Origin of the sequence: Sphingomonas changnyeongensis, assembly GCF_009913435.1 — a bacterium.
In the GTDB taxonomy this organism is placed as follows: domain Bacteria; phylum Pseudomonadota; class Alphaproteobacteria; order Sphingomonadales; family Sphingomonadaceae; genus Sphingomonas_B; species Sphingomonas_B changnyeongensis.
The window spans coordinates 2,405,714-2,462,650 of sequence record NZ_CP047895.1 but is presented as its reverse complement, the minus strand read 5'-3'; the positions used below and the strand labels follow the sequence as shown (position 1 = coordinate 2,462,650).

Annotated in this window: 49 protein-coding genes, 1 tRNA gene and 4 pseudogenes (2 of these 54 only partly in view); 24 read left to right on the top strand and 30 right to left on the bottom strand. The window is 68.9% G+C overall.

All coding sequences use genetic code 11. The annotated features are described in order from the left end of the window. Positions 1-354, top strand: the final stretch of a protein-coding gene (locus GVO57_RS12120) for an MATE family efflux transporter (RefSeq protein WP_233281372.1). The gene continues 1,116 nt to the left of window position 1, outside the view; the window shows 354 of its 1,470 coding nt (coding positions 1,117-1,470); its start codon lies off the left edge, out of view; its stop codon occupies positions 352-354. Between the two features lie 10 nt (positions 355-364). Here GVO57_RS12120 and GVO57_RS12115 read toward each other — a convergent pair whose 3' ends face one another. Continuing rightward, positions 365-1,342, bottom strand: coding sequence for a diacylglycerol kinase family protein (locus GVO57_RS12115; protein WP_160593362.1), 978 nt, complete (start codon positions 1,340-1,342; stop codon positions 365-367). On the opposite strand from GVO57_RS12115, the gene hemB reads away from it, so the two are divergent. From hemB to GVO57_RS12100, 4 genes are read left to right on the top strand one after another with little or no spacing between them, the layout of a single operon-like run. Then, complete coding sequence (gene hemB / locus GVO57_RS12110) at positions 1,327-2,322, top strand: porphobilinogen synthase (protein WP_160593360.1); 996 nt, start codon at positions 1,327-1,329, stop codon at positions 2,320-2,322. The genes GVO57_RS12115 and hemB overlap by 16 nt on opposite strands. A gap of 2 nt (positions 2,323-2,324) precedes the next feature. Then, complete coding sequence (locus GVO57_RS15110) at positions 2,325-3,059, top strand: hypothetical protein (protein WP_233281371.1); 735 nt, start codon at positions 2,325-2,327, stop codon at positions 3,057-3,059. Further along, on the top strand, positions 3,023-4,561 hold the full coding sequence (locus tag GVO57_RS12105) for a spermidine synthase (RefSeq protein WP_233281370.1): 1,539 nt from the start codon (positions 3,023-3,025) through the stop codon (positions 4,559-4,561). Before GVO57_RS15110 ends, GVO57_RS12105 begins: the two co-directional genes overlap by 37 nt. A 13-nt stretch (positions 4,562-4,574) precedes the next feature. Further along, positions 4,575-5,135: a gamma carbonic anhydrase family protein gene (locus tag GVO57_RS12100; RefSeq protein ID WP_160593358.1), complete on the top strand. Its 561-nt coding sequence runs from the start codon at positions 4,575-4,577 to the stop codon at positions 5,133-5,135. 117 nt (positions 5,136-5,252) lie between these two features. Here the strand turns inward: GVO57_RS12100 and GVO57_RS12095 are convergent, their stop codons facing one another. After that, positions 5,253-5,741: a hypothetical protein gene (locus GVO57_RS12095; protein WP_160593356.1), complete on the bottom strand. Its 489-nt coding sequence runs from the start codon at positions 5,739-5,741 to the stop codon at positions 5,253-5,255. A gap of 94 nt (positions 5,742-5,835) precedes the next feature. Between GVO57_RS12095 and GVO57_RS12090 the strand changes: the two genes are divergently transcribed. After that, positions 5,836-5,912 (top strand) — tRNA-Arg (locus GVO57_RS12090). Between the two features lie 196 nt (positions 5,913-6,108). Here GVO57_RS12090 and GVO57_RS12085 read toward each other — a convergent pair. From GVO57_RS12085 to GVO57_RS12075, 3 genes are all read right to left on the bottom strand, one after another. Next, positions 6,109-6,501 carry a VOC family protein gene (locus GVO57_RS12085; protein WP_160593355.1) on the bottom strand — a complete coding sequence of 131 codons (393 nt, stop codon included), beginning with the start codon at positions 6,499-6,501 and terminating at the stop codon, positions 6,109-6,111. An 85-nt stretch (positions 6,502-6,586) separates the two neighbouring features. Next, on the bottom strand, positions 6,587-7,435 hold the full coding sequence (gene aguB / locus GVO57_RS12080; RefSeq protein ID WP_160593353.1) for an N-carbamoylputrescine amidase: 849 nt from the start codon (positions 7,433-7,435) through the stop codon (positions 6,587-6,589). After that, on the bottom strand, positions 7,432-8,421 hold the full coding sequence (locus GVO57_RS12075) for an agmatine deiminase family protein (RefSeq protein WP_160593996.1): 990 nt from the start codon (positions 8,419-8,421) through the stop codon (positions 7,432-7,434). Before GVO57_RS12075 ends, aguB begins: the two co-directional genes overlap by 4 nt. 240 nt (positions 8,422-8,661) lie before the next feature. Between GVO57_RS12075 and GVO57_RS15105 the strand changes: the two genes are divergently transcribed. Together GVO57_RS15105 and GVO57_RS12070 are read left to right on the top strand one after the other, a co-directional pair. After that, complete coding sequence (locus tag GVO57_RS15105; RefSeq protein WP_233281369.1) at positions 8,662-9,573, top strand: hypothetical protein; 912 nt, start codon at positions 8,662-8,664, stop codon at positions 9,571-9,573. A gap of 23 nt (positions 9,574-9,596) precedes the next feature. Then, the gene (locus GVO57_RS12070) at positions 9,597-10,634 is read left to right on the top strand and encodes an alpha/beta hydrolase family protein (RefSeq protein ID WP_233281577.1); all 1,038 of its coding nucleotides are present in this window, start codon (positions 9,597-9,599) and stop codon (positions 10,632-10,634) included. Positions 10,635-10,712: 78 nt separating this feature from the next. On the opposite strand, the gene rpsD is transcribed toward GVO57_RS12070, so the two are convergent. After that, on the bottom strand, positions 10,713-11,327 hold the full coding sequence (gene rpsD / locus GVO57_RS12065; protein WP_160593349.1) for a 30S ribosomal protein S4: 615 nt from the start codon (positions 11,325-11,327) through the stop codon (positions 10,713-10,715). Positions 11,328-11,729: 402 nt separating this feature from the next. Between rpsD and GVO57_RS12060 the strand changes: the two genes are divergently transcribed. Continuing rightward, positions 11,730-12,101 carry a chorismate mutase gene (locus GVO57_RS12060; protein WP_160593347.1) on the top strand — a complete coding sequence of 124 codons (372 nt, stop codon included), beginning with the start codon at positions 11,730-11,732 and terminating at the stop codon, positions 12,099-12,101. Here GVO57_RS12060 and GVO57_RS12055 read toward each other — a convergent pair. From GVO57_RS12055 to rpiB, 5 genes are all read right to left on the bottom strand, one after another. Beyond that, a complete protein-coding gene (locus GVO57_RS12055; protein WP_160593345.1) occupies positions 12,098-12,370 on the bottom strand; it encodes a hypothetical protein in 273 nt (90 codons plus the stop codon). The genes GVO57_RS12060 and GVO57_RS12055 overlap by 4 nt on opposite strands. A 63-nt stretch (positions 12,371-12,433) precedes the next feature. Next, positions 12,434-13,159 carry an RNA methyltransferase gene (locus tag GVO57_RS12050; RefSeq protein WP_160593343.1) on the bottom strand — a complete coding sequence of 242 codons (726 nt, stop codon included), beginning with the start codon at positions 13,157-13,159 and terminating at the stop codon, positions 12,434-12,436. After that, positions 13,156-13,620, bottom strand: coding sequence for a transcriptional regulator NrdR (gene nrdR, locus GVO57_RS12045; protein ID WP_160593342.1), 465 nt, complete (start codon positions 13,618-13,620; stop codon positions 13,156-13,158). Before nrdR ends, GVO57_RS12050 begins: the two co-directional genes overlap by 4 nt. After that, positions 13,620-14,933: a serine hydroxymethyltransferase gene (gene glyA, locus GVO57_RS12040; protein WP_160593340.1), complete on the bottom strand. Its 1,314-nt coding sequence runs from the start codon at positions 14,931-14,933 to the stop codon at positions 13,620-13,622. Before glyA ends, nrdR begins: the two co-directional genes overlap by 1 nt. Beyond that, positions 14,930-15,403 carry a ribose 5-phosphate isomerase B gene (gene rpiB, locus GVO57_RS12035; protein ID WP_160593338.1) on the bottom strand — a complete coding sequence of 158 codons (474 nt, stop codon included), beginning with the start codon at positions 15,401-15,403 and terminating at the stop codon, positions 14,930-14,932. The genes glyA and rpiB overlap by 4 nt, the downstream gene beginning before the upstream one ends. A 95-nt stretch (positions 15,404-15,498) precedes the next feature. Between rpiB and GVO57_RS12030 the strand changes: the two genes are divergently transcribed. The 3 genes from GVO57_RS12030 to ahcY all read left to right on the top strand — a co-directional run bounded on the left by GVO57_RS12030 (position 15,499) and on the right by ahcY (position 18,332). Then, positions 15,499-16,068 carry a GNAT family N-acetyltransferase gene (locus GVO57_RS12030; RefSeq protein ID WP_160593337.1) on the top strand — a complete coding sequence of 190 codons (570 nt, stop codon included), beginning with the start codon at positions 15,499-15,501 and terminating at the stop codon, positions 16,066-16,068. Positions 16,069-16,158: 90 nt separating this feature from the next. Further along, a complete protein-coding gene (locus GVO57_RS12025; RefSeq protein WP_160593335.1) occupies positions 16,159-16,662 on the top strand; it encodes a hypothetical protein in 504 nt (167 codons plus the stop codon). A 263-nt stretch (positions 16,663-16,925) separates the two neighbouring features. Then, a complete protein-coding gene (gene ahcY, locus GVO57_RS12020; RefSeq protein WP_160593334.1) occupies positions 16,926-18,332 on the top strand; it encodes an adenosylhomocysteinase in 1,407 nt (468 codons plus the stop codon). 359 nt (positions 18,333-18,691) lie between these two features. Here ahcY and GVO57_RS12015 read toward each other — a convergent pair whose 3' ends face one another. The 7 genes from GVO57_RS12015 to GVO57_RS11985 form a co-directional block, all read right to left on the bottom strand. Continuing rightward, positions 18,692-18,889: a hypothetical protein gene (locus GVO57_RS12015; protein ID WP_160593333.1), complete on the bottom strand. Its 198-nt coding sequence runs from the start codon at positions 18,887-18,889 to the stop codon at positions 18,692-18,694. A 276-nt stretch (positions 18,890-19,165) separates the two neighbouring features. Beyond that, on the bottom strand, positions 19,166-19,375 hold the full coding sequence (locus tag GVO57_RS12010) for a hypothetical protein (protein ID WP_160593332.1): 210 nt from the start codon (positions 19,373-19,375) through the stop codon (positions 19,166-19,168). Between the two features lie 99 nt (positions 19,376-19,474). Further along, positions 19,475-20,689, bottom strand: coding sequence for an acetyl-CoA C-acetyltransferase (locus tag GVO57_RS12005; protein WP_160593995.1), 1,215 nt, complete (start codon positions 20,687-20,689; stop codon positions 19,475-19,477). Positions 20,690-20,860: 171 nt separating this feature from the next. Beyond that, positions 20,861-22,342: a TolC family protein gene (locus GVO57_RS12000; protein ID WP_233281368.1), complete on the bottom strand. Its 1,482-nt coding sequence runs from the start codon at positions 22,340-22,342 to the stop codon at positions 20,861-20,863. After that, positions 22,329-23,393, bottom strand: a complete 1,065-nt coding sequence (locus GVO57_RS11995; protein ID WP_160593331.1) for an efflux RND transporter periplasmic adaptor subunit — start codon at positions 23,391-23,393, stop codon at positions 22,329-22,331. Before GVO57_RS11995 ends, GVO57_RS12000 begins: the two co-directional genes overlap by 14 nt. Beyond that, positions 23,393-25,093: an ATP-binding cassette domain-containing protein gene (locus GVO57_RS11990; RefSeq protein ID WP_160593330.1), complete on the bottom strand. Its 1,701-nt coding sequence runs from the start codon at positions 25,091-25,093 to the stop codon at positions 23,393-23,395. The genes GVO57_RS11995 and GVO57_RS11990 overlap by 1 nt, the downstream gene beginning before the upstream one ends. 104 nt (positions 25,094-25,197) lie before the next feature. Beyond that, entirely contained in the window at positions 25,198-26,109 is a 912-nt protein-coding gene (locus GVO57_RS11985) for a hydrogen peroxide-inducible genes activator (protein ID WP_160593329.1), read from the bottom strand. A 52-nt stretch (positions 26,110-26,161) separates the two neighbouring features. On the opposite strand from GVO57_RS11985, the gene pepN reads away from it, so the two are divergent. Continuing rightward, positions 26,162-28,750 carry an aminopeptidase N gene (pepN, locus tag GVO57_RS11980; protein ID WP_160593328.1) on the top strand — a complete coding sequence of 863 codons (2,589 nt, stop codon included), beginning with the start codon at positions 26,162-26,164 and terminating at the stop codon, positions 28,748-28,750. A 41-nt stretch (positions 28,751-28,791) separates the two neighbouring features. Here pepN and GVO57_RS11975 read toward each other — a convergent pair whose 3' ends face one another. The 11 genes and pseudogenes from GVO57_RS11975 to lgt form a co-directional block, all read right to left on the bottom strand. Beyond that, positions 28,792-29,394, bottom strand: a complete 603-nt coding sequence (locus GVO57_RS11975) for an ABC-type transport auxiliary lipoprotein family protein (RefSeq protein ID WP_160593327.1) — start codon at positions 29,392-29,394, stop codon at positions 28,792-28,794. A gap of 4 nt (positions 29,395-29,398) precedes the next feature. Continuing rightward, positions 29,399-30,340, bottom strand: coding sequence for an MlaD family protein (locus GVO57_RS11970; RefSeq protein WP_160593326.1), 942 nt, complete (start codon positions 30,338-30,340; stop codon positions 29,399-29,401). Next, on the bottom strand, positions 30,340-31,161 hold the full coding sequence (locus GVO57_RS11965; protein ID WP_160593325.1) for an ABC transporter ATP-binding protein: 822 nt from the start codon (positions 31,159-31,161) through the stop codon (positions 30,340-30,342). The genes GVO57_RS11970 and GVO57_RS11965 overlap by 1 nt, the downstream gene beginning before the upstream one ends. Beyond that, entirely contained in the window at positions 31,158-32,282 is a 1,125-nt protein-coding gene (locus tag GVO57_RS11960) for an ABC transporter permease (protein ID WP_160593324.1), read from the bottom strand. Before GVO57_RS11960 ends, GVO57_RS11965 begins: the two co-directional genes overlap by 4 nt. 82 nt (positions 32,283-32,364) lie before the next feature. Continuing rightward, positions 32,365-33,678: a cystathionine gamma-synthase family protein gene (locus tag GVO57_RS11955; protein WP_160593323.1), complete on the bottom strand. Its 1,314-nt coding sequence runs from the start codon at positions 33,676-33,678 to the stop codon at positions 32,365-32,367. A gap of 84 nt (positions 33,679-33,762) precedes the next feature. Then, complete coding sequence (pgeF, locus tag GVO57_RS11950) at positions 33,763-34,605, bottom strand: peptidoglycan editing factor PgeF (RefSeq protein WP_160593322.1); 843 nt, start codon at positions 34,603-34,605, stop codon at positions 33,763-33,765. Beyond that, positions 34,565-35,083, bottom strand: a complete 519-nt coding sequence (locus tag GVO57_RS11945) for a GNAT family N-acetyltransferase (protein ID WP_160593321.1) — start codon at positions 35,081-35,083, stop codon at positions 34,565-34,567. Before GVO57_RS11945 ends, pgeF begins: the two co-directional genes overlap by 41 nt. 16 nt (positions 35,084-35,099) lie before the next feature. Then, on the bottom strand, positions 35,100-36,068 hold the full coding sequence (locus tag GVO57_RS11940; protein WP_160593993.1) for a class I SAM-dependent methyltransferase: 969 nt from the start codon (positions 36,066-36,068) through the stop codon (positions 35,100-35,102). 213 nt (positions 36,069-36,281) lie between these two features. Then, positions 36,282-36,383 (bottom strand): annotated as a pseudogene (locus GVO57_RS15655) (PEPxxWA-CTERM sorting domain-containing protein); the annotation flags it as partial. 225 nt (positions 36,384-36,608) lie between these two features. Further along, positions 36,609-37,730 (bottom strand): annotated as a pseudogene (locus tag GVO57_RS15100) (esterase-like activity of phytase family protein); the annotation flags it as partial. Positions 37,731-37,899: 169 nt separating this feature from the next. Beyond that, complete coding sequence (gene lgt / locus GVO57_RS11930; RefSeq protein ID WP_160593319.1) at positions 37,900-38,802, bottom strand: prolipoprotein diacylglyceryl transferase; 903 nt, start codon at positions 38,800-38,802, stop codon at positions 37,900-37,902. A 39-nt stretch (positions 38,803-38,841) separates the two neighbouring features. On the opposite strand from lgt, the pseudogene GVO57_RS11925 reads away from it, so the two are divergent. From GVO57_RS11925 to trxA, 9 genes and pseudogenes are all read left to right on the top strand, one after another. Continuing rightward, positions 38,842-40,547, top strand: a pseudogene (locus tag GVO57_RS11925) (class I adenylate-forming enzyme family protein). Beyond that, a complete protein-coding gene (locus GVO57_RS11920; RefSeq protein ID WP_233281366.1) occupies positions 40,544-41,152 on the top strand; it encodes a hypothetical protein in 609 nt (202 codons plus the stop codon). Before GVO57_RS11925 ends, GVO57_RS11920 begins: the two are co-directional and overlap by 4 nt. 49 nt (positions 41,153-41,201) lie before the next feature. Then, a complete protein-coding gene (locus GVO57_RS11915; protein WP_160593317.1) occupies positions 41,202-43,556 on the top strand; it encodes a sensor histidine kinase in 2,355 nt (784 codons plus the stop codon). Between the two features lie 13 nt (positions 43,557-43,569). Then, positions 43,570-44,013 (top strand): tRNA (adenosine(37)-N6)-threonylcarbamoyltransferase complex ATPase subunit type 1 TsaE, encoded by a 444-nt coding sequence (tsaE, locus tag GVO57_RS11910; RefSeq protein WP_160593992.1) that lies wholly within the window; start codon positions 43,570-43,572, stop codon positions 44,011-44,013. 29 nt (positions 44,014-44,042) lie between these two features. Then, positions 44,043-45,017 (top strand): aminoglycoside phosphotransferase family protein, encoded by a 975-nt coding sequence (locus GVO57_RS11905; protein WP_160593316.1) that lies wholly within the window; start codon positions 44,043-44,045, stop codon positions 45,015-45,017. Beyond that, the gene (locus GVO57_RS11900; protein ID WP_160593315.1) at positions 45,014-45,775 is read left to right on the top strand and encodes a nucleotidyltransferase family protein; all 762 of its coding nucleotides are present in this window, start codon (positions 45,014-45,016) and stop codon (positions 45,773-45,775) included. Before GVO57_RS11905 ends, GVO57_RS11900 begins: the two co-directional genes overlap by 4 nt. 87 nt (positions 45,776-45,862) lie before the next feature. Then, the gene (locus GVO57_RS11895; protein ID WP_160593314.1) at positions 45,863-48,814 is read left to right on the top strand and encodes a PD-(D/E)XK nuclease family protein; all 2,952 of its coding nucleotides are present in this window, start codon (positions 45,863-45,865) and stop codon (positions 48,812-48,814) included. After that, complete coding sequence (locus GVO57_RS15095) at positions 48,811-52,350, top strand: UvrD-helicase domain-containing protein (RefSeq protein ID WP_233281365.1); 3,540 nt, start codon at positions 48,811-48,813, stop codon at positions 52,348-52,350. Before GVO57_RS11895 ends, GVO57_RS15095 begins: the two co-directional genes overlap by 4 nt. 73 nt (positions 52,351-52,423) lie before the next feature. After that, positions 52,424-52,743, top strand: a pseudogene (trxA, locus tag GVO57_RS15090) (thioredoxin TrxA). Between the two features lie 252 nt (positions 52,744-52,995). On the opposite strand, the gene argJ reads toward trxA, so the two are convergent. Further along, entirely contained in the window at positions 52,996-54,222 is a 1,227-nt protein-coding gene (argJ, locus tag GVO57_RS11880) for a bifunctional glutamate N-acetyltransferase/amino-acid acetyltransferase ArgJ (protein WP_160593313.1), read from the bottom strand. 189 nt (positions 54,223-54,411) lie between these two features. Between argJ and GVO57_RS11875 the strand changes: the two genes are divergently transcribed. After that, entirely contained in the window at positions 54,412-54,699 is a 288-nt protein-coding gene (locus GVO57_RS11875; protein WP_160593312.1) for a hypothetical protein, read from the top strand. 113 nt (positions 54,700-54,812) lie between these two features. Further along, a protein-coding gene (secA, locus tag GVO57_RS11870; RefSeq protein ID WP_160593311.1) for a preprotein translocase subunit SecA crosses the window boundary here: on the top strand, positions 54,813-56,937 show its 5' portion. The gene runs 611 nt beyond the window's last position; 2,125 of the gene's 2,736 nt are visible here — the first part of the coding sequence; its start codon is at positions 54,813-54,815; the stop codon falls past the right edge of the window.

Here is a 56,937-nt window from a genome sequence, read left to right as displayed (position 1 = left end):
ATCGCCACCCATGTCAACCGCATCGTCGCGTGGAGCTGGATCCTGTTCGGGATCACCGCCGTCATGTCGGCGACGGTGCGGGCGAACGGCGCGGTGATGGTGCCGCTCCTCATCCTGACGGTCGCGCTGATGCCGGTGCGGTTCGGCTTTGCGCTGGCGTTCGGCCCGGCGCTGGGCGCGGATGCGATCTGGTGGAGCTTTCCCGTCGGCTCCGCAGTGTCGGTGGTGCTGACCGCGCTCTATTACCGGTTCGGCGGCTGGCGCAGCGGCGGGATGGCCGGTGCGCCCGCGCGTCCGCCGGTTGGCGCGGCAAGCAAGATCCCCGGCAATATCCCTGGCAAGATCACCGGCTGAGCGCGCCGGCTCAGCCCGGCCCGTCCGCGGGGGCCGCCACCTCGATCACCGCCGGCGCGACGCGCGCCATCACCGGGGTGCGGGCCAGCACCTCGCCGTCGATGGAAATCGGCAGCGGCGGATCGGTTTCGATCCTGAGCGCCCGGCCATGGAATTCGCGCACCGTGCGCCGCCGCCAGCTCAGCTTCAGGATGCTCGCCGCCCAGCTGGTCAGCAGCCGGTGGCTGGCATCGCCGATCACCGCCTGCACGACGATCTCGCCGCTGTCGACCGCCGCATCCTCGATCAGTTCGGTCCCGCCATGGAAGCGGCCATTGGCGATCCGCACCTCGACCGCGTCGATCGTCTCGCCGTCAACGCTCAGGCGGAACGGGCGGAAGCGGGTGAACACCAGCGCCGCCCAGGCCATATAGCCGATGCGCCCCAGCCAGCGTTTCAGCCCATGCGGCACCGTCTGCGCGATCAGCGGCGACATGCCGATCGCGGCGGCATTGGCGAAATAATCGCCGTCGATCATCCCCAGATCGATCCGCCGCCGCCGCCCGTTCGCGATCACCGCCACCGCGCCGTCAAGGTCGAGCGGAATGCCGAGCGTGCGGGCAAAGCTGTTGGCGGTGCCGAGCGGCAGCAGCGCGAACACCGCATGATGGGCGACGAAATCATCGACCACGCCCGACAGCGTCCCGTCGCCGCCGCCGACGATCACCATCGGCGGATCATCGGCCAGCACCCGGCGGATGACGGGCTGAAGCTGGCGCGGATCGCGCACCGCATGGGCGGCGATCAGCTCGATCCCGGCGGCTTCCAGCCTGGTGCGCGCCTCGGCAAACAGGTCGCGGCCCTTGCGCGACCGGGCGTTGACGACCAGCGCGGCGCGGCGCGGCAGGGCATCGGGGCGGCGGCCGGCAGCGGCGCGGGCGGCGTGGGCGGTTGGGCTGGCATCCGGGGCAAGGTTCGCGCTAGGTCTGGTGCATGAGTCAAGCTGCATTTCCCGCCCTGCGCCTGCGCCGCACCCGTGCCGCCGCCTGGAGCCGCCGCCTTCACGCCGAAACGGTGGTCACGCCGGCCGACCTGATCTGGCCGCTGTTCATCGTCGAGGGGACGGGGGTGGAAGAACCGATCGCGACCATGCCCGGCGTGTCGCGCTGGTCGGTCGATCTGATCGCCAAGCGTGCGCTGGAGGCGCGCGCGCTTGGCATTCCGGCGATCGCCCTGTTCCCCAACACCCCCGCCGGGCTGCGCACCGAAGACGGGCGCGAGGCGCTCAACCCCGACAATCTGATGTGCCGCGCGATCCGCGCGATCAAGGACGCCGCCCCCGAAATCGGCGTGCTCACCGATGTCGCGCTCGATCCCTATACGGCGCACGGCCATGACGGGCTGGTCGATGCGGCGGGCTATGTGCTCAACGATGCGACCAAGGCGGTGCTGGTCGATCAGGCGCTCAACCAGGCGCGGGCCGGGGCGGACATCATCGCCCCCTCCGACATGATGGACGGGCGGGTGACGGCGATCCGCGCGGCGCTGGAGGCCGACGGGCATGTCAATGTCCAGATCATGGCCTATGCCGCCAAATATGCGAGCGCCTTTTACGGGCCGTTCCGCGACGCCGTCGGCTCGCGCGGGCGGCTGTCGGGCGACAAGAAAAGCTATCAGATGGATCCCGGCAATGGCGATGAGGCGCTGCGCGAGGTCGCGCTCGATCTGGCCGAGGGCGCGGACAGCGTGATGGTGAAGCCCGGTCTCGCCTATCTGGATATTATCTGGCGGGTGAAGCAGGCGTTTCAGGTTCCCGTCTTCGCCTATCAGGTGTCGGGCGAATATGCGATGATCGAAGCCGCCGTCGCCGCCGGGGCGGGCGACCGCGACGCGCTGGTGCTGGAGACGATGACCGCGTTCAAGCGCGCCGGCTGTGCGGGCGTGCTCAGCTATCACGCGCCGCACGCGGCCCGGCTGCTCGGCCGCTGACCATGGCGACGGCGGCGCTCCGCGCCGGGGCGGCCGACGGGCTGGGCGAAGACCGGCGCGACCATGGCTGGCTGTTCATCGGCGCGATCCTGACCGGATCATTCCTGCTGTTCCTGATCCAGCCGATGGTCGCGCGGATGGCGCTGCCGCGTCTGGGCGGCGCGCCGGCGGTGTGGAACAGCGCGATGCTCGTCTATCAGGCGCTGCTGCTCGGCGGCTATGGCTATGCCCATCTGCTGTCGCGCTTCACCCCGCGCACCCAGTCGGCGGTCCAGCTGCTGCTGCTGGCGCTGGCCGGGCTGATGCTGCCGATCACGCTGACCGGCGGCCCGCCGGGGGCAGATGTGTCGCCGGTGCTGTGGGTGCCCTGGCTGCTGCTGTCGTCGATCGGCCCGCTGTTCCTTGCGGTCGCCGCCCAGGCGCCGTTGCTGCAGCGCTGGTATGGGGCGGCGACCGGGGGGCGCGATCCCTATCCGCTCTATGCCGCCTCCAACCTGGGCAGCTTTGCCGGGCTGCTCGCTTACCCGTTTCTGGTCGAACCGCGGCTCGCGCTTGCCGGGCAGAGCCAGTTCTGGGCGCTCGGCTATGTGCTGCTGACGGTGCTGACGCTCGGCTGCGCGCTGGTGCTGCCGCGCGCGGGCGTCGACCGGCACGATGCCGGGTTCGACCCGCTGCCCGCCCCGGCTGGCGGCAGCGCGGCATGTGGATCCTGCTCGCCTTCGTGCCGTCGGGCCTGATCCTGTCGACCACCACGTTCCTGACCACCGACATCGTCGCCATGCCGCTGCTGTGGGTGGCGCCGCTTGGGCTTTATCTGCTGAGCTTCACCTTCGCCTTTGCCGAGCGGCGGGGCGCGGCAGCGCTGATCGTGCGCGCCGCGCCGTTCCTGATGCTGCCGCTGGTCGCGCTCGCCGTGCAGCCGGTCGCCGGGCGGCCGCTGATGACAGCGCTGGCGGCGCTGGCGCTGCTGTTCGTCGTGTCGGTGGCGCTGCATGCCCGGCTTTACGATGCGCGCCCGTCGCCGCGTCATCTGACCGGCTTTTATCTGGCGATGGCGCTGGGCGGGGCGCTGGGCGGCGCGTTCGCGGCGCTGGTCGCGCCGCTCGCCTTTGACTGGAGCTATGAGCATCCGCTGCTGCTGCTCGCGGCAGCGGCGCTGGTGCCGCTCTGGCCCGCGCCCGGCGCGGCGGGGCGGGCGGTCGCGGTCGCCGGCCCGGCGCTGATCGCGCTGATCGTGGCGGCGGCGCTGGCGCGCATCGGGCCGTTCGGGGCGGCGCAGGGGATGGGGCTGGCGGCGCTGCTGATCGGCGTGGTCGCGATCGGCTGTGCCGGCCGGCGCGGCGCGTTCGTCGCCGCGATACTCGGGATATTGCTCGTGTCGGGCGGGGCGGATGCCCTGTCCTTGTCGCGCCAGCCGGGCGCGCGGATGCGCAGCTATTTCGGCATCTATACGGTGCGCGACCGGGCCGGGGTGCGGGTGCTGGCCCATGGCACCACCGCCCATGGGCTGCAGCGTCTGGCCGGGGCGGAGCGGCTGCGTCCGACCAGCTATTATGGCGCGGGTTCGGGGATCGGCCGTGCGCTCACCGCGCTGCCGGGGATCGCCGGGCCGGGCGCGCGGGTGGGCGTGGTCGGGCTGGGGGCGGGGACGCTCGCCTGCTATGCCCGGCCCGGCCAGCACTGGCGGTTTTTCGAAATCGACCCGCTGATGGTGAAAGTGGCGCGCACGCGCTTCTCCTTCCTGTCCGGCTGCGCGCCGGGGCCGGGGCCGGGGGCGGAGATCGTCATAGGCGATGCGCGGCTGTCGCTCGCCCGCGTGCCGCCCGCCAGCTTCGATCTGCTCGCGCTTGATGCCTTTTCATCCGATGCGGTGCCGATGCACCTGCTGACCGGAGAGGCGTTTGCGCTTTACCGGCGCGTGCTGGCACCCGACGGGCTGCTGCTCGTCCACATCACCAACCGGCATTTGCGGCTGGAGCCGGTGATCGCCCAGGCGGCGATGGCGGGCGGCTGGTCTGCCCGGCTGTTCGACAACCGGGTGCGGCCCGGAACCCCGGCGGCTCGGCTTGAAAACAGCTCGATCTGGGTGGCGCTCAGCCCCGATCCGGCGGTGATCGACGCCGCGGCCCCGCGCAGCCCCGGCGGCTGGCGGGCGCTGCGTCCGATGCCCGGCTTTGCCGGGTGGAGCGATGATTATGGGTCGATCCTGCCGCTGATCCGCACCGGGCAGCGTCGATAAACGGAGAACAGGCGTGGACGGGGTGACGATCATCGAACTGGGCGGCAAAAGGCCGCGCATCCATGACAGCGCGTTCATCGCGCCGGGATGCCGGCTGATCGGCGATATCGAAATCGGCCCGGATGCGAGCATCTGGTATAACTGCGTGATCCGGGCAGATGTGAACCATATCCGCATCGGCGCGCGCACCAACATCCAGGACGGCACGGTGATCCATTGCGATTCGCCGCGCGCGCCCGGCGATGCCGGCAGCCCGACGCTGATCGGCGACGATGTGCTGATCGGCCATATGGCGATGATCCATGGCTGTGTGCTCGAAGACCGCGCCTTTGTCGGTCTGGGCGCGATCATCATGGACAAGGCGCATATCGAAGGCGACGGGATGCTGGCCGCAGGCGCGATGCTGACGCCGGGCAAGCGCATCGCCGCGCGCGAGCTGTGGGGCGGACGCCCGGCGCGGCTGATGCGCGCGCTCAGCGACGCCGAAGTGGCGATGAACCGGCTGGGCGTTGCCCATTATGTCGAAAATGGCCGGGCCCATGCGGCTGCGATTGCAGCCGTTGGCCAAGACTGACCTGGCTGCGATTGCAGCCGTTGGCCAAGACTGACCTGGCTGCCATTGCAGCCACTTCTCAAGACTGACCTGGCTGCGACCGCAGCTGCTTCCCAAGGCTGATCCGGCCGCGCCGGATCAGCGCGCCAGCCGCGCGGTCAGCGAATCGAGCACGGCGCGCTGGTCATCCGCCCGGCGCGCGGCTTCGGTCTGGAGCGCAGTCAGCTCCGCCAGCCCGTCCTCGCGCCCTTCGGCCAGCCGTTCGGCGATCAGCCCGTCAATCTCCGCCAGGATCGACGGCGTGGCGCCATGGGCGTCGGTGAGCGCGGTCAGCCGCAGCTGGGCTGTCACCCATGATTCGCTGCCCGCCGGCCCCGCGCCCGCCACCGCCTGTGCGGCCGCGGGCCGCAGCTCGGCAAAAACCTCGCCGGCGGCAGCGAGATCGGCCCGCAGCGCGGTGATTCGCGTGGCCAGCGCCGCATCCGCCGTCAGTCCGGCCCTGGCCGGGGTCTGCGCCGGCTCGTCCATGCTGCGATTCTCGATCGCCCGGTGGCCAAGCGAAGGCGCAGAGCCCCCCGACGCACAGGCGGCAAGGAGCAGAAGGGCAAGCGGGCTGAGGCTGCGCATGCCCTTTGGCCTAGGCGTTTGAAACATTGCTCGCAATGGGGTGCGCAATGGGCTTGCGCTCCCTGATTTTCCGGGCTAGTGGCCCACCTCCAACGCGCCCGTAGCTCAGCTGGATAGAGCATCAGACTACGAATCTGAGGGTCGGACGTTCGAATCGTTCCGGGCGCGCCATTTTCCCAAACAGGGAAAAACAGGGACTTGTGAGGGCGGCGCGAGCCGCCATTCTTTGTTCCTCCGCCAGCCATGCATCGCAATGCTGCACTCTTGTCGCTGGCAGATGTGGATGTGCTCAGTTGCCCGTCATGTGTCGGCATATGCTGGCCAAGGCCCGCTTATGGGGCGGAACAGCCATGCCAGCCGGGTGCGCTCAGCGGCGCGGGCGTTCGTGCAGGGCGATGCGGTTGCCCTCGCTGTCCTCGATCTCGGCCACGCGGCCGGCAGCGCCAATGTCCTTGACCGGATAAAGCACAGCCGCGCCGCGCGCGACGGCGCGGGCCAGCGTCGCTTCGATTGCCGGGGTGTCGAAATAGAGCACCGGCCCCGCCTTGCCGGGAATATAGACATCGCCGCGCGCCAGCGCGCCGCTCGCCCCGGCACCGTCCTCCACGGCCGGGAACAGCGCCATGTCATAGCCGTCGATCGTCTGGCGCTCGAGCTTCACGCCGAACACCGCCTCGTAAAAGGCGATTGCGCGGTCGAGATCGGTGACCGGGATCTCGAAATAACCGACCGGATTGCCGGGCCGTGTGTCAGCGGCCATTGCGGCCCCCAGCCAGTTGGCGTCCCGGCCAGCAGCGCGGATGCAAGCAGCAGGGCCGGAAGCGCCGCGCTGCGCGGCCATCGCCTCACCGGTCCTCGACCAGCCGGTGGTAAAGCTCCGGCCGCCGGTCGCGGAAAAAGCCGAATGCGGCGCGGTGCCGCCTGATCCGGTCGATGTCGAGGGTCGCGACCAGCACGCCGGTCTCGTCCGCGCCGAACTCCGCGACCAGATCGCCGCGTTCGTCGCAGATGAAGCTGTGGCCGTAGAAATGCTGCCCGTCCTCGGTGCCGATGCGGTTCGCGGCCACCACCGGCACGACGTTCGACACCGCATGGCCGATCATCGCCCGCCGCCACAGCCGGCTGGTGTCGAGCCCGGGATCATGCGGTTCGCTGCCGATCGCGGTCGGGTAGAACAGCGCCTCTGCGCCCATCAGCATCATTGCGCGCGCGCATTCGGGATACCATTGATCCCAGCAGATGCCGACGCCAACCGTCGTCTGCGGCAGGTTCCACGTCTTGAACCCGGTATTGCCCGGCCGGAAATAGAATTTCTCCTCATAGCCGGGACCGTCGGGAATATGGCTCTTGCGATACAGGCCCATGATCGCGCCGGTCGCGTCGATCATCGCCAGGCTGTTGTAATGATGCGGCCCGTCGCGCTCGAAAAAGCTGGTCGGGATGGCGACGCCCAGTTCGGCGGCCAGCTTCTGCATCGCAACGACGCTGGGATGTTCGGCCATCGGGCGCGCGGTCGCGAACAGCGCCTCATCCTCCACCCGGCAGAAATACGGCCCTTCGAACAGCTCGGGCGGCAGCACGATCTGCGCGCCGCGCGCGGCGGCCTCGCGCACCAGCTCGCTCACATGGGCGATATTGTCCTGCGCGCTGCCACCCAGCGGCAGCTGCAGTGCGGCGACGGTGATTTGGGTCATGACAGGGGCACCTGCTGGCTGATGCAGTGAAGGCTGCCGCCGCCGGTCAGCACATGATCGGCGCGCTGGCCGACGACGCGGCGGTCGGGAAAGATGCGGGCAAGCGCGGCGACGGCGGCGTCGTCATTCGCCGCGCCATAAAGCGGCACGACAACCGCGGCGTTGCCGATATAGAAGTTCATATAGCTGGCCGGCACGATGGCGCCGTCGCGCTCCACCCGGCCGGGGGAGGGGATCGGCACCACCTCCAGCCCGAAGGCGCGGGCGCGCGCCGCCGCATCGCGGTAGATCGCCGCATTGGGATCATCCTCGCCCGCCGGTTCCGGAATGGCGAGACGGCCGGGGCCGACAAAGCGCGCCAGATTGTCGACATGCCCGTCGGTATGGTCGTTGATCAGCCCGTCGCCCAGCCACAGGATGCGGGTCAGCCCCAGATCCGCCGCCAGCCGCGCCTCGATCTCGGCGCGCGACAGCGACGGGTTGCGATTGGGGTTGAGCAGACATTGTTCGGTGGTGACGGCAAGGCCGGTGCCGTCGGTGTCGATCGCCCCGCCTTCCAGCACATAATCGGCGGCGCTGAACGGCAGGCCGGCGGCAGCCGCCAGCCGTTCGGCCAGATCATCGTCGCCCGGCAGATCATATTTGCCGCCCCAGCCGTTGAAGCGGAACCCACGGCCCGCGCGCGCGCCATCGGCCCCGGTCACGATCACCGGGCCGGTGTCGCGCAGCCAGATGTCGCCGAACGGGGCGACCATCACCTCGACGCCCGGCACCGCCAGCGCGCGGGCGGCGGCCGCCGCATCGTCATCGGCGGCGACCAGCACCACCCGCTCGCCAGCACCACCGGCGGCAACGGCAGCGGCAAAGGCCGCGACCTCGGCCTGGGCCGGGGCCAGATCCTCAAGCCACAGTTCAGGATCGCTCGGAAAGCCGATCCACACCCAGTCGTGCGGCGCCCATTCAGGAGGTTGGCGCAGTGGCGGCATAATTGTCTTATCCATCAATATGTTGACCGGCAGATTGATCCGGATCGGATGCTGTCGGCGCTTGGGAAGGGAATCGCCGCCGATATAGGGTGGTGTCGCATGTGGGGAAAGGCGGGAATGACCCGTGTGTGCGGGGCACCCTGTCCGGTGCGCCGCGCGCGGTCCGCCGCCTGAGCGAGGGGAGAGCAGGGTGTGACGAGGATGGTTTGCCGCCGGGCATCTGGTCGGGCGGTCTTGACGATGGCTGCTCTGCTGCTGACGGGCGGAACCGCCGCCGCTTATGTCGCGGATGGCGGCGCACAGACACCGGCCCAGGCCTTTGGCGCTCTGCCCGCCTATTCGGCGGCCGATCTGTCGCCCGACGGGCTGCGCCTGTCCTACCTTGGTCCCCGCCCAGGGGGCGGCAACACACTGTTCGTCGTCGATCTGGCTGGTGCCGCCACCCCGGTCCGGCTGATCTCGGCGACCGGCCAGCCCGAACTGATCGAGCAGTGTCACTGGATCGCGGCGACGCGGCTTGCCTGCCGGATCGCGGCACTGACCGAGGCGGCGGGCTATGTGGTCGGGGCGACGCGCTGGATCGCGCTCGATGCCGACGGCGGCAATCTCAAGGTGATTTCGGAACGACCGTCGGGCAACGCCGCCTATTTCAGCGGCTTTGGCGGTGAGATAGTCGATTTCGCGCCCGGTACAGACGGGTCGGTGCTGATGGTGCGCTGGCACGTTCCGGACAACAGCCCGGGCACGATCGTCAAGCGCACGGCCGAGGGCTACAGCCTTGGTCTGGTCGATACGCGGACGCTCAAATCGCGGTCGCTGACCCCGCGACGGTCGAGATCGGCAGGTTCATCACCGACGGGCGCGGGCAGTTGCGCATCACCGGCGCGACCCGTTTCACCGGTGATTATGTCGCGACCGGCATCACCAGCTATCGCTATCGGCGGAAGACGGGTGGGGAATGGCAGGCGCTGGGCGACTATGACAGCCGGAGCGGTGACGGCTTCAATCCTGTCGCCGTCGACCCCGATCTCGATCGCGCCTATGGCTATCGGCGCAAGGACGGGCGGATCGCGCTGTTTGCCCGCGCGCTCGACGGGTCGAACCGCGAAGAGCTTGTCTTCGCCCATCCCGAGGTCGATGTCGGTGATCTGATCCGCATCGGCCGCAAGCGCCGCGTGGTCGGTGTCACCTATACGACCGATGTCACTGCCGCCCAGTATTTCGATGCCGGGCTTTCCCGGTTGCGTGATTCGCTTTCGCATGCGCTGCCCGGTGAACCAGCGATCGGCTTTGCCGGCGCGAGCGACGATGAACAGCGGCTGCTGGTCACGGCATCGTCCGACGTCGATCCCGGCACGCTGTTCCTGCTCGACCGCGGGGCCAAGAAGCTGCAGCCGCTGCTCCGGCTCTATCCGGGGCTTGCCGACAAGAAGCTGGCGAATGTCCGCCATGTCTTCGTCACGGCGGGCGATGGCACGCGGGTTCCCGCCTATCTGACGCTGCCGGTTGGATCGACCGGCAAGGGGCTGCCCGCCCTGGTCATGCCCCATGGCGGGCCGAGCGCGCGTGACGAATGGGGGTTCGACTGGCTGGCACAGTATTTCGTCCATCAGGGCTTTGCCGTGCTGCAGCCCAATTATCGCGGCTCGGCCGGCTATGGCGATGCCTGGCTGCGGGAAAACGGCTTCAAATCGTGGCGCACCGCGATCGGCGATGTTGTCGACAGCGGCCGCTGGCTGGTGGCAGAAGGAATTGCCGATCCCGACCGGCTGGCGATTTTCGGCTGGTCCTATGGCGGCTATGCAGCGCTTCAGTCCGGCGTCGTCGCACCCGGCCTGTTCAAGGCGATCGTTGCCGTCGCCCCCGTCACCGATTTCGCAACGCTCAAGGCGCAATATGCGCGCTCGACGGCGGCGCGGCTGGCGCGGTTCGAAATCGGCTCGGGGCCGCATGTCGACCAGGGATCGCCCTATCGCAATGCCGGCGCGATCACCGTTCCGGTCCAGCTGTTCCACGGGACGCTCGACCAGAATGTCGATGTCGTCCAGTCGCGGATGATGGCCGATGCGCTGAAGGACAAGGGGCGTCCGGCCGAACTCCATCTCTATCCGGGCCTTGCCCATGCGCTGGCGGACGGGGCGGTGCGCGCCGATATGCTGACGCGGAGCGAGGCGTTCATCCGCGCGGCGTTCAAGGCCCCGCCGCCACGCTGACCGGAGCGCGCATCGGTCAGAATAAAAAAGGGCGGCCCGCACGGACCGCCCTTTTTTCTGTGTGTCGGAACAGCCGGATCAGCGGCTGTAGAACTCGACCACCAGATTCGGTTCCATCTTCACCGGATAGGGCACTTCATCCAGCGTGGGCACGCGGGTGAAGGTCACCTTGTCATTGCCGTCGGGCGCGACGTAATCGGGGATTTCGCGCTCGGCCAAGCTCTGCGCTTCCATCACCAGCGTCATCTGCTTGGCCTTGTCGCCCAGCGACACGATGTCGCCCGGACGGACGCGGCGCGACGCGATGTTGCACTTGACGCCATTGACGCGGACATGGCCGTGGCTGACCAGCTGGCGGGCCGACCACACGGTCGGCGCGAACTTGGCGCGATAGACGATCATGTCGAGGCGCTGCTCGAGCAGACCGATCAGGTTCTGCGAGGTGTCGCCCTTCATGCGCGACGCTTCCTCATAGGCCTTCTTGAACTGCTTTTCGGTGACGTCGCCATAATAGCCCTTAAGCTTCTGCTTGGCGCGCAGCTGCAGGCCGTAATCCGACATCTTGCCCTTGCGGCGCTGGCCATGCTGGCCCGGGCCATATTCACGCTTGTTAACCGGGGACTTGGGACGCCCCCAGATGTTTTCGCCCATCCGGCGGTCGAGCTTGTGCTTGGCGCTGTGGCGCTTCGACATCTGATATCTCCAATCTGCGACAACGTTGGTTCCGGTTCCGCCTGCTGGCCCGGCCAAAAGGCCGGGGGCAGGGCCACCGCTTCACCGGAATGCGGGGCCAAATCGCGAAGGCGGGCGCTTAACGGTCTGCGCGCCGAAGGTCAACCCGGGCGCGCCAGTCTCCCGTCGGGTGGTCTTTCTCGCCCCCCCCCCCCATCATGCGATGCGATCAGCGATCCGATGGGCGCTGCGCGGCGGCAGATCACCCCTGCTGGACAGACGCAGATAATGCCGTTCCCCATTGCTCGGGGCAAAAAGCGGCACGGGGAGGGTGACGGCGGGCACAATAAGTGCAAGTGAGGCACGCATCGTCCACCCTCCGCCGGGCATGATGGCGTGACCAAGACTATACCGGAACAAGACATGATCGAAGACCCTGTGCGGCCCCCCGCCGATTCGGATGCCGCGCTGGCCCCGGAGCAATGCCGCACGATGGTCGAGGTTCGTGCCGGGGTGGATGCGGTGGATCGCGCCCTGATCGATCTGCTCGCCGTGCGCTTCGGCTACATGGCCGCCGCCGCCCGGATCAAGCCGGAACGCAATATGGTGCGTGACGAGGCGCGCAAGGCGCAGGTGATCGGCAACGCCCTGTCCCGTGCCGAAACCTTCGGCCTCCCGCAAGACGCGATCGGGGCGCTGTGGGAACAGCTGGTCGAAGCGTCGATCGCCTATGAACTGACGCTGTTCGATCGTCGGGCATCAGATCCGATGCACTCCGACAGGAAACCGCTTTAGCCGCCGCGTTCACCCGACATGCGGCGGTTCATCTGGTCATAGGCCCGCTGCGTTTCCTCGCGCACACGCTGCCACTGCTTGGCGGTCAGGCAGGTTTTGGTCGATCGCACCAGCGAACCGGTTTCCACCTGGCGCTTGCAGATGATCCGTTCCTTTTCGGGCGTGGGGCGGGCGGTGGCGGGCTGGCCTGCGCCTGAAGGAGGATTGCCGCAATCGCCGTCAGGCCCGTCATGATCGTCGCCCCCCTTTTCGTTAGCGCTGGCGATCATGCCCGACGACCCCACCCGTCGTCCAATGGAATCCGCCGCGTGCGGCTGACGGGCGGTCAGCCGCTATTCGCCCTGCGTCGACCGCACGCGCGGCTGAACGGCCGAGAAGATGCCGCGCATCATCTGCACCTCGGCCGATGACCAGCCGGGCTTGGTCAGCAGCGCCCTCAGGCTGCGCCGGGTCGCGTTGATGCGGTTTTCGGGGAAGAAATAGCCCGCCGGCTCCAGCACCTGTTCGACATGGGCGATCAGCCCTTCCAGCTCGGCCTGCGGCGCGGGCGGGGCGAGGTCGAGCAGCGTCGGCATGGCGAGCGCTTCCTGCTTCGACCATTCATAGGCGATCACCGCGACCGACTGCGCGAGGTTCAGCGAGCCGAAATCGGGATTGATCGGGATGGTCAGCACCGCGCGGGCAAGGGCGATATCGTCCTTGTCCAGCCCGGAGCGTTCCGGCCCGAACAGCAGCGCCGACCGGCCGGGCCGGGTGCGGATCTCGGTGCTCGCCTCGGCCGGGGTGACGACCGGCTTCGCCATGCCGCGCCGGATCATCGTGGTTGCATAGACATGCGCGCAGTCGGCGACCGCATCGGCGGTGGAGGAATAAAGCTGCGCCTCGTCCAGCACCCGGTCCGCGCCTGAAGCCGATGGCCCGGCGGCGGGGTTGGGCCAGCCGTCGCGTGGCTCGACCAGCCGCAGCTCGGTGAGGCCGAAGTTCAGCATCGCGCGCGCGACCGCGCCGATATTCTCGCCCAGCTGGGGGCGCACCAGAACGATCACCGGACGGGTCATTCCGCGCCGCCCGCCTCGATCACCGCGCCGGCAAACTCGCGAAAGTCACTCGCCTCTGAGAAGTCTTTGTAAACACTGGCAAAACGGATATAGGCCACGCTGTCCAGCCCGCGCAGCCCATCCATCACCAGCGCGCCGATCAGGCTGGCCGGCACTTCGGTCTCGCCACTGGTTTCGAGCTGGCGCTGGATGCCCGACACCAGCCTTTCGATCCTGACCGTCTCGATCGGCCGCTTGCGGCAGGCAATGGTGATCGACCGCGCCAGCTTGTCACGGTCGAACGGCTCGCGCCGGTCCTCGCTTTTCACCACGGTCAGCTCGCGCAGCTGGATGCGCTCGAACGTGGTGAAGCGCGCGCCGCACCCTTCGCACTGGCGGCGGCGGCGGATCGCCGCCCCATCCTCGCTGGGGCGGCTGTCCTTCACCTGGCTCGCATCATGGCCGCAATAGGGGCAGCGCATCAAAAGCCCGGATAGATGGGGAAACGCTCGCACAGGGCGCGCACCCGCGCCCGGACATCGGCCTCCACCGCCGGGTCGCCATGTTCGCCCTTGGCGCGCAGCCCGTCGAGCACATCGGCGATCATGTCGCCAATGGCGCGGAACTCGGCGATGCCAAAGCCGCGCGTGGTGCCCGCGGGCGAGCCGACGCGGATGCCGCTGGTCTTGACCGGGGGCAGCGGATCGAACGGAATGCCGTTCTTGTTGCAGGTGATGCCCGAACGCTCCAGCGCCTCGTCCGCGTCGCGCCCGGTGATGCCGAGCGGCCGCAGATCGACGAGCGCCAGATGGGTGTCGGTGCCGCCGGCGACCAGATCGGCCCCGCGCTCCTTCAGCCGCGCGGCAAGCGCGCGGGCATTTTCAATGACCGCGCCGATATAGTCGCGATATTCGGGGCGCAGCGCCTCGCCGAATGCCACCGCCTTGGCGGCGATGACGTGCATCAGCGGCCCGCCCTGCAGGCCGGGGAACACCGCCGAGTTGATCTTCTTCGCGATCGCCTCGTCATCGGTCATGATCATGCCGCCGCGCGGGCCGCGCAGCGTCTTGTGCGTGGTCGTCGTCACCACATGGGCATGGCCGAAGGGCGAGGGGTGGTGGCCGCCCGCGACCAGGCCCGAGAAATGCGCCATGTCGACCAGGAAATGCGCGCCAACCTCGTCGGCAATCGCGCGGAAGCGGGCAAAATCGATGATGCGCGGATAGGCCGAGCCGCCGGCGATGATCAGCGTCGGGCGATGCTCCTTGGCCAGCCGCTCGACCTCGTCATAATCGATCAGATGATCGTCGGGCCGCACGCCATATTGCACGGCGTTGAACCATTTGCCCGACTGGGCGGCGCGGGCGCCGTGCGTCAGATGGCCGCCGGCATCGAGGCTCATCCCCAGGATCGTGTCGCCCGGCTTGGTCAGCGCCAGCATCACCGCGCCATTGGCCTGCGCGCCCGAATGCGGCTGGACATTGGCAAAGCCGCAGCCGAACAGCTGCTTGGCGCGCTCGATCGCCAGCGTCTCGACCGTGTCGGACGGCGCGCAGCCCTGATAATAGCGCTTGCCGGGATAGCCCTCGGCATATTTGTTGGTGAACACCGACCCCTGCGCTTCGAGCACCGCGCGCGAGACGATGTTTTCCGATGCGATCAGCTCGATCTGGTAACGCTCGCGCTCCAGTTCGGCAGCCACGCCCGCAAACACTTCACGGTCGGCATCGGCAAGGCCGCGGCTGAAGAAACCGTCCGGCTGGACCTGGGCAAGGGAGACGGGATTGGTGCTCATGCGGGCTCCTTGGCGAGGATGGGGGTGGACAGCTTGCTGACGCGCCGCACATGGCGGTCGCCGAGAAAGTCGGTCGACAGGAACGTCGCGACACAGGCCTTGGCCATGTCCGGCCCGATCAGCCGCGCGCCCAGCGCGATGACGTTCGCATCATTATGTTCGCGCGCCAGCCGCGCCGACAGCGGTTCCGACACCAGCGCGCAGCGGCAGGCCGGCTCGCGGTTGACGGCGATCGAAATGCCGATGCCCGATCCGCACAGCGCAATCCCGCGCGCAGCATCCCCGGCGGCAATCGCCCGCGCCAGCCGATAGCCGAAATCGGGATAGTCGACCGATGCTTCGGTCGCGGTGCCAAGGTCGATCACCTCATGGCCTTCGCTGCGCAGCCAGTCGGCAAGCAGGGTCTTGAGCGCGACGGCGGCATGGTCGGACGCAATGGCGATCGGGCCGGACGGGGCGGGTTCCAACATGGCGGGTTCCAGCGGTGACTCGGAGCCGGGATGACTCCGGTCGGCGCGCTGTTTAGGGTCGTTGCCGCCCAAATGCCACACCGATCGGAACGCTGATGCCAGATGCCGCCCCGGAGATGCTGACCGACCGGCTGCGGCTGAGGGCGCATCGCCGCGAAGATGCCGAAACGCTCATTGATCTGTGGCGCGATCCGGTGGTGGTGCGCCATTTCGGCGGCCAGCCCATGGCCCCCGAAGACACGTGGAACCGGCTGCTGCGCTATATCGGCCATTGGCGCGCCAATGGCTTTGGCATGTGGGTGGTCGAGGACCGCGCCACCGGCGCGGCGCTGGGCGAGGTCGGGCTGTTCGAGGGGCGGCGCGGGCTGGGCAGCCGGTTCGACAGCGCGCCCGAGGCGGGCTGGGTGCTGCGCCCGGCAGCCCATGGGCATGGCCATGCGCGCGCGGCGATGACGGCGGTGCTCGGCTGGGCGGAGGCGGCGCATGGCTTTGCGCGCACGGTGTGCATCATCGATCCGGCCAATGCGCCGTCGCTGGCGACGGCGGCAGCGCTCGGCTACCGGCCCTTTGGCACCTGTCCCTATAAGGGCAATGAGGTGCTGATGTTCGAACGCGCGGCCCCGTCGGCGGCGGCCGGATCCCAATCGTCGCCAGCCGCAGTTTAACCATTTCTTTTCACATCCTGGCCGATCCTTCCGCCGCAGTCTGGCGGTGGGCCGCGCTCCTGCGGTCCCGGTTGTCGAAAGGATCGGTCGATGACATTTCTCGCCAAAGGGGCCGCGTTGTTCGCCGCTGCAGCCGCGCTCGCAACGCCTGTCGAGGCAGCGTGCTGGAGCGATGCCGCCTACCGTGCCGCGCAGGTCCGCGAACTGGATACGATGCTGATGGTCGAGGCGCTGCGCTGCCGCCGCGCCGCGCCGGATTTCGTTTCCGATTATAACGCCTTCGTCCAGCACAGCCGCCCGGCGCTGGTGCGGGTGAATGATGAACTGCGCCAGCATTTCGCCGCCACGGTCGGCGCGGCGCGCGCGCTCGATGCCTATGACCGCTATGTCACCACGGTCGCCAACCGCTATGGCGCGGGCGTTTCCGGGCTGGGCTGCGACGATATGCGCAATATCCTGCGCGCGGCGGCGGGCGCGAAGGGCGCGCTGCCCGCGCTCGTCGAACTGGCTCAGGCCGCTGACATGCAGCCGGCACTGCCGGGCGCGCGCTGCAATGGGCCGGACACGCCGCTGGCCATCGCGTCGCGGCGTTAAGCCGCGCGCGCAGCAAAGGACCCGGTCGCGGCGTTAAGCCGCGCGCGCTGGTGGGACTGCGGCGCGACGCGGTCGGGACAGCCGGCAGGTTTTCATTTACCCTCTTTTCCGCCGTCTCCGCCCTGTCGATCCGGGGAGAATGGCGGATATAAAGGAATCTTTATATTTGCCTTGAGCGGGTGCTGCCGCTAAGGGCGATCGCATCCGGCCGGCCGCATTTCCGCAGCCGGCCGCGTTTTTTCGTTTGCCGGAGAGAAACCGTCGTGGCCACTCAACTCGACCCCAAGGATTATGTCGTCGCCGATCTCAGCCTGGCCGCGTTCGGCCGCAAGGAGATCGAGATCGCCGAGACGGAAATGCCCGGCCTGATGGCGCTGCGCGCCGAATATGGCGCCGAACAGCCGCTGAAAGGCGCGCGCATCACCGGCTCGCTGCACATGACGATCCAAACCGCGGTGCTGATCGAAACGCTGACCGCGCTGGGGGCGCAGGTGCGCTGGGCGTCGTGCAACATCTTTTCCACCCAGGATCACGCCGCCGCCGCGATCGCCGCGTCGGGCGTGCCGGTGTTCGCCGTCAAGGGCGAAACGCTTGAGGAATATTGGGATTATGTGGTCCGCATCTTCGACTGGGGCCAGGACACGACCTGCAACATGATCCTCGACGATGGCGGCGACGCCACGATGTTCGCGCTGTGGGGCGCGCGCGTCGAGGCGGGCGAGACGCTGTTCACCCCGACCAACGAGGAAGAGGAAATCTTCTGCGCCACGCTGAAGCGGTTTCTGGCCGAGCGTCCGGGCTATCTGACCAAGACCGTCCAGAACATCCGCGGCGTGTCGGAAGAAACCACCACCGGCGTCCACCGCCTCTATGAACTCGCCAAGAACGGCAAGCTTCCCTTCCCGGCGATCAACGTCAACGATTCGGTCACCAAGTCGAAGTTCGACAATCTCTATGGCTGCAAGGAATCGCTGGTCGACGCGATCCGCCGCGCGACCGACGTGATGCTGGCCGGCAAGGTCGCCGTGGTCGCGGGCTTTGGTGATGTCGGCAAGGGCTCGGCCGCGTCGCTGCGCAACGGCGGCGCGCGCGTGCTCGTCACCGAAATCGATCCGATCTGCGCGCTGCAGGCGGCGATGGAAGGCTATGAAGTCGTCACCATGGAAGAAGCGGCGACCCGCGCCGACATCTTCGTCACCGCGACCGGCAACAAGGATGTGATCACCCTCGATCACATGCGGGCGATGAAGAACATGGCGATCGTCTGCAACATCGGCCATTTCGACAGCGAGATCCAGATCGGCGCGCTCGCCAACATGAAGTGGACCGAGATCAAGCCGCAGGTTGACGAAGTCGAGTTCCCGGACGCCAAGAAGATCATCGTCCTGTCGAAGGGGCGTCTGGTCAATCTGGGCAACGCGACCGGCCATCCGAGCTTCGTCATGTCGTCGAGCTTCACCAACCAGACGATCGCCCAGATCGAGCTGTGGAAGAACCACGACAAGTACAAGAACGAAGTCTATGTCCTGCCCAAGCATCTCGATGAGAAGGTCGCGATGCTTCACCTCGAAAAGCTGGGTGTGAAGCTGACCAAGCTCAACCCGGAACAGGCCGCCTATATCGGCGTCGGTGCCGAAGGCCCGTTCAAGCCCGATCATTACCGCTACTGATCGACGGGCCTGCCCGTCATCCGGAGCGGCAAAGCTCCGGGGTCACAAAAATGCCGGGCCAGCCTGTGCTGGTCCGGCATTTTTCGTTGCGTGCGGGAAGATCAGGAAATCCATCCGGCGGTTCGGGCAATGTGCGCGGACAGGGGCTGACGCCACAGGATCGGAAGCCGCTCTGCTGCGCCGCCGCGATAGGTCCTGCCGCCACCCGGGCCGCGCCAGTCGCGTTGGTTTTCCTTCGTTCGGGCGCCCCGGAAGATCCGGCCCAACGTTCTGGTCGGTCAGACTGTCGGGGTCGGGTGATACCAGCGCGACGCAGGGCGGGGGCTGACCGCGGCGACCGGCCCACCTGCGTTACAGGGTCAGCCCTCGGTGCTGTCCGATGAGCTGCGTGACAACGCGCGCGCCTCCCAATTGGCGGCTTCGGCCTCATATTCGTCGGCCATCTGCATCAGCAGCTGAATTTCATCCTGGGTCTTGAGCCCGGCCGCAAGCGCACGACAGCGCAGCGCCTGTGCGCGCAGGCTTTCGCTGTGGTCAAGCAGCGCCGATACCCACATGACTCGCGACCAACTCCACCCGTACGGCCGGTGTGCATCTCCGGGCCCTTTCCTGTCAGTTTAACGTCAGGGCAGGGCGAGGATTTATTCCGTATATATACCTATTGTGTAGACAAAATAGCTGGCCCGCCGGGCTGTCGCCCAGGATCCAGTTGACGCATGATCAACACCGTTAACCGAACACCAGACAGAGTGTAGACCTTGCCATCCTGTTGGTCGTGATGGTCTTGCGATCGAGATGACGGCGGGATTTTTTCCGACAGTGCGGCTGAGATCTTAGCGCTCTGGTCTTTGCGAATATTGGGCGCTGCTGCCGCTGGCAGCGTCGGCCTGCAGATCATATTCGTCGGCCATATGTTCGAGCAGATCGATATCCGACTGGTTGGTCATGTTGCTCGCCAGTTTGCGGCAACGCCGGGCCTGAACGGCCGGATTTTCGGTCACATCCTCTGGTAAAGACATGGCTGCGGCACTCCCCTTGTTCATTACGAACCCGAAACGAAACGCACACAGTTCAACCCGAAGTGTTGCATTCATAACATGGATCGCAGTCAAAGTATAGGGCCAGTGCCGCAGCCGGTATCCTCAGTCGTTGACGCGCTCAAAAATCGCGGCAATGCCCTGGCCGCCGCCGATGCACATGGTTTCCAGCCCGAAGCGCGCCTCGCGCCGGTCCATTTCGCGCAGCAGCGTGGCGAGGATCCGCCCGCCGGTCGCGCCCACCGGATGGCCGAGCGAAATGCCCGAGCCATTGACGTTCAGCCGGTCGAAATCCGCCGCGCCAAACCCCCATTCGCGGGTGCAGGCGAGCACCTGGGCGGCAAAGGCCTCGTTCAGCTCGATCAGGTCGATCTGCGACAGGTCGAGCCCGGCTGCGGCCAGCGCCTTGGCGGTCGCGGGTACGGGGCCGATGCCCATGGTGCGCGGCGGCACGCCGGCGACCGCCCAGCTGCGCATGCGCGCCAGCGGCTTCAGCCCCAGCGCCTCGGCGCGGTCGCGGGTGGTCACGATCGCCGCCGACGCACCGTCATTCTGGCCGCTGGCATTGCCGGCGGTGACCGTCGCACCCGGATCGTCGGCCAGCCTGACCGGTTTCAGCTGAGCGAGCGTCTCGGGCGTGGTGTCGGCACGCGGATGCTCGTCGCGGGTGACCAGCGTTTCCCCGGCCTTGGTGCGCACGGCAACCGGCACGATTTCGTCGGCAAAGCGCCCGTCCGCCTGCGCCGCCACCGCGCGGGCGTGGGAGCGGGCGGCATATTCATCCTGTTCGGCGCGCGGAATGGCATATTCATGGGCCAGATTCTCGGCCGTCTCCAGCATCCCGCCGGGCACCGGATAATGGCGCCCGCCCGCGGTCAGCCGCCCGCGCACCAGCCCGTCCTGGATCGCCAGCGCCCGGCCATTCACGCCCCAGCGCGCGTCATGCGTGAAAAAGGGCGCGTTGCTCATCGATTCAGCACCGCCCGCGATGATCAGATCGGATGCACCCATCGCGACCTGCATCACCGCATAGGCAATCGCCTGCAGCCCGGATCCGCACCGCCGGTCGACCTGCAGGCCACAGGTAGTGATGGCAAGCCCGGCATCGAGCGCGACCACCCGGCCCAGCGCGGGCGCTTCCATCGAGGGATAGCATTGCGCGAACAGCACATCATCGACCGCATCGGGGGCGAGCCCCGCCCGTTCGACCAGCGCCGCCACCACGGTCGCGCCCAGCCGCTCCGCCGCCACGCCACGAAACACCCCGCCGAACCTGCCGACCGCCGTTCTGACCGGTTCGCAAATCACCACGTCGCGCATCATCTCTCCCTTTGTGTTTTTCCTTCGCCGGTCCGCTGTAGAGCGATTTTGCGGCCGGTCAAAACATCCGGCGGGCGGGAAATCCCGGCGGCACGGGCGCGTGTCCGGCACGCGATGGTCAGCGCGTGCCGGCAGCGCGGCGGGGGAGTGGGCGTCGGCGCTGCGGCCCGGTCAGAGCTTCAGCACAGTCGCGTCGGCGGTTGCGGCGGCCATGTCGGCATGGGCCTGGATCTGCCGCGCCAGCGCGTCGATGCGCCGGATCTGTGCGTCGGCGGCGGCTTCCTCGCGCAGGTTGACGACGAAAAAGTCGGTCGCCCCCATGTCGAACCGCCGCCGTTCGGCGGCTGCCATCGCGCTTGCCCGGTCGGCCTCGTCGCTCGCCAGCCCGGCGATCCGCGCCGATGCGCCGATGGCGATGCTGATCGCATCGATCTGGGCGACGATCTGTTCGCCCAGCGCCTGGCCGCGCCGGCGGAAGGCGTCGATTTCCGCCTCGGTCTGCATCAGCCGGCCGCGCGCCGCGCGGTTCTGCAGCGGGACGCGCAACGTCAGGCCAAGCTTGCTTTCGGTGCCGTCGAACGACCGCCCGCCCGCGCCGATCTCGCCGATATCGCGTGATACCTCGACCGCCACGTCGAGCCGGGGCAGCAGCTGGTTGCGGTCAAGCGCCAGCCGCTCGCGCGCCAGGCTCAGCCGCAGCTCCAGATTGCGCAGGTCGGGCCGCTGCACCAGGCCAGAGCGCGGATCGACCGGCAGCGGCAGGGGTGCTGGCAGCGCATCGGGCAGCCGCGCGACATCGGCCAGCATCGGCCGCCCATCGGCATTGCGCCAGAACAGCGACAGATTATTGGCCGCCACCGCCAGCGCCTGTTCGGCCTGGGTGACGAAGGACTGACGCCTCAGGATATTCTGTTCATTCTCGGTCAGGATGATCCGCGGCCGCAGCCCCTCGGCCACCGCGCGCTGAAAGCCGCGCTGCCGTTCCTGCGCCAGCGCCAGCAGGTCGCGGAAGATGCGCAGCCGCTGCCCGGCGACCACCCAGGCGTTATAGGCCTCGATCGCCCGCGCCTGGACGCCGATGGCGATCATCAGCCGTTCGGCATCGGCCAGTTCGATCTCGCCCTCGGCCAGCGTGCGGCCGAAGCGGCGTTCGTCGATGATCCGGTCGCGCAGCAGCGCGAATACCGCCCCGACCTTGAACTCGCCCAGCTCGTTGGTGAACTTCTCATTCTCATAGGTCGGAAAGCGCCCGCCCGACACGCGGTAGCTGCCATAGACATTGCCGCCATTGGTCTGCAGCGGCTGGGTGATCTTCGATTCCAGGTAGCGGCCGTCGTAAAAGCCCGACAGGCGGGTGTCGGCGCTGGCCGCAAACAGCGTGTCGAACGCGCCTTCGACCGACAGCCGCCGCCCTTCGGCGACGCGCACCCGTGCCAGCGCCTCGAGGATCTGCGGCTGGTGCTGGCGCGACGCCTCAAGCACCTCGTCGAGCGTCAGCGGCCCGCTGGCCGGCGGCGGCGTGACCGGGCCGGCGGCGACCGGTGGCAGCGGCGCGATCATCTGCGCGGGGGCCGGGCCGGCGACCAGCACCGCACCCAGCGCACCGCTCAGCAGCCACAGCCGCATCCGGCCTTGCGCGTTATTTCGCCTCATCGGCCTCTTCCGAAGTGCCGCGCGCCACGTCCATGATGTTGTCGCCCGGACGCTGGAACTGCAGCGGGAAGTCGTTGAGCAGACGCCACAGCTCGAACCCGACCTTGACCGTATCCATCATCACCCAGCCGCGCACCTTGGCGCCCAGCCGGACGAACGGCTCGCGCGGCCAGGGGCGGCGATCGGGCGCTTCCTCGACCAGCACGCGGAACAGCCCGTTGGGCGACGCATTGACGTCGAGCGCGAACACCCGCCCGTCGAACATGCCCTGCGCGACCGAGGGCCAGCCGCTGAACTGGATCGCCGGCCAGCCTTCAAACTCCAGCCTGACCCGCCGGCCCGGCCGTACCAGCGGCACGTCGCGGCCATCGATGTAAAGCTCGACCACGCGCGGGCTGTTCTCGACCGCAAAGGTCGCCAGCACCTCGCCGGCCTTGACCATCGTCGCATTGTCCGCGCCCAGGATCTTCATCACCCGCCCGTCGCGCGGCGCGCGCACGATCTGCACCGCCTGGCGGTTGAGCTTGATGTCGATCCCGTTGATCGATGCCTGTTTCTCGGCGATTTTCGCCTGATAATCGGCGACCTTGATCTGTGCGAGTTCATAGTCGCGCCGCGCCATCAGCCCTTCGCGGTAGAGCTGGCCCATGCGGTTGACGTCAAGCTGGGCGACGCGCATCGCCTGCTGCGCGGCCGCGATCTCGGCTTCCGCCTGGCGGCGTTCGGCGCGGATGCGGTCGAGCAGCATCGGATCATTGTCGACGATCTGGACGATCGGATCGCCCTTCTTGACCAGCTGTGCGTCCTTGACGAACCAGCGTTCGACCCGGCCGGGCACCAGCGCGGTGATGTTCTGCACCCGGTCGCGCGGATCAAGCGCGATCACCGTGCCCACGCCCTGCGCGGTCTGCACCCAGGGAACGGTGAGCATGAAGATGATGCTGCCGACGATTGTGATCATCAGCATGATGGCCAGGTTGCGCATCGGGCGCGGCACACCGATCCCGCTCAGCGTGGTGAAATGGCTCATATGCTCGGCGCGAAACGGCATCAGCGGTCCTCCATCGCGCCGGCCCGCAGCGCGTCGAATGTGGCGCGGTCGGTCGTGATCGTCTGGGCGTTGCGGCCGAGCCACAGAAACCCGTCAAGCGCCACATGCTCCGGGCGGTTCGAGAAATAGATGAGGGTGACCGGCTTGTCGCGCAGATGGTCGAACACCTGCGCCAGCCGTTCGACCGGCATCATGTCGTAAAGCCCCGACAGCACCAGGATGCGCGGCTCGGACAGCAGCGCCCCGGCAAGCTTCAGCTGCATCGTCTCCTCGATCGACAGCGGCCAGCCGGTCGAGGACAGCAACGTGTCCATGCCCTGCGGCATTTCGGCGATGCGCTGGTCAAGCCCGACCAGCTTCAGCAGCTCAAGCGTGCGCACCGGATCGCGCGGCGCGCGCGACAGGCCCAGATAGTCGCGGATCGTGCTTTCCACGATCGTCGGCCGGTTGAGGACGATCACCTCGCTGCGCAGCTGATAGACGTCGAAATCGTTGATGTCCGCGCCGCCCACGGTGATCATGCCGCCAATGGGCGCGAAATGATGCTTGAGCAGGCTCGAGAACTGCCGCTCCATCCCCGGCGCCGCGGCCGCGACCAGCCGGCTCGACGGCGTGATTTCAAGGTCGAGCCGCGCCTCGGTATTGCCAAGATCGACCCGCACGCCGCGAAAGGCGAGCGCGCCCGAGGGCGGCCGTTCCTGGGTGAAGCGATCGGGAATGCGCTCCTGCGGAATGTCGCGGAACAGCGACAGTTCCTCCAGCCCCGCCACCATGTCGTAAAAGGTGTCGAGATAGGGGCCGAGCGAGGCGGCGCCGTAGAAAATGCCCGACATGATCAGTTCGGCGGCGACCAGCTGGCCGATCGACAGCTGGTTCTGGATGACCAGCCAGCCGCCCAGCGCGAGCAGCCCGGCGCTCGCCACCGCATAGAGGACGAGCAGCGCCACGGTCTGCGGGAAGGCGTAGTGGAAATGCCGGCGATGCGCATCGACATAGGCCGCGGTGCGCGCCTCGGTCTGGTCCATCGCATAATCGAGGTGACGGCTCGATTTGTAGAAGCCGTTCGATCCGCCCAGGCTCTCAAGCCAGTGGGCGAGCGCATATTTCTTGTGGCTTAGTTCGACGACCGACGTCATCGCGCCGCGCGCCCAGAGCTGCCAGATCACCCACAGCACCAGGATGAACAGCAGGTTGAAGGCGAGAAAGAACGGGTGGTAAAACGCCGTGACGATGAACCCCACGGTCGATTGCAGCACGATCGTGAACCCGCCGATCAGCAGCGACGGCATCGATTTCTGCATCGTCACGATGTCGAAATAGCGGTTGAACAGATCGTCGCGCCGTTCATCGGCGAAATACGGGTTCTGGGCATGGACGGCGCGCAGCGTGATGTCGGCCACCATCCGCGCCATGAACCGTCGCCGGAACAGCTCCATGATATATTTGGCGAGCGCGCCGAGCAGCGCCGAGATCAGCAGCAGCGTCAGCAGCACCAGCGCCAGCGTGAACAGCGGCACCGGCAGCGCGAGATTGGCGATCGAGTTGACCAGCAGCTGGACGGAAATCGGGATCGCGAGCGAAAGCAGCCCGACGCCGATGCCATAGATGATCACCAGCGAGAAATAGGGGTTGTCCGGACCCAGAATGGGCCTTGCCCAGCGGATCACGTCGCTCAGTCGAACAGTCGTCGGTGCGGCCATTATGTTTCCCGAAGCGAAAAAGGGTCGCCTGCCGCGCGGCAGCTAGCGATCCCGCGTGATTGGATCAAATCGCAAATTATTGCCGATGTGATAGGAAAAGCCTATCATGTCATCACCTCGCCGATGGTGGTAACGATATCGGCAAGCCGCTGAAAGGCCGTTGCGCGCCCGGCGCTGCGCCGCCACACCAATCCCAGATCGCGGTAAAGCGGCCCCCAGGCGAGCGGCCGGGTCGTCACATCGTCGGTGTCGCGGATCTCGGAGCGGACATAGAGCGCCGGCAGCAGGGCAAGGCCCATGCCCATGCCGGCCATCTGGCGCACCGCATCGAGGCTGGTCCCTTCATAATCGCGCAGCACCACCGCGCCCACATGTTCGCCGAGCGCGCGGATCTGGTCGGTCAGCCGATATTGCGGCGACAGCGTCAGCAGCTCGCGCCCGGCGAGCATCGCGGGCACGATTTCGTCATGCACGGTCAGCGGATCGTCGGTCGCCATCGTCAGGATCAGCGGCTCGCGGAACAGCGTGCGGACGACGAAATCATCGCCGCTGATCGGCAGCTGGGCGAGCAGCACGTCATGCGTGCCGATCGCCAGATCGCGCAGCAGTTCGTCCGGATTGCCCTCGCGCACATGCAGCCTCAGCCCCGGATGGTCGCGGTGCAGCCGGGCGACGACCTGCGGCATCAGATAGGGGCCGGTGGTCGGCGACGCGCCGAAGCGGATCGTGCCGGTCAGTCCGTCGGGATCGGCAAGGGTGATGTCCGACAGGCCCCTGACATCGGCGAGGATCGTCCGGGCGCGGGTGAGGATCTCGCGGCCGATGGGGGTAAGGAAGGCGGCACCGCCGCCGCGTTCGACAAGCGGGCAGCCGAGCTGCGCTTCGAGCAGCTGGATCTGCGCGGACAGCGAGGGCTGGCTGACCCCGATGCGGTCGGCGGCGCGGCGGAACGATCCGGCCGCGGCCAGCTCCGCGAAATAATGCAGCTGGCGGATGGTGACGCCTGGGATGGCCATGATCCCCCCGATTGGGCTTTCATCGCTGAAGGTGCCGCATTAGGGCAGGGACATGGCCGATGTCCAACGCCCCGATGCCGCCCCGCCGCCGATCATCCGCCGCGCGGATTATGTGCCGCCCGCCTGGCGCGTTCCCGAGGTCGCGCTCGATTTCATGCTGGATGCCGACGAGACCTGGGTGCGGGCCACCCTGTCGGTGGTGCGCGCGGACAGCGGGGCGGGGATGCCGCTCGCGCTTGATGGCGGCGGGCAGAAGCTCGTCTCGCTGCGCGTCGATGGCGTGCCCGCCACGTGGCGGACCGACGGCGACCGCATCCTGATCGACCTGCCGGGCAATGCCCACCGGATCGAGACCGAATGCGTGATCCACCCGGCGACCAATACCCAGCTGATGGGGCTTTACGCCTCGGGCGGGCTGCTGTGCACCCAGTGCGAGGCGGAAGGTTTTCGGCGCATCACCTTCTTCCCCGACCGGCCCGACATTCTCAGCCGCTATACGGTGCGGATGGAGGCTGACCGGGCGACCTATCCGGTGCTGCTGGCCAATGGCGACCGCATCAATGGCGGCGACCTGCCGGGCGGTCGCCACTGGGCGCAGTGGCGCGACCCGTTCCCCAAGCCCAGCTATCTGTTCGCGCTGGTGGCTGGCGATCTGGCGGTCAATCGCGACCGGTTCATCACCCGCTCGGGGCGCGGGGTCGATCTGGGCATCTGGGTGCGCGAGGGCGATTTGCCGCGCACCGGCCATGCGATGGCGGCGCTCAAGGCGTCGATGGCGTGGGATGAACGCGTCTATGGCCGCGAATATGATCTGAGCGTGTTCAACATCGTGGCGGTTGCCGATTTCAACTTCGGCGCGATGGAGAATAAGGGCCTCAACATCTTCAACTCGCGCTATATTCTGGCCGATCCCGAAACCGCGACCGATGCCGATTACGACGCCGTCGCCGGTGTCGTCGCGCATGAATATTTCCATAATTGGTCGGGCAACCGCGTCACCTGCCGCGACTGGTTCCAGCTGTCGCTCAAGGAAGGCTTCACCGTCTTTCGCGACCAGCAATTCTCCGCCGACCAGGGGTCGGCGGCGGTCAAGCGGATCGAGGATGTCCGGCTGCTGCGCGCCGCCCAGTTTCCCGAGGATGGCGGGCCGCTTGCCCATCCGGTGCGGCCCGACAGCTATATCGAAATCTCCAACTTCTACACGGCGACCGTCTACAACAAGGGTGCCGAGCTCATTCGCATGATGGCGACCATGCTGGGCTGGGACCGGTTCCGGCGCGGCTGCGACCTGTATTTCGACCGCCATGACGGACAGGCGGTGACGTGCGAGGATTTCGTCCGCGCGATCGAAGAGGGCGGGGAGGCCGACCTGTCGCGCTTCCGCCTGTGGTACAGCCAGGCCGGCACGCCGCGCGTGACCGCGACGCTCGACCATCACGGCACGGCGGCGACGCTGCGCCTGACGCAGAGCCTGGCCGCCACGCCGGGCCAGCCGGTCAAGCAGCCCATGCCCATTCCGCTCAGGGTGGCGCTGTTCGGGGCGGAAACCGGCCGGCGGCTGGGCGAGGAACGGCTGATCGTGCTTGAGGATGCGGCGGCCGAAATCCCGTTCGAGGGGCTGGCCGAGCGGCCGGTGCTGTCGATCAACCGCGGCTTTTCCGCGCCGGTGATCGTCGAGACGACGCGCCCGGCCGCCGATCTGGCGCTGCTGTCGGCGCATGATGATGATCCGTTCGCGCGGTATGAGGCGCTGCAGCAGCTGATGCTCGATACGATCCTTGCCGATCTGCAAGGGCGCATCGATCACGCCCCGGTGATTGCCGCGATGCGCGACGTGCTGGGCGATGCGGCGCGCGATCCGGCCTTTGTCGCCGAAGCCGTGCTGCCGCCGAGCGAGGCCTTTGTCGGCGATCATCTGCCCGCGATCGACCCGGAGGCCGTGCATGCCGCGCGCGAGCGGCTGCGCGCGGCGATCGGCGGCGCGCTGGTCGATGACTGGCGCGGGCTGCACGACCGGCTGAAGGCCGGGGCTTATGAACTCACACCGGCGGCCAAGGGCGGGCGGCGGCTGAGGACGATCGCGCTCAGCTATATGTTCGCGGCGGGTGCGGCGGATGCGGCGGCGCGCGCCTGGGCGCAGTTCGAGGCTGCCGACAACATGACCGACCGGCAGGGGGCGCTCGCGGCGCTGGCGAGCAGCGATGCGGCGGAACGGCCACGGGCGCTGGCGGCGTTTTACGACCGCTATCGCGGCGATGCGCTGGTCATCGACAAATGGTTTTCCACCCAGGCGCTGTCGACGCGGCCCGATACGCTCCGGGCGGTGATCGCGCTCGCCGCGCATCCGGATTTCACGCTCGCCAATCCCAACCGCGTGCGGGCGCTGATCGGGGCGTTCGCCGCCAATCAGCGTGCCTTTCACCAGGCCGATGGGCAGGGCTATCGCTTTGTCGCTGACATGATCCTGGCGCTCGATCCGATCAACCCGCAGACCGCCGCGCGCATGGTGCCGCCATTCGGCCGCTGGCGGCGGTTCGATCCCGACCGGGCGACGCTGATGACCGCCGAGCTGAACCGCATCCTCGCCGTGCCCGGCCTGTCGCGCGACGTGTTCGAACAGGTGAGCAAAAGCCTCGCCTGACCAGCCTGTGCGGCTGACCGGTCCGGCTCAGCGATGCGCGTTCAGGGCCGGGTGGGGGGATCGTCCTTCAGCCAGTCGGCGACCTGCCCGGCCAGATCGTTGGCGGCGCGGTTGAGCGCCGGGCCGACGCTCTGGCCGTCGATCCGCGCCAGCGGCATGCGCGCGATGAAGCGGCGGGTGCGCAGCCCCGCCGGTCCCATCGCCTCGGCATCGAACTGCACGACCGCCGCGCGGCCTTCGCCATCGACGCCGAACTCGCTCAGCTGACCGCCCAGGCGCAGACCGGGATCGGCGGCGAACTGGCGCGGGTCGAGCACCGCCCGCCCGGTGCGCGCGGCGATCACCTCGCCCAGCAGGCGGCGGAACAGCCGGTTGGGCGGCTCCACCCAGTGCGCGTCCTTGACATAGGCGATCTCGGTCGCGCTGGCCTGCACCGGCACGCGCGTGGTCTGGAGCTTGGCGGGCACCAGCGGCATCATGATGGTGATCGCCGTGCCCGGCGCGACCGGCCCGCCCGGACCGGCGGGGGCGCTGTCGGTCGCAGCCAGGGTCAGCAGCCGCGCGGGCGGCTCCTCGCCCAGGCTGATGCAGCCGGCAAGGCCTGCGAACAGGGCGAGGGCGAAAAGCGGGCGCGTGGCGGTCATGCGGTCAGCGTCCTTCATAATCGGGGAGTTTGCGCGGGCCGACCAGCGACCCCGCGCCGCCGCTGTTCAGGCGTTCGGCAACGCCGTTCAGCCCTTCGGACAGGTCGCGCAGGTCGCGGACCAGCAGGCCGATTTCGGGGATGGTGCGGTTGGAAAAGGTCTGCAGGCCGGGCCGCGCATCGGCGATGGCGGCATCGACGCTGTCGAGCGTCCCGCGCGTGCGCGCCACCGTGCTGCGCAGTTCGGCCAGCAGCGGCCGGCCCTGTTCGTCGAGCAGCTGGTTGGTCGTGCCGGCCAGCCGCCCGATCTCCTCGGCGGCCTTGCCGGCCTGGGCAACGGCCACCCGCGTTTCAGCGAGCGTCGCGGCGATTTCGGGGCCGCGATCCGCGAGCGAACCCGACAGCCGGTCGACATTGCGCAGGATGTTGCCGATCGATTTCTGGTTCTGGTCCGACAGCGTCTCGGTCAGCCGCTCGGTCAGGGTCGACAGCCGCTCGAGCAGCTGCGGCGCGGAGTTGAGCAGCGCACCCAGCCCACCCGGCTTGGTCGGGATCACCGGCGCACCGGCGGGGCCGTTTTCGGTGATCGGCGGCGCGCCCTTTTTCGCGCCTTCGAGCAGCAGCGTCGAAACGCCGGTAAAGCTGCCCTGGATGCTTGCCGTGGTGCCGAGCAGGATCGGCACGTCTTCGGCAATCGAGATGCGGACGCGGACGAAATCCGGGTCCTGTTTCCAGATGCGGATATCCTGCACCTGGCCGACCGGCACGCCCGAAAAGCTGACCGCCGAGCCCTGTGCCAGCCCTTCGACCGACTGCTTGAAGAAGATGTCGTAAACCTTGCGTCCGCCGTCAGACACCCGCGCCAGCCAGATCGTGAACACGGCGACCGCGAGCAGCAGGATCAGCACGACCGAGCCGACCAGGATATGGTTGGACCGGGTTTCCATCAGCCTTTGTCCTTATCCCGAACATGGTCGCCGCCGCCCGCCGGGTGCGCCGTCACTGCCGCCGCCGCCTGCCGCCCACGCGGACCGTTGAAATATTCCTGGATCCATGGATGGTCCATGGCCAGCAGTTGATCGATCGTCCCGACCGCGATCACATGCCGGTCGGCAAGCACCGCGACGCGGTCGCAGATCGCATAAAGCGTGTCGAGATCATGGGTGATCAGGAACACGGTCAGCCCCAGCGTGTCGCGCAGCGACAAAGTGAGTTCGTCGAACCGTGCCGCGCCGATCGGGTCCAGCCCCGCCGTCGGTTCGTCAAGGAACAGCAATTCGGGATCGAGCGCGAGGGCGCGGGCAAGGCCTGCGCGCTTTTTCATGCCCCCCGACAGTTCGGCCGGATATTTCGGCCCGGCTTCGGGCGACAGGCCCGACATGACGATCTTGTAGGCGGCGATCTCGTCAAGCAGCTGCGGGCTCAGCCCAGGATAGAATTCGCGGATCGGCAGCTGAATGTTTTCCGCGACCGTCAGCGTCGAAAACAGCGCCCCGCCCTGGAACAGCACGCCCCAGCGCTTGCGGATGTCGAGCAGCGCGTCGTCGCCCGCGCCCGTAACCGGCACGCCCAGCACCTCGACCTCGCCGGCCTCGGGCTGCTGCAGCCCGATGATCGAGCGCATCAGCACCGATTTGCCGGTGCCCGATCCGCCGACAACGCCCAGAATCTCGCCCCGGCGCACCTCCAGGTCCAGCTGGTCATGCACGACCTGCGGGCCGAAGGCGGTGCGCAGCCCCCTGACGGAGATGACCGGCGGCGCGCTCATATCCAGCCGATCCGCTCGAAAAAGACGGCGAAGAACGCGTCGAGGACGATGACGAGGAAGATCGCCTGCACGACGGCGGCGGTCGTGCGCAGCCCGACCTGTTCGGCATCGCCCTTGACCTGCATCCCCTGGAAACAGCCGGTCAGGGCGACGATCGCGCCGAACACCGGTGCCTTGACCAGCCCGACCCACAGATCGGTCATCGGCACGACCTCGCGCAGCCGCTGGACGAAGGTGATCGGCGGAATGTCGAGCGACACCCAGCAGAACAGCCCGCCGCCGATGATCGCGACCACCGACGAATAAAAGCCGAGCAGCGGCATCATCACCACCGCCGCCAGCACGCGCGGCAGCACCAGCGCCTCCATCGGCGACACGCCGATCGTGCGCATGGCATCGACCTCCTCGGTCAGCTTCATCGTACCGAGCTGCGCGGCAAAGGCGGACCCGGAGCGGCCGGCGACCATGATCGCGGTCATCAGCACACCCAGTTCGCGCAGCGTGATGCGGCCAATGAGGTTGATGGTCAGAAACTCCGCCCCGAACTGGGCGAGCTGGACCGAACCCTGCTGCGCGATGACGATGCCGATCAGCACGCTCATCAGCCCGATGATGCCGAGCGCGGCGACGCCCACCACCTCGAACCGCTGGACGACGGCATGCCAGCGGAACCGGCGCGGGTGACGCAGCACCGATCCCAGCGCGCTGATCATCGCGCCGAAAAAGGCGAGCAGCCCCAGCAGCGTCCGCCCGGCCTGGGCGGTCGCGGTGCCGATTTCCTCAAGCACGCGGAAAAACGGGGGCAGGGGATCGGGCCGGCATTTGACCGGCTGGTGCGCCTCGGCCACCGTTTCGATCAGCCGCGCGGCATCGGCGCTTGCCCCGGCGACCGCCGCACCGCTGGCGGCTGCGAACCGGTGGATCACCCATGCCCCGACCGTGTCGATCCGGGTGATCGCCGACAGGTCGAGCCGGTCGACCGGACCCCCAATTGCCGCCAGCCGTTCGGGCAGGTCGCCCAGCCCGCCCAGGGTCAGCGCGCCGTTCAGCCGCACGATCCGTCCGTCGGCTGCGTCGATCAGGTCGAAACCACCGGGGACGGGATCGGCTGGCGCGTTCATCCTGCCTCTAGTCGGTCAATATGCCTGCCGGGGCAAGACTCTCCGGGCCGGGCGCGCCATGTCGCCCGGCCCGGACGCACGATCAGATCGCGGCGAGCGCCTGATCGAAATCGGCGATCAGATCGTCCGGATCCTCGACCCCGATCGAGATCCGCACCAGATTGTCGGTAATGCCCAGCGCCTGCTTGCGTTCCTCGGGCACCGACAAATGGGTCATGCCCGCCGGGTGGCTGGCCAGCGTCTCGGTGCCGCCCAGGCTGACCGCGAGCTTGGCGATCTTGAGCGCGTCGAGGAACCGGAACGCCTCCGCCTCGCCGCCCTTCAGGAACAGCGAGAAGGTCGAGCCCGCGCCGGTGCAGTGCCGCTTGTAGATATCGGCCTGCCGGTCGCCCTCCAGAAAGCCCAGATAGCCGACATGGTCGACCTTGGGATGGTCGCGCAGGAACGCGCACACCCGCGCGGCATTTTCCCCGGCGCGCGTCATGCGCAGCTCCAGCGTTTCAAGGCTGCGCAGCAGCATCCAGGCGGTGTTGGGATCGGTGATCGTGCCGATGGTGTTGCGCATCATGCGGATGGGATCGATCAACGCCTTGCGGCCAAGCACGCCCCCCGCGACCAGATCGCTGTGGCCGCCGGCATATTTGGTCAGCGAATAGACGACCAGATCGGCCCCGTGCTTGAGCGGCTGGTGCCACAGCGGGCCGAGAAAGGTGTTGTCGATGGCAATCGGCGGCGCATCCGGCCCGGTGCCGAAAATCGCGTCGCGGCTGGCCTTGACCGCTTCGACATCGACCAGCGCGTTGGTCGGGTTGGCCGGGCTTTCCAGATAGATGAGCGCCACACGCCCGGTCGCGGCCTTGCTCAGCACCGCGTCGATCTCGGCCCGCGTCGCGCCCGCCGGGAAATCGAGGAAATGCACGCCGAAGCGGCCGAGCACGCGGGCGATCAGCGTTTCGGTCGCCGCATAAAGCGGGCCGGAATGGACGATGGTGTCGCCGGGGCGGACCATCGACAGGAACAGGGTCGCGATCGCCGACATGCCCGAGGAAAAGGTCAGCGCCTCTTCGGCGTCTTCCCAAACGCTCAGCCGGTCTTCGAGGATTTCCTGATTGGGGCCGTTGAAGCGCGAATAGACAAGCCCTTCCGCGCCGCCCGGGCGCTTGCCGGTCACGCCCTCGAAATGGCGTTTGCCGGCGGCCGCATTCTCGAACACGAAGGTCGAGGTGAGGAAGATCGGCGGCTTCAGCGAGCCTTCCGACAGCATCGGGTCATAGCCATGGCCCATCATCAGCGTCGACGGCTTGAGCTTGCGGCCGTTGATGGTGTCGATCGGCGGCTTGGGCTTGCGGCGGGGCGTCGCGCCCGACAGCTCGGCTTCGGTTTCGGTTGCGGACATGGGATTCGTCTCCAGGGCGGATGTCTGTTGTTGCCCGCGCTTTAGCCGGACAAAGCCCGGCTTGTCGAAGCCCAAGCGAAACTTTCAGTCCCGGACCCCGGCGGCAAGGCCGATCAGCGCGATCTGGCGGCCATAATCGGGCGCGCCCTGATGGGTTGCACGGCGGAAGCTGAAAAACCGGTCGGCATCGGCATAGGTGTCGAGGCCCAGCGCCGCGATGCGGCCAATCCCTGCCGCTGCCAGCCGCGCGACCAGATAGGCTTCAAGGTCGAACTGGCAATGGCCGGGCCGGCCGCTGGCGAAAAACCGTTCGTTCGCGGGATCTTCGGCCTCGAAACGGCGGGCGAAATCCTCGTCCACCTCATAGGAGGCGCGCGCGATGGTCGGGCCGATGGCGGCAATGATCCGCTCCGGCACCGCACCCAGCGCGACCATCGCGGCGACCGTCCGGTCGGTCACCCCGGCAAGCGCGCCTTTCCACCCGGCATGGGCGGCCCCGACCACCCCCGCTGCCGGGTCGGCGAGCAGCACCGGCGCGCAATCGGCGGTGACGATGCCGAGCAGCAGCCCCGGCCGGTCGGTCACCAGCGCATCGGCGCGCGGCCGTTCCGCCTCGGCCCAGGGCTGGTCGACGCGCACGCAATCGGCCGAATGGATCTGATAGAGCGACACGATCGGCGCGCCGGGCAGCACCGCCGCCGCCGCCCGCCGCCGGTTTTCCGCGACCGCCGCCGGATCGTCGCCGGTGCCAAGCCCGGCGTTCAGCCCGGCGACCGGCCCGGTCGACACGCCGCCCAGGCGGCCGAAAAAGCCGTGCGGGACCGCCCCCAGCTGGTCGGCGCGGATCGGCACGGGGCCATCATCGGGGGCGGGGCAGAGATCGTCATCAGGCAAGATCCAGCTGGTAGAGGCGGTCTTCGTCCTCATGCGCGCCGACCATGAAGCTGTAGCGGCCGATATCGGCAAAGCCATAGCGCTGGTAGAAACGCTGGGCGCGGTGATTGTCGACAAACACCGACAGATAGAGCTGCGGGGCCCCGGCGGCGCGGGCGGTGGTGATGGTCCAGTCCATCAGCGTCTGGGCGACGCCCTGGCCGTGCCAGGGTGACAGGACGTAAAGCTGGCGCAGCTCCATCGCGCGCGGATCGGCATTTTCGACCGGCAGGGTACGCGGGCCGAGCTTGGCAAAGCCGATGATGCGTCCGTCGACCGCTGCGATCCGGAACGACAGCGCCGGATCATGCAGCTGGGCCGGGATGCCGGTGTCCGGCCCGAAGGCGGCGGCGCAGAAAGCGTCGAGATCCTCGGGCCGGTAAAGATGCCCGAAGGTTTCGACAAAGCTTGTCCGTGCCATCTCGGCCAGCTCCGGCCCGTCGGCGATGGTGGGGGTGCGGTAGAGGATCATCGGGGCGGCTCGGCCTTCAGAACGCGGCGGGCTGTGGCCAGGCCGGCGCGGTCAGCGCCAGCGCCTTGAACAGCGTGCCCATCTGGCCGGCATCGGTCAGCCGCATCCGCGCGGTGGCAATCTCCTCGGCGCGGGCGGGCTGGGCGGCGGTGAGTGCGGCTGCACGCGCGCCGATCCCCAGCCGGTCGAGCAGCACGCCCTGATCGACCGGGCCGAAGGCGCGCGCGCCCTCGGCCACCGCCGCTTCGGCCAGGGTCGCGAAATCGACATGGGCGGTCAGGTCACGCTCACCCGGATCTTCGAACGGATTGGCATAGGCATGGGCCTTGAGCGCCTGCACCGTGTCGCCGACCGCCGGCCCTTCATAGCCATAATCGACGATCAGCGCCGCGCCGCCCTGATCGGCCAGCCGCCGCGCCAGCCGCCGGGCGATGTTGACGCTGGCCGGCGAGGTTTCGATCACGCTGCCCGGCGGCGCATCGGCAAGATGGGCGGGGATCAGCGCGTCGAGCGGCGGGCCGCCCGCCACCGGCACGAACAGGGGATGCGCCCAGGCCACGCGCCGCTCGCGCCAGCCCGCTGCCGTGCGGATCAGCTGGCGCACCGGCAGCGCGTCGAAAAACTCGTTGGCGACGATCAGCAGCGGCCGGTCGGCGGGCAGCGCGTCGACATCGTCATGCCTGGTCGCACCGGGCACGCGCGCGCGCTGCGCCGCTGCCAGCACCGGGCTGGTTTCGACGAAATGGACAGGCGGGGTCAGCCCGGCACGCGCCATGGCGCGCAGCGCATCGGCGGCCAGCGTCCCCCGGCCGGGCCCCAGTTCGACATAATGCACATCGGGGCGACCCGCCCGGTCCCACAGATCGGCCAGCCACAGGCCGATCAGTTCGCCGAACATCTGGCTGATTTCGGGCGCGGTGGTGAAATCGCCCGCCGCGCCCAGCGGATCGCGCGTGGCATAATAATAGCGGTTGGCGGCGGCCATGAAGTCGGCGACCGGAATGGGGCCGTTGACCGCGATCGCCGCCGCGATCGCATCCGCGCAGGTCAGGGGGCTTGTCGACACCAGGCCCCCTAGAGCATTTTCAATCCGGGTGGAATCACCCGGCGCCCTGCACAACGCCCCGGATCAAAAGGCTGGAGCGGCCGATCCGGCAGCCGCTCCAGACCCGCGATGCCCGGAAAGCCGGGCCTGCGCTCAGGCGAAACGCACCCGTGTCGCCCGGCGGCGCAAGCCCAGCCCGACCAGCGCGAAGCCGCTGATCATCATCGCCCAGCTCGACGGTTCCGGCACCACGCCGACCGCGTCCGCACCGCTGACGCGGAAGGAATAGAGCGTGGTGGGGATCAGCGACTGTCCTGCCGGGCAGGCGGCGCCGATCTGGACAAGGGTAAAGCTGCCGCCCGGGCCGCTGGTGCACACGTCGAAGCGTTCGGTGCTGCCATCGGGCTGGTTGACCGACATGTCATTGTCGGTGATCAGGATCATGTTCAGGCTGCCATCGGCAAGCTGGCGGCCGAACGTCAGCCCCTCAAGCTTCTCGCCGGCCACATTGTTCGGCCCGATGGCGGCGGCCACGTCCAGATAGAGCGACTTCTGCACCGGGACCACCCCCGCCGGCAGGTCGTTGGTGCCGGCAAGGCTGACCCCCGACACATCGGTCGCCCCGTCAAGGCGGATGCGGTAGACGCGCTTGGACCCGACCGGCAGCGCCGCTGTCGGATCGGCTTCGCCAAGGCCGCGATTGTCGCGCTCGATCAGCAGGAAGCTGCCATCAGCGAGCGCGGTGATCGACGACACGCCGATGTTGCGGCCCTGCGCAGTCGCGCCGAAATCATTGGCGGTGCCGGGGATGCGCGCATTGATGTCGTCGCGGGATTCGAGCTGGTAGATGAACTGGCGCAGCGGCTCGCCGCTGTCCACGTCATATTCGACGATGCGGACATTGCGGCTGCGGCGGCCGTCGCCCCCCGATCCTTCGCCGACCAGCGGGTCCTGCAGCACCGCATAGGCGCGGGTGCCGTCGGGCGACAGGGTCAGCCCTTCATAACCGCGATTGTCCTGCCGACCGGAAACAATGGTGCCGCGCCCGGCGACATAGTCGATCGTCCCGTCGCTGCGCCGCGGGATCAGATTGGCCGGCGGGGTGAAGGCGCGGATGAACACGCCGTTCGGGCTGAACTCATAGAGCGACGGACCATATTCGTCGGCGAGCAGGAAATTGCCATTGGCGCGCCGCGTCAGCCCTTCCGGGTCGAACGACAGGCCGAGGACCGACGGATTGCCGTTGAGCAGCCCCGGATTCTTCCCGTTGAAGAACTGGCCGTCGGCGCGGCTGAGCAGGGTGGTCGAAACCAGCTGGAACCCCCGGATCGCGCCGCTGTTCGCATCGATGTCGAGCTTGAAGCCCTGGATGCGCGGCGTGAAATCGAGCACGCCGCCGCCCGGGCCGCGGTCGGCGACGCCGAAATAGGTGTCGGACGCGCTGTCATAGAACAGGTCGGATCCGAACGCGCCCAGCCGGCTGTCGGTCGCCGATCCGCCCAGCCCGGACAGGTCGGTCGCATCGCCCGCCACGGTGAAGGCGCGGCCGTCCGTGCCCGGCACGAACGTGATCGCGGCATGGGCCGCCACAGGCAGCAGCATGGAAAGCGCGGTCGCAACCGCCAACTGGCCGAATCGCATCGGATGACACCCCTGAAATGGTTAACCCCGGCAAGAGGCAGACCAGTCTGGCGTGACGCCGCCGTTAACGATTTGTGAAGGATGTGCGACGCCCGTGGATGCGAAGCGGGGCTGTCGGGTGGGGCAGGCGTCAGGCGCCGGCTTTGGCGCCGCCGTTCATCCCGCCCTTCACGCCCGGTCCGCGCAGCGCGGTCAGCACCAGATAGAGGCCGACCGCGATCATCGGCACCGACAGCGTCTGCCCCATCGTCATGCCCCAGGGCAGGTTTTCCAGCCCCTGATCGGGCTGGCGCACGCGCTCAAGCGCGGTGCGCGCCAGCGCATAGCCGAGCAGGAAACAGCCGGCGATCAGCCCTGGCCGGTGGCGCGCGCCGGTTTTCCAGAACAGCCACCAGAGCAGCGCGAACAGCGCCAGCCCTTCAAGCCCGGCCTCGTAAAGCTGGCTCGGGTGGCGCGGCTCCGGCCCGGCGCGGGGGAAGATGATCGCCCAGGCGACATCGGTCGGCCGGCCCCACAGCTCGCCATTCACGAAGTTCGCGAGCCGCCCGAAGAACAGGCCAAACGGCACGCACATGGCCACATAATCGAACGTGCCCCTGAAGCTCAGCCGGGCGCTGCGCAGATACAGGGTGACCGCGACGATCACCCCGATCAGCCCGCCATGGAACGACATGCCGCCTTCCCACAGCTTGAGCACATCCATCGGGTTGGACAGGATTTCGGGGCGGTAGAAGAACACATAGCCCAGCCGCCCGCCCAGGATGATGCCGAGCGTCACATAGAACACCAGATCATCGGCATGGCGGCGGGCCATCGGCGCGCCGGGTTCGCCCAGCAGCCGGATCAGATACCACCAGCCCAGCATGATGCCCGCGATATAGGCCAGCGAATACCATTTGATGGTGAAGAACCCCAGATCGACCGCCACCGGATCAAGGCCGAGCGAATCGAAGTTGAGATACGCGCCGGAAGCGGCAAGAAGATGCAGGATCAAGGCTTTCCCCGAACGGTTTGCGCCTTCATAGTGAGGCATCCGGGAAAGCCCAACGAGAAAGAGGAGAGAGACAGAGATATGGCGTCCGCGCTCGACACCCGCATCGATCAGATCATGGCCGCTCTGACCGGGGAGGGCGGGATGCTGCCCCTTGGCCGGCACGAAAAGGACGGATTGTCCTATCCGGTGATCGCGTCGGCGCCGCCCGCCCTGCCGCATTATTTCGCGCATTTCTGCGCCCAGCATGGCGACAAGGATTTCCTGGTCTGCGGCGATGAGCGGCTGAGCTTTACCCAGGTCTATGGGCAGGCGCGCGCGGTTGCCGGGGCGCTGGTTGCGGGCTGGGGCGTCAAGCCGGGCGATCATGTCGGCATCGCCGCGCGCAACGCGCCGGCCTGGATCGTGCTCTATATGGGCGTGCTGATGGCCGGCGGCGTCGCGACGCTGCTCAATGGCTGGTGGCAGGGGCCGGAACTGGCCCATGCGCTCAAGGACAGCGACACCGGCCTGGTGCTTGCCGATCCGCCGCGCGCCCGCCGGCTTGAGGGCCAGGATCATGGTGCGCGTGTGGTGACCGTCGATGTCGGCCTGCCGATTGCAGACGCGCTGGCGCCGCTGCTTGCAGCCGGCGGCGGGGCGGACACGCCGCTGCCCGAAATCAGCGGCGACGACATCGCGACCATCCTGTTCACCTCGGGCTCGACCGGCCAGTCCAAGGGCGCGATTTCGACCCACCGGTCGGTCGTGCAGGGGGTGTTCAACTATCTTGCCCAGACGCTGATTTCGCTCAACCTGATGATGCAGGACGGCCAGGCCCCGACGCTGCAGCCGGCGACCCTGCTCAACGTGCCGCTGTTCCATGTCACCGCCGAGGTGCCGGTGATGCTGCAGAGCTTCGCCATGGGCCGCAAGCTCGTGATCATGGCGAAATGGGACGCCGAGGAGGCGATGCGCCTGATCGAGCGCGAAAAGGTGACCTATTTCGTCGGCGTGCCGCTGATGAGCTACGAGATTCTGACCCATCCGAACCGCAGCCAATATGACCTGTCATCGGTGATGGACATGGCGGCCGGCGGCGCGCCGCGCCCGGTCGAGCATGTCAAGCGGATCAACGACGAAATGGGCGGGGCCAAGCCGCTGATCGGCTATGGCCTGACCGAGACCAACGGCGTGGGCTGCGGCAACTTCCGCGACAATTACCTCGCCAAGCCGAACAGCACCGGGCGCGCATCCTTCCCGCTCGTCGAGCTGGCGATCATGGACGATGCCGGCCAGCCCCAGCCCCAGGGCGCGCGCGGCGAGGTGTGCATCCGTTCGATCTGCAACTTCGAGGGCTATTACAAGAACCCCGAAGCGACGGCGGCGGCATTTACCGCCGACCGCTTCTTCCGCACCGGCGACATCGGCTATCTGGACGAGGACGGCTATCTGTTCATCGTCGACCGCAAGAAGGACATCATCATCCGCGGCGGCGAGAATATCAGCTGCCAGGAGGTCGAGGCCGCGATCTACGAGCATAAGGGCGTTGCCGAAGCGGCGGTGTTCGCGCTTCCCGATCCGCGCTTCGGCGAGGTGCCGGGGCGGTCGTCTATCCGCGTGCGGGCGAGACGCTGACCGCAGAGGCGCTGACCGCATTCCTCGAACCCCGGCTGGCGGCGTTCGAGATCCCGGCGCGCATCTGGATCGTCGCCGAACCGCTGCCCAAGCTTGGCACCGAGAAGATCGACAAGGTCAGCATCCGTGCCCATTTCCGCGCCGAGGTCGCGCGGAGCGCAGCCGCATGATGCGCGTGGCGGCAATGCTGGCGGCGGGCCTGCTCGCCGCCGGCTGCGCCGTCGAGGACGGCGACCGGGCGGGCGCGGGTGGTCAGTCCGCCGGGGGTGGAAACTCTGTCACGGCGGCTCCTCCCCCGGCCGCTTTTGTCGGGCGCTGGCGCAGCGACGCGCCCGCCACCTTTGCCGGTGAAGGCTATCGCACCGAAACCAGTGGCGGGGAGACCGAATATCGCGCCGATGGCAGCCTCAGCTACCGCGCCCGGCTGGCGATTTTCGGTGAGCGGCTGCCAGCGGGCGGCCTGCCCTTCACCGTGCGCGCGACCGGTGAATGGCGGCTGGCCGATGGCATTCTGACCGAGCGTCTGGCCAAGGTCGATGTCACCCCGGAGCCGGGCTATGCCGGACTGGCCGCGCTCACCGCCGATCTGGCGCGCGACATCGCGGCGCGCCCGCCCGCGCGTGCCGATCTGGTGCTGATCGAGGGCGGGCGCATGACATTGCGCGACCGTGCGACCGGTCGGGTCGCCGCCTATCGGCGGATCGACGGCGCGCCGGGATCGGGCGCGGTCTTGTCCGGCCTTGGCGCAACCGGCCCGGGCGCGACCGGCGGGTGATGCGCTGGTTGCCGTTGGCGCGGGCGCGCAAAGTCTCTAGACGCGCGCCATGCTCGTCCTGACGCCCCCTGTCGCGGCCGCCGCCGGCGCGTTGCTCGCGCTCTGGCTGGGGGCGGCTGCATGGGCGGTGTGGTCGGGGCTGAAGCGGCGGGCGCGCGCGGTCGATGATTCCCGTCATGGCCAGCGCATCCAGGCGCTGCTCGATTCGGCCCCGGCGCTGCCGGTCGTCATCCACCGCGACGGCGCGATCGATGCGCCGCCGCGCCTCGCCGACTGGCTGGGCCTGCCCGACACGCCGGAGCGGCTTGAGGCGCTGGGCGGCCCCGGTGCCGGGCTGCACCCGGACGATGTCGCCGCCATCGCCGCCGATATCGATGCCGCGCGCCATGCCGGCCGGCCGTTCGCCCGCGCGGTGCGCGCCCAGGGATCGACCCGCACGCTGCTGGTGCGCGGGGCCCCCGCCGCCGATGCCGTCGCGCCGGCGGGGGCGGTGGTGCTGTGGGTGTTCGACGCGACCGAAAGCCAGGCCGAGATCGGCCGGCTGACCGACGAGGCGGCACGGCTGGCCAAGGCGATCGAGGCGCTGTCGGGCCTGATCGAGGCGTCGCCCATTCCGATGTGGCATCGCGGCCCCGACCTTCGGCTCACGCTGGTCAACAGCGCCTATGTGAAGGCGGTGGAGGCCGACAGCGCCGCCGATGTCGTGACGCGCGGGCTGGAGCTGGTCGAAATGGCGCCGGGCCGCAACCCGATCGCCGCCGCCGCCTCGGCGCGCGAGACCGGCGAGAGCGTGTCGCGCGTCGTGCCCGCGACGATTGCCGGCGAACGCCGCAGCCTGCTGGTCGTCGATGTGCCGCTGGGCGATGCCGGGGTCGCCGGCTATGCGATCGATGTCGAGGAGCTGGAACAGTCGCGCGCGGCGTTCAAGCGCTTCGTCGAGGCGGAACGCGACATGCTCGACCGGCTGTCGGCGGGCGTCGCCCAGTTCGGCCCCGACCGCAGCCTGATCTTCTACAACCAGCCCTTTGTCCGCCTGTTCGCGATGCGGCCCGACTGGCTGGCCGACCGGCCGGAGTTCGACCGCGTGCTCGAACGGATGCGCGAATCCGGCCGGCTGCCCGAAGTGCGCGATTTCCGCGCCTGGCGCGAGGAGAAGCGCGGCTGGTTCACCGATGCGTCGGACGGGCAGGAGGAAAGCTGGATCCTGTCGGGCGGCACGCATCTGCGCGTCGTCGCCCAGCCGCTGCCCGATGGCGGGCTGCTGCTGATCTTCGAGGACCGGACCGAGCAGGTCGCGCTCGCCAGCGCCCGTGACACGCTGCTGCGCGTGCGGGCGGCGACGTTCGACAATCTGTTCGAGGCGATCGGCGTGTTTGCCGGCGATGGCCGGTTGCAGCTGTGGAACCAGAAGTTCCGCGAGGTCTGGGCGCTCGACGAGGCCTTCCTTGCCAGTCATCCGCGCGTCGATGCGCTCGCCGAAACCGCGGCGCGGATGCTCGCCAACCCGTCGCGCGCCGCGCTGATCCGCGAGCTGGTGCGCGTCGCGACCATCGAGCGCAAGCAGCGCAGCGGCCGGGTGGCGATGAAGGATGGCCGCCATTTCGAGTTCGCCGCCGTGCCGCTGCCCGACGGCAATGCGCTGTTCACGATGCTCGACATTTCCGACAGCCGCCGGATCGAGGCGGCGCTGCGCGAGAAGAACGAGGCGCTGGAGGCCGCCGACCGGGTCAAGACCGCCTTTGTCGCCAACATGTCCTATGAACTGCGCACGCCGCTGACCTCGATCGGCGGGTTCGCCGAGATGCTGGCCGGCGGCTATGCCGGCGATCTGAGCCCGATTGCCGGCGATTATGTGACCGCAATCCTCGAATCGGTCGCCCGGCTGGGGACGCTGATCGACGATGTGCTCGACCTGACGCAGAGCGAGGCGGGGGCGCTGCCGCTTGAACGCAAATCGGTCGATCTCGCCCGGCTGGCGCGCGAGGCGGCGGCCGCCATCGCGCCCCAGGCGGCGGAGAAAAAACTGGGCTTCGAGGTCGCGCTCGACCCGTCGCTCGGCACGGTCAGCGGCGATGCCCGGCGGCTGCGCCAGGCGCTCGATCATCTGCTGCGCAACGCCGTGCGCTTCACGCCCGAGGGCGGGCAGGTGATGCTGAAGGGCGAGGGCGACCGCGATCATGCGCGCATCACCGTGTCCGACAACGGGCCGGGCATGGATGCGGGCACGCAGGCGCGCGCGTTCGACCGGTTCAGCCGCAGCGGCGAGGCGCGCGAGCGTGGCGCGTCGCTTGGCCTTGGCCTGCCTCTGGCGCGCCAGTTCGTCGAGGCGCATCGCGGCGAGCTGACGCTGATTTCCGCCCCCGGCGAGGGGACCGCCGTAACCGTCGAGCTGCCGCGGGGCTGAGGGGGTGACGCCGATCCATCTGGCTGACGACCGGGCGACGCTCGATTTCGGCGCGGCGCTCGCAGCACGGCTGCGGCCGGGCGATGTCGTGGCGCTGTCCGGCGATCTGGGGGCGGGCAAGACGACGCTGGCGCGCGGCATATTGGCCGCGCTCGGGCTGGCGGGCGAAGCGCCCAGCCCCAGCTTTGCGATTGTCCAGCATTATGCCCCGCCCGAGACGCGGATCGAGGTCGCGCATATCGATCTCTACCGGATCGACGATCCGGACGAGGCGGCGGAGCTTGGGCTTGATGATCTGGCGCATGACCATCTGCTGCTGATCGAATGGCCCGAACGGCTGGGCGCGTCGCCGCTGCTGGCCGGGGCGCTCAGCATTCGCATCGCGCCGGTTGAGGGCGGCGGCCGCGCCTTGACACTCGGCCTGCCGGCGGCATGGGAAGCGCGATGGCCAGCCTGACGTCTCCGCAACCCCAGAATCGCCCGCCGATGATTCCTCCTGCCGCCGCGCCCGATTTTCTCGCCAGCGCCGGCTGGCCCGATGCGCGGATCGAGCCGCTGGCCGGCGATGCGTCGTTCCGCCGCTATTTCCGGGTGTTCGCGCCGCATGGCCGGGCCGTTCTGATGGACGCGCCGCCGCCGCATGAGGATCCGCGCCCGTTCATCGCCATGGCCCGGCATCTGAACGCCATCGGCCTCAACGCACCGCGCGCGCTTGCCGCCGATCTTGCGCGCGGGCTGGTGCTGATCGAGGATTTCGGCGACGTGCGGATGCGCGAGACCGTCGATGCCGATGCGGCGACCGAACGGCCCGTCTATGGCGCGGCGATCGACCTGCTCGTCCAGCTGCACCGCCATCCCGCCGCCGAGGGTCTGCGCCCCTATGACGCGGCTGAATATCTGCGCGAGGCCGCTCTGTTCACCGAGTGGTATGCGCCCGCTGTCGGCCTGACCGTCGATGCGGACGGCTACCGCGCCGCCTGGGCCGAGGCGCTGGCCCCGATCGTCGATGACCGGTCGGTCACGGTGCTGCGCGATTATCATGCCGAAAACATCATGCTGATCGCCGGCCGCAGCGGCGTGGACGGGCTCGGCCTGCTCGATTTCCAGGACGCGCTGGCCGGGCATCCGGCCTATGATCTGGTCTCGCTGCTGCAGGATGCGCGCCGCGACGTGCCCGAGGCGGTCGAGGCCGAAATGTTCGCCCGCTATGCCGCCGCCGCCGATCCGGCGGGCGATTTCGCCACCGCCTATGCGCTGCTGGGGGCGCAGCGCAACGCCAAGATCATCGGCATTTTCGCCCGGCTGGCGCGGCGCGACGGCAAGCCCCGCTATCTGGAGCTGCTGCCCCGCGTCTGGCGGTATCTGGAGCGCGATCTGGCGCATCCGGCGCTGGCCCCGGTGCGCGCCTGGTTCGACCGCAATGTGCCTGCCGACAAGCGGGCGGGAGCCGTTGTGCAATGAGCCGTTATGCCCGCCCGATGGCGATCCGGCCCCAGCCCGATGCGGCGGTGCCCGGCACGGCGATGGTGTTGGCGGCGGGGCTGGGCAAGCGCATGCGCCCGCTGACCGCGACCCGGCCCAAGCCGCTCGTCGAGGTGGCGGGCCGCACGCTGCTCGACCATGCGCTCGACCGGGTGCGCGCGGCGGGCATCGGCCGTGCGGTCGTCAACGTCCATTATCTGGCCGATGCGCTTGAGGCGCATCTGAAGCACCGGGTCCACGGCCTCGACATTCTGGTGTCCGACGAGCGCGCCCGGTTGCTCGAAACCGGCGGCGGGATCGTCCGGGCGCTGCCGCTGATCGGGGATGCGCCGTTCCTGGTCGTCAACAGCGACAATCTGTGGGTGGACGGCCCGGTCGATTCGATCCGCGCGCTCGCCGCCCGGTTCGACGATGACACGATGGATGCGCTGCTGCTGCTGGTGCCGCTGGCGCGGGCGCATTGCCATCAGGGGCGCGGCGATTTCCACATGGACGGGCTGGGCCGGCTGTCGCGGCGGCGGTCGATGCGCATGGCCCCGTTCGTGTTCACCGGCGTGCAGATCCTGTCGCCGCGCCTGTTCGCGGGCGTGGCGGAGGAGCCGTTTTCGCTCAACCTGCTATGGGACCGGGCGATTGCCGCCGGGCGCGCCTTTGGCATCGTCCATAACGGCCTGTGGTTCGATGTCGGCACCCCCGGAGCGGTCAAGCGCGCCGAGGCGATGCTCGCCAGCGAATAGAGCATTTTCGAGCCGGGTGGCCTCACCCGGCGGCTCGGAAAATGCGGCACGACAGACATTTTGGCACCGCTTCGGTTGCTTGGCCGGATGACGCCGGCGTCTGCCCGCGCTAACCATCCGGGCGTGCGCCCGCAGGTCTTCACCATCCCCCCGCACCGGTCGTTCGCCGACGCGCTTGTCGCGGGGGTGATGGCGCGCCATGGCGGCGATCCGCTGGCGCTGGCCCAGGGGGTGATCCTGACGCCCAACAGCCGCGCCGCGCGTGCGATCACCGACGCATTTGTGCGCCGCGCCGAAGGCGGGCTGCTGCTGCCCCGGCTGGTCCCGGTCGGCGATATCGACCTTGATGAGCGGCTGGGCGCGCTGCTCGATCCGATCGGGTCGGTCGAGCCGGTGCCGCCGGCCATTGATCCGCTGCAGCGCCAGCTGATCCTTGCCCGGCTGATCGTCGAGGCGGAGCGGCGGGCGGGCGGCGCGCCCGGCGCTGCCGAGGCGATGCGGCTGGCGGCAGAGCTTGGCCGCACGCTTGACCAGCTGCATGTCGAACGGATCGATCCCGCCCGGCTGGCGGCGCTCGATCCCGGCGACCAGCTTTCGGCGCATTGGGCGCGGTCGCTGATCCTGTTCGAACTGGTGCTCACCCGCTGGCCGGCGGAACTGGCGCGGCTGGGGCGGATCGACCTGGCCGACCGGCGCAACCGGCTGCTCGACCGCGCGGCGCGGCGCTGGCGCGAGCTGCCGCCGCCGGGCTTTGTCATCGCCGCAGGCATTTCGACCGCCGCCCCGGCGGTTGCCGCATTGCTGCGCACCATCGCCCTGTCGCCGCGCGGCGCGGTGGTGTTCGACGCGCTCGACATCGCGATGCCGCGCGATGAATGGGATTCGCTTGGCCCGCATGATCCCGATCCCGACACCGGCGTGCGGCCGCGCGCCATCGAGACGCATCCCCAATATCATCTGAAGCTGCTGCTCGACCGGATGGGCATTGGCCGGGATGAGGTGGTGCGCTGGCGCTGGGGCGGCGGCCATGCCGCGCGCGCCGGGCGCAGCCGCCTGATCTCGAACGCGCTCGCCCCCGCCGAGGCGACGGTCAAATGGACCGGGCTTGCCGCCAAGGACCGCGACCGGGCGGGCATCCGCCTGCTCGAGGTCGCGACCCCGGCGGAGGAGGCGCAGGCGATCGCGATCGCGCTGCGCGAGGCGCTGGAGACGCCTGAGCGGACGGCGGCGCTGGTGACGCCCGACCGGGGGCTCGCGCAGCGCGTGGTCGCCCATCTCCGGCGCTGGGGGATCGAGGCCGATGATTCTGCCGGGCAGCCGCTGTCGCGCACGCCGCCGGGCACGCTGCTGCGCGCAATCATCGAGGCGGCGGTCGAGGATTTCGCGCCCACCGCGCTGCTGGCGCTGCTCAAGCATCCGCTGGTCCGCGCCGGGGAGGGGCGGGCGGCCTGGCTCGACCGGGTGCGCGCGCTCGACCTGAGGCTGCGCGGCCCGCGCCCCGCGCCGGGGCTGGCGGCGCTCGGGCTTGATGCGGAGATGACCGCGCTGCTCGCGCCGCTGGCCGAGGCGCTTGCAGGCCCGCTGTCGCTCGGCGCAGTGGTGGCGGCGGTACGCGAGACGGCTGATCGGCTGGCCGGCGATGCGGCCTGGGCGCGCCCCGCTGGCCGGGCGGCGGCGGATCTGCTCGCGCGGATCGAGGATCATGCCGCCGCCGGCCCCGCCGCGATCACGCGCGATGCGCTTGCGCCGCTGCTTGCCGATCTGATGGATGCGGTCGCGGTGCGCCCGCCCCAGGGCGGCCATCCGCGCATCTTCATCTGGGGGCTGATCGAGGCGCGGCTGCAACAGGCCGATCTGATGGTGCTGGGCGGGCTGAACGAGGGCGTCTGGCCGGCGGCCCCGCCGCCCGATCCGTGGCTGGCGCCGCGCATCCGCGCCGATCTGGGGCTGCCGGGGCTGGAGACGCGGATCGGCCTTGCGGCGCACGGCTTTGCCGGGGCGATGGGCGCGCCGCAGCTGCTGATCACCCGCGCGGCGCGCGATGCGCGCGGCCCTGCCGTTGCCTCGCGGCTGTGGCTGCGGCTGGAGGCGCTGACCGGCGGCCTGCCGCGCGCCGGGCATCTGGCCGGCTGGGCGGCGCGGCTCGACCGGCCTGACCGGGTGCAGCCGGCTGCCCGTCCGGCCCCGCGCCCGCCCGTCGCCGCGCGCCCGCGCGCGCTGTCGGTCACCGATCTTGACCGGCTGAAGGCCGATCCCTTCGCCTTTTACGCGCAGGCGATGCTGCGGCTGCGGCGGATCGAGCCGGTCGATGCCGAACCCAGCCCCGCCTGGCGCGGCACGATGGTGCATGACGTGCTGGAAAAATGGTCGCTCGAGGATGGCGGCGATCCGGCGCGGCTGCACGGGCGGGCGCAGGCGATGCTCGCCGCCCTTGGCGCGCATCCGCTGCTGCGCGCGCTGTGGCAGCCCCGGCTGATGGCGGCGATCGACTGGATCGCCGCCACCATGACCGCGCAGATGGCCGAGGGGCGGCAGGTGATCGCGGTCGAGGCGCGCGGCCAGATCGAGATTGCCGGCATCACCCTGTCGGGCCGCGCCGACCGCATCGACCGGCTGGCCGGGGGCGGGCTAGCGATCATCGATTACAAGACCGGGGCGGCGCCCAATGGCCGCACGGTCAGCGCCGGTTTCGCCCAGCAGCTTGGCCTGATCGGGCTGATGGCGGAGCGCGGCGGGTTTGACGGGATTGAGGGGCAGGCGCTGGCGTTTGATTACTGGTCGCTTGCCCGCAACAAGCAGGGCGGGTTCGGGGCGATCAGCTCGCCGGTCGATCCGGCGGGCAAATATGGGCGGGTGCGCAACGACGCGTTCGTCGCCCATGCCGCCCATCAGCTTGCCGATGCGGTCGGGCGCTGGCTGACCGGCGATGATGCCTTCACCGCCAAGCTGCATCCCGAACGCGCGCCTTATGGCGATTATGACCAGTTGATGCGGCTCGACGAATGGTATGGCCGCGACAGCGGCGAGGGGGCGGCATGATCCGCCCGCTGCCCCGGCTGGGGGCCGAACAGGGGGCCGCATCCGATCCGCGCGGGCAGGTGTGGCTGTCGGCCTCGGCCGGCACCGGCAAGACGCAGGTGCTGGTTGCCCGCGTGCTGCGGCTGCTGCTGCGCCCGCATGTCGACCCGGCGGCGATCCTGTGCCTGACCTTCACCAAGGCGGGGGCCGCCGAAATGGCCAACCGGCTGAGCGAGCGGCTGGCGCACTGGGTGCGGCTGAGCGAGGCCGATCTGCGCAAGGAGCTGTTCAACCTGGGCGAGCAGCATCTCGATGCGGCGCTGATCGGCCGGGCGCGCAGCCTGTTTGCACGGGTGCTCGACGCGCGCGGCGGCGGCCTCAGGATCCAGACCATCCATGCCTTTGCGCAGAGCCTGCTGGCCAGCTTTCCGCTCGAGGCGGGGCTGGCACCCGGCTTCCGTCCGCTCGAAGGGCGCGAGGAAGCAGCGCTTGCCCGGCAGGTGCTGGCCGATCTGGTCGCGGCAGCCGATGCGCGCGGCGATGCGCTGATCGGCGCGCTGCAGTCGCTGAGCGAGCGGCTGGGCGAGGACGGCACCGAGCGCTTTCTACGCGAAGCGGCGCGCGCGCCCGAGGCGCTGGCGCAGCTGCCCGCCGATATCGGCGCGTTCATGCGGCAGGCGTTCAACCTGCCGGCGGGCGACATCCACGCCTGGCTGGCTGCCGAGCTTGGCGATGACGCGTTCGACATGGACGGGCTGGCGATGCTCGCCGCGCTCAACCGCGACTGGGGCACCAAGACCGGCCTGGCGCGCGCCGACACCATCGCTGCGTGGCGCGCGCGCGATCCCGCCGGGCGGGCGGAAACGCTTGCCGATCTGCATTTGGTCTGGGCGACCGCCAAGGGCGAGCTCCAGTCCTTTGCCCCCGGCCGCGCGCCCAAGGCGCAGATCGACAGCTATCGCCCGCTCGCGACCCGGCTGTTCGAGCGCACGGCGGCGCTGATCGCGGCGGTCGGCGCGGCGCGGCTGGCCGATGGCTTTGCCGCCGCGCTCACCGCCGGCCGCGCCTATGCCGAGGCCTGGGCGCGGGCGAAGGAGGCGGCGGGCCGGGTTGATTTCGACGATCTGATCCGCGCCACGCTGCGCCTGCTCGACCAGCCGGGCATCGCCCAGTGGATCGGCTACAAGCTCGATCAGACGACCGATCATGTGCTGGTCGACGAGGCGCAGGACACCAATGCCCGGCAATGGGACATTGTCCGCGCGCTGACCGCCGAGTTCTTCGCCGGGGAGGGCGCGCGCGGCGCGCGCACGCGGACCATCTTTTCGGTCGGCGACTATAAACAGGCGATTTTCGGCTTTCAGGGCACCGATCCGCGCTTTTTCGCCGCCGCGCGCGACGAATTCGCCCGGCTGGCCGAGGCGGCGGGCCAGGCCTTTGCCGATCTGTCGCTCAGCCGGTCGTTCCGCTCCGCCCCGGCGGTGCTCGAACTGGTTGACGAGACCATCGCCCGGCTGCCCGACGGCGCGCTGGGCGACGGTGTCGCGCTCGAGCCGCATGTGAGCGCGCGTCCCGGCCCGGGGCTGGTGACGTTGCTGCCCCCGGTCCGCCTGACCATCGACGGGGACGGCGATGCGGAGACCAGCGAGGATGATGCCGGCGTCGATGATGAGTTCGGCGATGATGGCGGCGGCGAGGGGGACGGCGAGGGGGACGGCGACGGGCCCCGGACTGGCGGCGATGCCGGCGAGGAAGGCTGGGTTAGCCGGGCGGAGCGGATCTGGGCGGCGTCGCTGGCGCGGCGGCTGCGCCAATGGCTGGGCATCGGCGCGGATGCCCGGCCGCTGATGATCGGCGGCGGCGGCCATGGCGCGGTGCGGCCGCTGTCGCCGGGCGACGTCATGATCCTTGTCCGCAAGCGCGGCAGCCTGGCGGCGCTGATCGTCGCGCGCCTTTATGCCGAAGGCGTGCCGGTGGCCGGGGTCGACCGGTTGCGGCTGAATGCGCCGCTCGCCGTGCGCGATCTGCTGGCGGCGGCGCGGTTTGCGCTTCAGCCCGATGATGATCTCAATCTGGCCGCCTTGCTTGTCTCGCCGCTGATCGGCTGGAGCCAGGAGCGGCTGCTCGATATCGCCGCACCCCGGCGCGGGCGGCTCTGGGCGGCGGTGCGCGCCGGGGGCGGGGAGACGCTCGACGCGCTGACCGCGATCCAGAATGCGGCTGATTTCGTCACCCCCTACCGGTTTTTCGAGGGGCTGTTGTCCGGGGCGCTTGAGGGCCGCCGCCGGCTGCTGGCGCGACTGGGCGAGGAGGCGCGCGACCCGATCGAGGAGCTGCTGTCGGCCGCGCTCGCCTTTGAGGGGCAGGCCAATCCGTCGCTGCAACGCTTTCTCGACTGGTTCGACCGGGGGGAGGTGGAGATTGTCCGCGATCCCGCGCACCAGCCGGCGGCGGTCCGGGTGATGACCGCCCATGCGTCCAAGGGCCTGCAGGCACCGATGGTGATCCTTGCCGATGCCACCACCGATCCCGATGCCAATCGCCGCACGCGCATCGACTGGCACGCGCCGGGCCTTGATGCGCCGCTGCCGCTGTTCCGGCCGCGCAAGGCCGAGGTGCCGCCCGCGCTGGCCGCCGACATTGCCGAGGCCGAGCGCCGCGACCGCGCCGAGCATTGGCGGCTGCTTTATGTGGCGATGACCCGGGCCGAGCAGCGGCTGGTGATCGGCGGGGCGCTCGGCCCGCGTGCGCGCGGCCGCGTGCCGGCCGACAGCTGGTATGGCGCGGTCGACCGGGCGATGGCCGCGCTCGATGCCCCCGCCGCCGACGAGACCGGCGGGGTGCGGCGCGAATGGGCCGGGCACCGGCCCGAGGCGTTTGGCGCCACGCACGGTGCGGCGCAGCAGGCAGAGACGGCTGCGCCCGCCGAACCGCTGCCCGACTGGCTGCTGCGCCCGGCCCCGGCAGAGGCGCAGCCGCCCCGGCCGCTCGCCCCGTCGGCGCTGGGCGAGGATGACGCCGCCGACCCGCCGCCCGGCCCGGCGCTTCGCGCCGCCGCCGAACGCGGCCGGCTGCTGCACGCGCTGTTCGAACGGCTGCCGGCGGTGGTTGAGGCTGAGCGGCGCATGGCCGCCGACCGCTGGCTGGCCGGCGCGGGCGGGGTGGCCGATGCCGCGCTGCGGGTGATGTTGGTCGATCAGGCGTGCGGGGTGATCGCCGATCCGCGCTTTGCCGAGGTGTTCGCGCCCGATGCCCTGGCCGAAGCGCCGATCGCCGCCGTGGTTGCCGGGCGGGTGGTGGCGGGGACGGTCGACCGGCTGTGCGTCGCTGAGGACCGGGTGCTGGTCGTCGATTTCAAGACCAGCCGCCGCGCGCCGATGACGCTGGCCGACGCGCCCGAGGCGCATCTGCGGCAGATGGCGGCCTATGCCGCCGCGCTGGCGGAGATTTTTCCCGGCCGGCGGATCGAGGCGGGGCTGCTCTACACGGCCGCGCCCGTGCTGCTGACCCTTGATGCGGCGACGCTCGACCGCTTCAAGCCCGTGTTTCAGCCCTGACAGCGATGCTTGGGCGCGCGGCATTGAGCGGGGCCGTGCAACTGCCTAAATGGTCTTCAAAAGGAGATTCATGATGGCAACCAAGGAAATCAGCGACGCCAGCTTCGAGGCCGATGTGCTCAAGGCCGATAAGCCCGTGCTGGTCGATTTCTGGGCCGAATGGTGCGGCCCGTGCAAGCAGATCGGCCCGGCGCTCGAGGAGCTGTCGGACGAGCTGGGCGAGAAGGTGACTATCGCCAAGCTCAACATCGACGATCACCCCGACGCGCCGGTCAAATATGGCGTGCGCGGCATTCCGACGATGATCCTGTTCAAGAACGGCGTCGCCGCCGCGACCAAGGTGGGCGCTGCCCCAAGAGCCAGATCAAGGGCTGGCTGGAAGGCGAGCTGTAAGGCGGAGCGGCGTTTTTCTGCGCCTTACGGCGCAGGGGCGGCACCGGGAGTTGTTTGTTCGGGAAGAACGGCACCGGCCCGTTCCCCCACCCGGCCTCCCAACGGCAGGTTACGCTATGGGAGGCCGGGTGGGGGAGCGGGCCGGTGCCGCCCCTGCGCCGTAAGGCGCAGCACAAACAACTCGCCCCGCGCCGTCAGGCGCGCAGCAAACACCCCCGCACCACAAACACCCCCCCAAAACCTCTCCCGCGATCAGCTGCGATAATCGGCGTTGATCGAGATATAGCCATGGGTCAGGTCGCACGTCCAAACCGTCGCGCGGCCGCTGCCCAGCCCCAGATCGACGCCGATCTCGACCTCTTCGCCCCTCAGATGCGCGGCGACCGGGGCTTCGTCATAGCCCTCGACCGCGGCCCCTGACCGGGCGACCAGCGTCGCGCCGAAGCGGATCGCCAGCCGGTCGCGGTCGGCGGGTTCCCCGGCCTTGCCGACCGCCATCACCACCCGGCCCCAATTGGCATCCTCGCCCGCCACCGCCGTCTTGACGAGCGGCGAGTTGGCGATGCTGAGCGCAACGCGGCGGGCGCTGTCGTCGCTGGTCGCGCCTTCGACCGTCACGGTGATGAACTTGGCCGCGCCCTCGCCGTCGCGCACGACCAGCTGGGCAAGCGTGCGGCACAGCGCATCCAGCGCGGCGCGGAACGCATCGGCGCCGGGCGCGTCGTCGCCATCAAGCGGCGCATTGCCGGCCGCACCGGTTGCAAAGGCGAGCACCGTGTCCGACGTCGAGGTGTCGCCATCGACGGTGATGCAGGAAAAGCTGCGGCGATTGGCGGCGGCGAGCGCATCCTGAAGGAAGGCCGGGCTGACCGCCGCATCGGTGATGATGAAGCCGAGCATCGTCGCCATGTCGGGCGCGATCATCCCCGATCCCTTGATGACGCCGACCAGGGTGACGGTGCGGCCATCGACGATGGCGGTTTCGGCCGCGCCCTTGGCAAAGGTGTCGGTGGTGCCGATGGCCTCTGCCATGGCGTGCCATGAGCAGGCGGGCGCGGCGAGCGCGGCGTCGATGCCGGCTTCGGCCCGGTCGATCGGCAGCGGCACGCCGATCACCCCGGTCGAGGCGGCGAACACCTCGTTCGCCCGGCAGCCCAGCCGTTCGGCGACGCGGGCGGTGACGGCATCCACCGCCGCGCGGCCGCGCGCGCCGGTAAAGGCGTTCGAGTTGCCGGCATTGACGACCAGGGCCCGCGCCCGGCCACCGGCCAGCGCCGCCCGGCACCATTCGACCTCGGGCGAGGGGCAGAGGCTGCGCGTCAGCACGCCCGCCACCGCCGTGCCGGGCGCAAGGCGCAGCAGGGTGATGTCGTTGCGGTCCCAGTCCTTGTAACCGGCGCGGGCGACGCTGGGCGTCGCGCCGGCGACCGGCGGCAGATCGGGAAAGGGACGGGCGAGGGGGGAGACGCTGGTCGACATGGCTGCGCCATGACGTGCGGCGACCCGGCTGGCAAGACCGGGCAACCGGGGCACCCCCCCGGCGCGTTGACCGGGCGTTCATGTCCGCCCGGCTATGGCGGGCTGCTTGCGCCGGTTATGAAAAACATTGGCGAAGCGCGTGGGGACGATTATGTCCGCCGGTGCGCGGGCAGATGCCCGGCAACAAGGATGACGACGCCCTTGGAACTGTTTCTGCTCCTCACTGCCCTGTTTGCCGGACTGACCGGCCTTGGCGGCCACCGGGTCGATGCCGGTGCGCGCGGGGAACAGGTGGCGATGGTGTCGGCACCGCGCGCCGCCGTGCAGGCGGCGGCATGGACGGTGCGCGCGGCGCGCCCGGCGCTTCGGCTGCCGCGCCGCCCCGATGCGCGGCGGATCACCGCGATCGTCCCGGCGCTGCGCGCCGCCATGCTGCCCGCCGGGCTGCGGCCCGCCCTGGTGCGCCGGCGCGAATAGCCGGGCGGGGCCGGCAGCTTCTGCCGGCGCCAGGACAGTATCGGCGGCCGGGCGCGGGTGCGCGCCCGATGCCCGCATTTCCCGACCATTTCGATTGCAGACAGGATCATCCCATGCTCGGCGCCATCGCCAAGGCCATTTTCGGGTCGTCGAACGACCGCTACGTCAAGTCGCTCCAGCCGATCATCGCGCGGATCGCCGGGTTCGAAAAGAACATGGAGGCGATGACCGACGCCGAACTGTCGAACCAGACGGTGCTGTTCCGCCAGCGCCTGGCGGGCGGCGAGAGCCTCGACAGCCTGCTGCCCGAAGCCTTTGCCACGGTGCGCGAGGCGGCGCGCCGCACGCTCGGCCAGCGCCATTATGATGTGCAGATGATCGGCGGCATCGTGCTTCACCGCGGCGAGATCGCGGAAATGCGCACCGGCGAGGGCAAGACGCTGGTTGCAACGCTTGCCACCTATCTGAACGCGCTGCCCGGCACGGGCGTGCATGTCGTGACGGTCAACGACTATCTGGCGCGGCGCGACGCCGAATGGATGGGCCAGGTCTACCGTTTCCTCGGCCTGACCGTCGGCGTGATCGTGCCCAACCTCAACGACACGCAGCGGCGCGAAGCCTATGCCGCCGACATCACCTATGGCACGAACAATGAGTTCGGCTTCGATTATCTGCGCGACAACATGAAATATGACCGCGCCCAGATGGTGCAGCGGCCGTTCAACTTCGCCATCGTCGATGAAGTCGATTCGATCCTGATCGACGAGGCGCGGACGCCGCTGATCATCTCCGGCCCGACCGACGACAAGTCGGAGCTTTATCTTGCGGTCGATGCCATCGTGAAGCAGCTCGTGGCGGAAGATTATGAGCTGGATGAAAAACAGAAATCGATCATCCTGACCGAAGACGGCACCGAAAAGGCCGAACGTCTGCTTGAGGGCGCGGGCCTGCTGCACGGCGCGAACCTGTATGATTTCGAAAACACCCAGGTCGTCCATCACCTCAATCAGGCGCTGCGCGCCAATGTGATGTTCAAGCGCGACATCGATTACATCGTGCGGGGCGGCAAGGTCGTCATCATCGACGAGTTTACCGGCCGCATGATGGACGGGCGGCGCTGGTCCGACGGGCTCCACCAGGCGGTCGAGGCCAAGGAAGGCGTGAACATCGAGCCGGAGAACCAGACGCTCGCCTCGGTCACCTTCCAGAATTATTTCCGCATGTATCCCAAGCTTGGCGGGATGACCGGCACCGCCGCCACCGAGGCGGGCGAGTTCCACGACATCTACAAGCTGAACGTCGTCACCATCCCGACCAACCTGCCGGTCAGCCGCGTCGACGAGGACGATCAGTTCTACAAGAACATCAAGGACAAATTCGCCGCGATCGCCAAGTCGATCGAGGAGCATTCGAGCAAGGGCCAGCCGGTGCTGGTCGGCACGGTGTCGATCGAAAAGTCCGAAATGCTGTCGGAATATCTGCGCCAGCTCAATGTGCCGCACAATGTGCTCAATGCCCGTTTCCACGAGCAGGAAGCGCATATCGTCGCCCAGGCCGGGCGGCTGGGTGCGGTCACCATCGCCACCAACATGGCCGGGCGCGGCACCGACATCCAGCTGGGCGGCAATGTCGAGTTCCGCATCGAGGACGAGCTGAAGGATCTGCCCGAAGGCCCCGAGCGCGAGGCCGCGATTGCGCGGATCAAGCGCGAGGTGGCCGAGGAGCGTGAAAAGGTGCGCGCGGCGGGCGGGCTGTTCGTGCTCGGCACCGAACGGCATGAAAGCCGGCGCATCGACAACCAGCTGCGCGGCCGTTCGGGGCGTCAGGGCGATCCCGGGCTCAGCCGTTTCTATCTGTCGCTCGACGACGATCTGCTGCGCATCTTCGGCCCCGATACGATGTTCGCCAAGATGATGAACGCCAATCTGGCCGATGGCGAGGCGATCGGATCGCGCTGGCTGAACAAGGCGATCGAAACCGCGCAGAAAAAGGTCGAGGGCCGCAACTACGACATCCGCAAGCAGCTGCTCGAATATGACGATGTCATGAACGACCAGCGCAAGGTGATCTATGAACAGCGCACCGACATCATGGATGCCGAGACGCTGGACGATGTCGTCGTCGACATGCGCCACGACACGGTCAGCGCGCTCGTCGCCGCCGCCTGCCCGCCGGGCAGCTATCCCGAACAATGGGACGTGGCCGGGCTGACCGAGACGGCCGCATCGACCTTGAACC

Bases quoted from the DNA above. Each gene is read 5' to 3' on its own strand.
- hemB (WP_160593360.1), top strand. From the start codon at position 1,327: ATGAGTCAAGCTGCATTTCCCGCCCTGCGCCTGCGCCGCACCCGTGCC.
- GVO57_RS12115 (WP_160593362.1), bottom strand. From the start codon at position 1,342: ATGCAGCTTGACTCATGCACCAGACCTAGCGCGAACCTTGCCCCGGAT.
- GVO57_RS15110 (WP_233281371.1), top strand. From the start codon at position 2,325: ATGGCGACGGCGGCGCTCCGCGCCGGGGCGGCCGACGGGCTGGGCGAA.
- GVO57_RS12105 (WP_233281370.1), top strand. From the start codon at position 3,023: ATGTGGATCCTGCTCGCCTTCGTGCCGTCGGGCCTGATCCTGTCGACC.
- GVO57_RS12095 (WP_160593356.1), bottom strand. From the start codon at position 5,741: ATGCGCAGCCTCAGCCCGCTTGCCCTTCTGCTCCTTGCCGCCTGTGCG.
- GVO57_RS12085 (WP_160593355.1), bottom strand. From the start codon at position 6,501: ATGGCCGCTGACACACGGCCCGGCAATCCGGTCGGTTATTTCGAGATC.
- aguB (WP_160593353.1), bottom strand. From the start codon at position 7,435: ATGACCCAAATCACCGTCGCCGCACTGCAGCTGCCGCTGGGTGGCAGC.
- GVO57_RS12075 (WP_160593996.1), bottom strand. From the start codon at position 8,421: ATGCCGCCACTGCGCCAACCTCCTGAATGGGCGCCGCACGACTGGGTG.
- GVO57_RS15105 (WP_233281369.1), top strand. From the start codon at position 8,662: ATGGCTGCTCTGCTGCTGACGGGCGGAACCGCCGCCGCTTATGTCGCG.
- rpsD (WP_160593349.1), bottom strand. From the start codon at position 11,327: ATGTCGAAGCGCCACAGCGCCAAGCACAAGCTCGACCGCCGGATGGGC.
- GVO57_RS12060 (WP_160593347.1), top strand. From the start codon at position 11,730: ATGATCGAAGACCCTGTGCGGCCCCCCGCCGATTCGGATGCCGCGCTG.
- GVO57_RS12055 (WP_160593345.1), bottom strand. From the start codon at position 12,370: ATGATCGCCAGCGCTAACGAAAAGGGGGGCGACGATCATGACGGGCCT.
- GVO57_RS12050 (WP_160593343.1), bottom strand. From the start codon at position 13,159: ATGACCCGTCCGGTGATCGTTCTGGTGCGCCCCCAGCTGGGCGAGAAT.
- nrdR (WP_160593342.1), bottom strand. From the start codon at position 13,620: ATGCGCTGCCCCTATTGCGGCCATGATGCGAGCCAGGTGAAGGACAGC.
- glyA (WP_160593340.1), bottom strand. From the start codon at position 14,933: ATGAGCACCAATCCCGTCTCCCTTGCCCAGGTCCAGCCGGACGGTTTC.
- rpiB (WP_160593338.1), bottom strand. From the start codon at position 15,403: ATGTTGGAACCCGCCCCGTCCGGCCCGATCGCCATTGCGTCCGACCAT.
- GVO57_RS12030 (WP_160593337.1), top strand. From the start codon at position 15,499: ATGCCAGATGCCGCCCCGGAGATGCTGACCGACCGGCTGCGGCTGAGG.
- GVO57_RS12025 (WP_160593335.1), top strand. From the start codon at position 16,159: ATGACATTTCTCGCCAAAGGGGCCGCGTTGTTCGCCGCTGCAGCCGCG.
- GVO57_RS12015 (WP_160593333.1), bottom strand. From the start codon at position 18,889: ATGTGGGTATCGGCGCTGCTTGACCACAGCGAAAGCCTGCGCGCACAG.
- GVO57_RS12010 (WP_160593332.1), bottom strand. From the start codon at position 19,375: ATGAACAAGGGGAGTGCCGCAGCCATGTCTTTACCAGAGGATGTGACC.
- GVO57_RS12005 (WP_160593995.1), bottom strand. From the start codon at position 20,689: ATGCGCGACGTGGTGATTTGCGAACCGGTCAGAACGGCGGTCGGCAGG.
- GVO57_RS12000 (WP_233281368.1), bottom strand. From the start codon at position 22,342: ATGAGGCGAAATAACGCGCAAGGCCGGATGCGGCTGTGGCTGCTGAGC.
- GVO57_RS11995 (WP_160593331.1), bottom strand. From the start codon at position 23,393: ATGCCGTTTCGCGCCGAGCATATGAGCCATTTCACCACGCTGAGCGGG.
- GVO57_RS11990 (WP_160593330.1), bottom strand. From the start codon at position 25,093: ATGGCCGCACCGACGACTGTTCGACTGAGCGACGTGATCCGCTGGGCA.
- GVO57_RS11985 (WP_160593329.1), bottom strand. From the start codon at position 26,109: ATGGCCATCCCAGGCGTCACCATCCGCCAGCTGCATTATTTCGCGGAG.
- pepN (WP_160593328.1), top strand. From the start codon at position 26,162: ATGGCCGATGTCCAACGCCCCGATGCCGCCCCGCCGCCGATCATCCGC.
- GVO57_RS11975 (WP_160593327.1), bottom strand. From the start codon at position 29,394: ATGACCGCCACGCGCCCGCTTTTCGCCCTCGCCCTGTTCGCAGGCCTT.
- GVO57_RS11970 (WP_160593326.1), bottom strand. From the start codon at position 30,340: ATGGAAACCCGGTCCAACCATATCCTGGTCGGCTCGGTCGTGCTGATC.
- GVO57_RS11965 (WP_160593325.1), bottom strand. From the start codon at position 31,161: ATGAGCGCGCCGCCGGTCATCTCCGTCAGGGGGCTGCGCACCGCCTTC.
- GVO57_RS11960 (WP_160593324.1), bottom strand. From the start codon at position 32,282: ATGAACGCGCCAGCCGATCCCGTCCCCGGTGGTTTCGACCTGATCGAC.
- GVO57_RS11955 (WP_160593323.1), bottom strand. From the start codon at position 33,678: ATGTCCGCAACCGAAACCGAAGCCGAGCTGTCGGGCGCGACGCCCCGC.
- pgeF (WP_160593322.1), bottom strand. From the start codon at position 34,605: ATGAGGACGAAGACCGCCTCTACCAGCTGGATCTTGCCTGATGACGAT.
- GVO57_RS11945 (WP_160593321.1), bottom strand. From the start codon at position 35,083: ATGATCCTCTACCGCACCCCCACCATCGCCGACGGGCCGGAGCTGGCC.
- GVO57_RS11940 (WP_160593993.1), bottom strand. From the start codon at position 36,068: ATGGCCGCCGCCAACCGCTATTATTATGCCACGCGCGATCCGCTGGGC.
- lgt (WP_160593319.1), bottom strand. From the start codon at position 38,802: ATGCCTCACTATGAAGGCGCAAACCGTTCGGGGAAAGCCTTGATCCTG.
- GVO57_RS11920 (WP_233281366.1), top strand. From the start codon at position 40,544: ATGATGCGCGTGGCGGCAATGCTGGCGGCGGGCCTGCTCGCCGCCGGC.
- GVO57_RS11915 (WP_160593317.1), top strand. From the start codon at position 41,202: ATGCTCGTCCTGACGCCCCCTGTCGCGGCCGCCGCCGGCGCGTTGCTC.
- GVO57_RS11905 (WP_160593316.1), top strand. From the start codon at position 44,043: ATGATTCCTCCTGCCGCCGCGCCCGATTTTCTCGCCAGCGCCGGCTGG.
- GVO57_RS11900 (WP_160593315.1), top strand. From the start codon at position 45,014: ATGAGCCGTTATGCCCGCCCGATGGCGATCCGGCCCCAGCCCGATGCG.
- GVO57_RS11895 (WP_160593314.1), top strand. From the start codon at position 45,863: ATGACGCCGGCGTCTGCCCGCGCTAACCATCCGGGCGTGCGCCCGCAG.
- GVO57_RS15095 (WP_233281365.1), top strand. From the start codon at position 48,811: ATGATCCGCCCGCTGCCCCGGCTGGGGGCCGAACAGGGGGCCGCATCC.
- argJ (WP_160593313.1), bottom strand. From the start codon at position 54,222: ATGTCGACCAGCGTCTCCCCCCTCGCCCGTCCCTTTCCCGATCTGCCG.
- GVO57_RS11875 (WP_160593312.1), top strand. From the start codon at position 54,412: ATGACGACGCCCTTGGAACTGTTTCTGCTCCTCACTGCCCTGTTTGCC.